General features: G+C 55.7%; 50 protein-coding genes and 1 pseudogene (2 of these 51 only partly in view). 17 read left to right on the top strand and 34 right to left on the bottom strand.

Annotation, left to right across the window (positions count from 1 at the left end; all coding sequences use genetic code 11):
- The 5 genes in view from secF to queA are tightly spaced (at most 53 nt apart) and all read right to left on the bottom strand, a layout consistent with a single transcriptional unit that may run on beyond the window.
- A protein-coding gene (secF, locus tag KTH07_RS02440; RefSeq protein ID WP_003859105.1) for a protein translocase subunit SecF crosses the window boundary here: on the bottom strand, window positions 1-185 show its start. It extends 787 nt beyond the left edge of the window; 185 of the gene's 972 nt are visible here — the first part of the coding sequence; it begins with the start codon at window positions 183-185; its stop codon lies beyond the left edge, outside the window.
- Between the two features lie 10 nt (window positions 186-195).
- Complete coding sequence (gene secD, locus KTH07_RS02435; RefSeq protein ID WP_017383164.1) at window positions 196-2,043, bottom strand: protein translocase subunit SecD; 1,848 nt, start codon at window positions 2,041-2,043, stop codon at window positions 196-198.
- A 27-nt stretch (window positions 2,044-2,070) separates the two neighbouring features.
- Complete coding sequence (gene yajC / locus KTH07_RS02430) at window positions 2,071-2,403, bottom strand: preprotein translocase subunit YajC (RefSeq protein ID WP_003859109.1); 333 nt, start codon at window positions 2,401-2,403, stop codon at window positions 2,071-2,073.
- A 22-nt stretch (window positions 2,404-2,425) separates the two neighbouring features.
- Window positions 2,426-3,553, bottom strand: coding sequence for a tRNA guanosine(34) transglycosylase Tgt (gene tgt, locus KTH07_RS02425; RefSeq protein ID WP_015571303.1), 1,128 nt, complete (start codon window positions 3,551-3,553; stop codon window positions 2,426-2,428).
- Between the two features lie 53 nt (window positions 3,554-3,606).
- The gene (queA, locus tag KTH07_RS02420) at window positions 3,607-4,677 is read right to left on the bottom strand and encodes a tRNA preQ1(34) S-adenosylmethionine ribosyltransferase-isomerase QueA (protein WP_015571304.1); all 1,071 of its coding nucleotides are present in this window, start codon (window positions 4,675-4,677) and stop codon (window positions 3,607-3,609) included.
- Window positions 4,678-4,769: 92 nt separating this feature from the next.
- Here queA and acpH point away from each other — a divergent pair, with 92 nt between their 5' ends.
- Window positions 4,770-5,351, top strand: coding sequence for an ACP phosphodiesterase (gene acpH / locus KTH07_RS02415; RefSeq protein WP_015571305.1), 582 nt, complete (start codon window positions 4,770-4,772; stop codon window positions 5,349-5,351).
- A 127-nt stretch (window positions 5,352-5,478) separates the two neighbouring features.
- Window positions 5,479-6,081 (top strand): peroxiredoxin C, encoded by a 603-nt coding sequence (locus tag KTH07_RS02410; protein WP_003859113.1) that lies wholly within the window; start codon window positions 5,479-5,481, stop codon window positions 6,079-6,081.
- 49 nt (window positions 6,082-6,130) lie between these two features.
- On the opposite strand, the gene KTH07_RS02405 is transcribed toward KTH07_RS02410, so the two are convergent.
- The 7 genes from KTH07_RS02405 to phoB form a co-directional block, all read right to left on the bottom strand.
- Complete coding sequence (locus KTH07_RS02405) at window positions 6,131-7,510, bottom strand: DUF3999 domain-containing protein (RefSeq protein WP_032620156.1); 1,380 nt, start codon at window positions 7,508-7,510, stop codon at window positions 6,131-6,133.
- The gene (locus KTH07_RS02400) at window positions 7,507-10,116 is read right to left on the bottom strand and encodes a DUF2339 domain-containing protein (RefSeq protein WP_045331381.1); all 2,610 of its coding nucleotides are present in this window, start codon (window positions 10,114-10,116) and stop codon (window positions 7,507-7,509) included. Before KTH07_RS02400 ends, KTH07_RS02405 begins: the two co-directional genes overlap by 4 nt.
- A 91-nt stretch (window positions 10,117-10,207) precedes the next feature.
- On the bottom strand, window positions 10,208-12,025 hold the full coding sequence (malZ, locus tag KTH07_RS02395; RefSeq protein ID WP_032620161.1) for a maltodextrin glucosidase: 1,818 nt from the start codon (window positions 12,023-12,025) through the stop codon (window positions 10,208-10,210).
- A gap of 163 nt (window positions 12,026-12,188) precedes the next feature.
- On the bottom strand, window positions 12,189-13,562 hold the full coding sequence (gene proY, locus KTH07_RS02390) for a proline-specific permease ProY (RefSeq protein ID WP_017383160.1): 1,374 nt from the start codon (window positions 13,560-13,562) through the stop codon (window positions 12,189-12,191).
- 81 nt (window positions 13,563-13,643) lie between these two features.
- Entirely contained in the window at window positions 13,644-14,963 is a 1,320-nt protein-coding gene (gene brnQ / locus KTH07_RS02385; protein WP_003859118.1) for a branched-chain amino acid transporter carrier protein BrnQ, read from the bottom strand.
- A gap of 409 nt (window positions 14,964-15,372) precedes the next feature.
- Entirely contained in the window at window positions 15,373-16,668 is a 1,296-nt protein-coding gene (phoR, locus tag KTH07_RS02380) for a phosphate regulon sensor histidine kinase PhoR (protein WP_023303180.1), read from the bottom strand.
- Between the two features lie 21 nt (window positions 16,669-16,689).
- The gene (gene phoB / locus KTH07_RS02375) at window positions 16,690-17,379 is read right to left on the bottom strand and encodes a phosphate response regulator transcription factor PhoB (protein WP_023303179.1); all 690 of its coding nucleotides are present in this window, start codon (window positions 17,377-17,379) and stop codon (window positions 16,690-16,692) included.
- Between the two features lie 187 nt (window positions 17,380-17,566).
- Between phoB and sbcD the strand changes: the two genes are divergently transcribed.
- Window positions 17,567-18,772: an exonuclease subunit SbcD gene (sbcD, locus tag KTH07_RS02370; RefSeq protein ID WP_017694432.1), complete on the top strand. Its 1,206-nt coding sequence runs from the start codon at window positions 17,567-17,569 to the stop codon at window positions 18,770-18,772.
- On the top strand, window positions 18,769-21,900 hold the full coding sequence (sbcC, locus tag KTH07_RS02365; RefSeq protein WP_045331384.1) for an exonuclease subunit SbcC: 3,132 nt from the start codon (window positions 18,769-18,771) through the stop codon (window positions 21,898-21,900). Before sbcD ends, sbcC begins: the two co-directional genes overlap by 4 nt.
- Before the next feature lie 83 nt (window positions 21,901-21,983).
- Here the strand turns inward: sbcC and mak are convergent, their stop codons facing one another.
- Window positions 21,984-22,889, bottom strand: a complete 906-nt coding sequence (gene mak / locus KTH07_RS02360) for a fructokinase (RefSeq protein WP_023303177.1) — start codon at window positions 22,887-22,889, stop codon at window positions 21,984-21,986.
- A gap of 123 nt (window positions 22,890-23,012) precedes the next feature.
- Between mak and rdgC the strand changes: the two genes are divergently transcribed.
- Window positions 23,013-23,927, top strand: a complete 915-nt coding sequence (gene rdgC, locus KTH07_RS02355; RefSeq protein ID WP_063162196.1) for a recombination-associated protein RdgC — start codon at window positions 23,013-23,015, stop codon at window positions 23,925-23,927.
- A 47-nt stretch (window positions 23,928-23,974) separates the two neighbouring features.
- On the opposite strand, the gene ppnP is transcribed toward rdgC, so the two are convergent.
- The 5 genes from ppnP to KTH07_RS02330 all read right to left on the bottom strand — a co-directional run bounded on the left by ppnP (window position 23,975) and on the right by KTH07_RS02330 (window position 26,611).
- Window positions 23,975-24,262, bottom strand: a complete 288-nt coding sequence (gene ppnP / locus KTH07_RS02350) for a pyrimidine/purine nucleoside phosphorylase (RefSeq protein ID WP_003859131.1) — start codon at window positions 24,260-24,262, stop codon at window positions 23,975-23,977.
- 71 nt (window positions 24,263-24,333) lie between these two features.
- On the bottom strand, window positions 24,334-25,011 hold the full coding sequence (locus KTH07_RS02345) for an AroM family protein (protein ID WP_032620165.1): 678 nt from the start codon (window positions 25,009-25,011) through the stop codon (window positions 24,334-24,336).
- Between the two features lie 236 nt (window positions 25,012-25,247).
- Complete coding sequence (yaiA, locus tag KTH07_RS02340) at window positions 25,248-25,439, bottom strand: protein YaiA (protein ID WP_003859135.1); 192 nt, start codon at window positions 25,437-25,439, stop codon at window positions 25,248-25,250.
- 44 nt (window positions 25,440-25,483) lie between these two features.
- On the bottom strand, window positions 25,484-26,008 hold the full coding sequence (gene aroL / locus KTH07_RS02335) for a shikimate kinase AroL (RefSeq protein WP_017383154.1): 525 nt from the start codon (window positions 26,006-26,008) through the stop codon (window positions 25,484-25,486).
- A gap of 144 nt (window positions 26,009-26,152) precedes the next feature.
- Window positions 26,153-26,611: a YaiI/YqxD family protein gene (locus tag KTH07_RS02330; protein ID WP_003859141.1), complete on the bottom strand. Its 459-nt coding sequence runs from the start codon at window positions 26,609-26,611 to the stop codon at window positions 26,153-26,155.
- A 97-nt stretch (window positions 26,612-26,708) separates the two neighbouring features.
- Between KTH07_RS02330 and proC the strand changes: the two genes are divergently transcribed.
- The gene (proC, locus tag KTH07_RS02325; RefSeq protein WP_015571314.1) at window positions 26,709-27,518 is read left to right on the top strand and encodes a pyrroline-5-carboxylate reductase; all 810 of its coding nucleotides are present in this window, start codon (window positions 26,709-26,711) and stop codon (window positions 27,516-27,518) included.
- A gap of 16 nt (window positions 27,519-27,534) precedes the next feature.
- On the opposite strand, the pseudogene adrA reads toward proC, so the two are convergent.
- The 5 genes and pseudogenes from adrA to KTH07_RS02300 form a co-directional block, all read right to left on the bottom strand.
- Window positions 27,535-28,638 (bottom strand): annotated as a pseudogene (gene adrA / locus KTH07_RS02320) (diguanylate cyclase AdrA).
- Window positions 28,639-28,740: 102 nt separating this feature from the next.
- The gene (psiF, locus tag KTH07_RS02315; protein ID WP_032102863.1) at window positions 28,741-29,061 is read right to left on the bottom strand and encodes a phosphate starvation-inducible protein PsiF; all 321 of its coding nucleotides are present in this window, start codon (window positions 29,059-29,061) and stop codon (window positions 28,741-28,743) included.
- A gap of 294 nt (window positions 29,062-29,355) precedes the next feature.
- Window positions 29,356-29,616 carry an anti-adapter protein IraP gene (iraP, locus tag KTH07_RS02310; RefSeq protein WP_003859148.1) on the bottom strand — a complete coding sequence of 87 codons (261 nt, stop codon included), beginning with the start codon at window positions 29,614-29,616 and terminating at the stop codon, window positions 29,356-29,358.
- Window positions 29,617-29,824: 208 nt separating this feature from the next.
- Window positions 29,825-31,039: a multidrug efflux MFS transporter gene (locus tag KTH07_RS02305; RefSeq protein ID WP_063162197.1), complete on the bottom strand. Its 1,215-nt coding sequence runs from the start codon at window positions 31,037-31,039 to the stop codon at window positions 29,825-29,827.
- 169 nt (window positions 31,040-31,208) lie between these two features.
- Entirely contained in the window at window positions 31,209-31,892 is a 684-nt protein-coding gene (locus KTH07_RS02300; protein WP_032620168.1) for an extensin family protein, read from the bottom strand.
- Between the two features lie 103 nt (window positions 31,893-31,995).
- On the opposite strand from KTH07_RS02300, the gene ddlA reads away from it, so the two are divergent.
- A complete protein-coding gene (gene ddlA, locus KTH07_RS02295) occupies window positions 31,996-33,093 on the top strand; it encodes a D-alanine--D-alanine ligase (RefSeq protein WP_023296002.1) in 1,098 nt (365 codons plus the stop codon).
- A 3-nt stretch (window positions 33,094-33,096) separates the two neighbouring features.
- Here ddlA and KTH07_RS02290 read toward each other — a convergent pair whose 3' ends face one another.
- On the bottom strand, window positions 33,097-33,318 hold the full coding sequence (locus tag KTH07_RS02290) for a DUF2754 domain-containing protein (protein ID WP_015571318.1): 222 nt from the start codon (window positions 33,316-33,318) through the stop codon (window positions 33,097-33,099).
- A gap of 248 nt (window positions 33,319-33,566) precedes the next feature.
- Here KTH07_RS02290 and KTH07_RS02285 point away from each other — a divergent pair, with 248 nt between their 5' ends.
- Window positions 33,567-33,869 (top strand): DUF2755 family protein, encoded by a 303-nt coding sequence (locus tag KTH07_RS02285; RefSeq protein WP_003859159.1) that lies wholly within the window; start codon window positions 33,567-33,569, stop codon window positions 33,867-33,869.
- Here the strand turns inward: KTH07_RS02285 and KTH07_RS02280 are convergent, their stop codons facing one another.
- Together KTH07_RS02280 and sbmA are read right to left on the bottom strand one after the other, a co-directional pair.
- The gene (locus KTH07_RS02280) at window positions 33,870-34,967 is read right to left on the bottom strand and encodes a DUF1615 domain-containing protein (RefSeq protein WP_017383149.1); all 1,098 of its coding nucleotides are present in this window, start codon (window positions 34,965-34,967) and stop codon (window positions 33,870-33,872) included.
- Between the two features lie 12 nt (window positions 34,968-34,979).
- Window positions 34,980-36,200: a peptide antibiotic transporter SbmA gene (gene sbmA, locus KTH07_RS02275; RefSeq protein WP_003859162.1), complete on the bottom strand. Its 1,221-nt coding sequence runs from the start codon at window positions 36,198-36,200 to the stop codon at window positions 34,980-34,982.
- Window positions 36,201-36,551: 351 nt separating this feature from the next.
- Between sbmA and ampH the strand changes: the two genes are divergently transcribed.
- The gene (ampH, locus tag KTH07_RS02270; protein WP_003859164.1) at window positions 36,552-37,712 is read left to right on the top strand and encodes a D-alanyl-D-alanine-carboxypeptidase/endopeptidase AmpH; all 1,161 of its coding nucleotides are present in this window, start codon (window positions 36,552-36,554) and stop codon (window positions 37,710-37,712) included.
- 2 nt (window positions 37,713-37,714) lie between these two features.
- On the opposite strand, the gene KTH07_RS02265 is transcribed toward ampH, so the two are convergent.
- Both KTH07_RS02265 and KTH07_RS02260 read right to left on the bottom strand, forming a co-directional pair.
- Window positions 37,715-38,341 carry a helix-turn-helix domain-containing protein gene (locus KTH07_RS02265; protein ID WP_032620170.1) on the bottom strand — a complete coding sequence of 209 codons (627 nt, stop codon included), beginning with the start codon at window positions 38,339-38,341 and terminating at the stop codon, window positions 37,715-37,717.
- Between the two features lie 89 nt (window positions 38,342-38,430).
- Window positions 38,431-41,205: an autotransporter outer membrane beta-barrel domain-containing protein gene (locus KTH07_RS02260; protein ID WP_063162198.1), complete on the bottom strand. Its 2,775-nt coding sequence runs from the start codon at window positions 41,203-41,205 to the stop codon at window positions 38,431-38,433.
- A gap of 440 nt (window positions 41,206-41,645) precedes the next feature.
- Here KTH07_RS02260 and hemB point away from each other — a divergent pair, with 440 nt between their 5' ends.
- Together hemB and KTH07_RS02250 are read left to right on the top strand one after the other, a co-directional pair.
- The gene (gene hemB / locus KTH07_RS02255) at window positions 41,646-42,620 is read left to right on the top strand and encodes a porphobilinogen synthase (protein WP_032620173.1); all 975 of its coding nucleotides are present in this window, start codon (window positions 41,646-41,648) and stop codon (window positions 42,618-42,620) included.
- A gap of 128 nt (window positions 42,621-42,748) precedes the next feature.
- Window positions 42,749-44,449, top strand: a complete 1,701-nt coding sequence (locus KTH07_RS02250; protein ID WP_017383146.1) for a lysophospholipid acyltransferase family protein — start codon at window positions 42,749-42,751, stop codon at window positions 44,447-44,449.
- A gap of 79 nt (window positions 44,450-44,528) precedes the next feature.
- Here KTH07_RS02250 and tauD read toward each other — a convergent pair whose 3' ends face one another.
- The 6 genes from tauD to mmuP form a co-directional block, all read right to left on the bottom strand.
- Entirely contained in the window at window positions 44,529-45,380 is an 852-nt protein-coding gene (gene tauD, locus KTH07_RS02245) for a taurine dioxygenase (protein WP_017694443.1), read from the bottom strand.
- The gene (gene tauC, locus KTH07_RS02240; RefSeq protein WP_017383144.1) at window positions 45,377-46,204 is read right to left on the bottom strand and encodes a taurine ABC transporter permease TauC; all 828 of its coding nucleotides are present in this window, start codon (window positions 46,202-46,204) and stop codon (window positions 45,377-45,379) included. Before tauC ends, tauD begins: the two co-directional genes overlap by 4 nt.
- A complete protein-coding gene (gene tauB, locus KTH07_RS02235) occupies window positions 46,201-46,968 on the bottom strand; it encodes a taurine ABC transporter ATP-binding subunit (protein WP_023303174.1) in 768 nt (255 codons plus the stop codon). Before tauB ends, tauC begins: the two co-directional genes overlap by 4 nt.
- A gap of 9 nt (window positions 46,969-46,977) precedes the next feature.
- On the bottom strand, window positions 46,978-47,940 hold the full coding sequence (gene tauA / locus KTH07_RS02230) for a taurine ABC transporter substrate-binding protein (protein WP_023303173.1): 963 nt from the start codon (window positions 47,938-47,940) through the stop codon (window positions 46,978-46,980).
- A gap of 226 nt (window positions 47,941-48,166) precedes the next feature.
- Window positions 48,167-49,099, bottom strand: coding sequence for a homocysteine S-methyltransferase (gene mmuM, locus KTH07_RS02225; RefSeq protein WP_023303172.1), 933 nt, complete (start codon window positions 49,097-49,099; stop codon window positions 48,167-48,169).
- On the bottom strand, window positions 49,086-50,486 hold the full coding sequence (gene mmuP, locus KTH07_RS02220) for an S-methylmethionine permease (protein ID WP_023303171.1): 1,401 nt from the start codon (window positions 50,484-50,486) through the stop codon (window positions 49,086-49,088). The genes mmuM and mmuP overlap by 14 nt, the downstream gene beginning before the upstream one ends.
- A 157-nt stretch (window positions 50,487-50,643) precedes the next feature.
- Between mmuP and KTH07_RS02215 the strand changes: the two genes are divergently transcribed.
- The 6 genes from KTH07_RS02215 to KTH07_RS02190 all read left to right on the top strand — a co-directional run.
- The gene (locus KTH07_RS02215; protein ID WP_017383139.1) at window positions 50,644-51,753 is read left to right on the top strand and encodes an AI-2E family transporter; all 1,110 of its coding nucleotides are present in this window, start codon (window positions 50,644-50,646) and stop codon (window positions 51,751-51,753) included.
- A 114-nt stretch (window positions 51,754-51,867) separates the two neighbouring features.
- Complete coding sequence (locus KTH07_RS02210) at window positions 51,868-53,652, top strand: diguanylate cyclase (RefSeq protein WP_017383138.1); 1,785 nt, start codon at window positions 51,868-51,870, stop codon at window positions 53,650-53,652.
- Between the two features lie 383 nt (window positions 53,653-54,035).
- Window positions 54,036-54,530: a molybdopterin-dependent oxidoreductase gene (locus KTH07_RS02205; protein ID WP_023303170.1), complete on the top strand. Its 495-nt coding sequence runs from the start codon at window positions 54,036-54,038 to the stop codon at window positions 54,528-54,530.
- Between the two features lie 17 nt (window positions 54,531-54,547).
- Window positions 54,548-56,485, top strand: a complete 1,938-nt coding sequence (locus KTH07_RS02200) for a bifunctional diguanylate cyclase/phosphodiesterase (protein WP_017383137.1) — start codon at window positions 54,548-54,550, stop codon at window positions 56,483-56,485.
- A 259-nt stretch (window positions 56,486-56,744) separates the two neighbouring features.
- The gene (locus tag KTH07_RS02195; protein WP_017694448.1) at window positions 56,745-57,002 is read left to right on the top strand and encodes a YjhX family toxin; all 258 of its coding nucleotides are present in this window, start codon (window positions 56,745-56,747) and stop codon (window positions 57,000-57,002) included.
- A gap of 10 nt (window positions 57,003-57,012) precedes the next feature.
- A protein-coding gene (locus tag KTH07_RS02190) for a cyclopropane-fatty-acyl-phospholipid synthase family protein (protein ID WP_023303167.1) crosses the window boundary here: on the top strand, window positions 57,013-57,671 show its 5' portion. Its footprint extends 88 nt past the window's final position; the window shows 659 of its 747 coding nt (coding positions 1-659); it begins with the start codon at window positions 57,013-57,015; its stop codon lies off the right edge, out of view.

Raw genomic sequence — 57,671 nt, 5'->3', positions numbered from 1 at the left:
AGGGTAATTTCGATCACCGTACCACCGGTGAAATCCAGACCCCAGTTAAAGCCTTTCACGCCCATAATGACGATGGACAAGATCAGCAGAAAACCTGAAATGCCGAAGGCCCAGTAGTCCCAGCGCATAAAGTCCCAGACTTTACGGCCGTGGTTCAATTGTTCAACAGTATATTCCTGTGCCACAACGCACTCCTCAGATAGACAGCTTTTTGACGCGCTTGCCGCCGTACAGCAGGTTCACGATGGCACGGGTGCCGACAATAGCGGTAAACATCGACGTTGCGACACCGATACCGGTAGTAATCGCAAAGCCTTTGATCGCGCCAGTACCCACTGCATACAGGATAAGAACCTTAATCAGTGTTGTTACGTTCGCATCGAAGATGGAGCTGAACGCCCCTTTGTAGCCTTCTTCAATCGCCTGCTGTACAGAACGACCGTTGCTCAGCTCTTCTTTGATACGTTCGTTTATCAGTACGTTGGCGTCGACCGCCACCGCAAGGGTTAGAACGATACCCGCAATCCCCGGCATGGTCAGCGTCGCCCCCGGCAGCAGGGACATGATACCTATGATCAGCACCAGGTTGGCAATCAGCGCGGAGGTCGCAATCAGGCCGAACTTCTTATAGAAGAAGATCATGAAGATGATGGACACCGCCAGACCGGCCAGACACGCTTCCAGACCCTGTTTGATGTTCTGCATACCCAGGGTTGGACCGATGGTACGTTCTTCAACAATCTGAATTGGCGCAATCAGCGCACCGGCACGCAGCAGCAGAGAGAGCTGACGCGCTTCGTTCGGGTTGCTGATACCGGTAATACGGAAGCTGTTACCCAGACGAGACTGGATGTTGGCGATGTTAATCACCTCTTCCTCTTTCACCAGCACGGCACGGCCATTGGCGTCTTTCTTACCGCTGTCTTTGTACTCCACGAACAGGGTCGCCATCGGCTTGCCGATGTTGTCCTTGGTGAAGTTAGACATGATGTTGCCACCTGCGCTATCCAGCGAGATGTTAACCTGCGGCTGGTTGTACTCATCCTGGCTTGAAGTGGAGTCGGTAATATGGTCACCGGTCAGGATCACGCGTTTGTACAGCACAACCGGCTGGCCTTCGCGGGTCTGTTTCACTTCAGAATCGCCCGGCACACGGCCTGAAGCCGCAGCAGCCTGGTCGACATTGGAGTTAACCAGACGGAACTCCAGGGTCGCAGTCGCGCCCAGAATCTCTTTCGCACGGGCGGTATCCTGGATACCCGGCAGTTCGACCACGATACGGTCAGCACCCTGACGCTGTACCAGTGGCTCAGCCACGCCCAGCTGGTTTACACGGTTACGCAGAATGTTAATGTTCTGCTGAACGGCGTATTCACGTGCTTCACTCAGACGCGCGTCGGTCATTACCGCACGCAGCTGGTTGCTGCCCTGAGAGGTGATCACCAGATCGCGGTGACGCTGAGACAGATACGTCACAGCCTGATCGCGTGCCGCGCTGTCGCGGAACGTGATGCTCAGGCCGTAGTTATCTTCTTTACGTACGGTGGTGTACGGAATGCCCTTATCGCGCAGATCGCTGCGCAGGCTGTCGATATTCTGTTCCTGTAGCTTGCCGAGCGCGGTATCCATATCCACTTCCATCAGGAAGTGAACGCCGCCACGCAGGTCAAGACCCAGTTTCATTGGCTCTGCGTTCAGCGCAGCCAGCCAGCGTGGGGTTGCAGGAGCAAGGTTAAGCGCCACGACATACTTATCACCCAGCACGCCCATCAGCGCTTCACGTGCGCGGAGCTGCGTGTCGGTGGTGTCGAAGCGAGCAAGAATTGCGCCCTCTTCCAGTGCCACAGACTTAGCGGTAATTTTTTCTTCTTGTAACGTTTTCTGGACCTGGATCAGCGTTTGCTCACTGGCGGCGACACCGCGCGCGCCAGTGATTTGAACGGCCGGATCCTCACCATACAGGTTGGGAAGCGCGTACAGCAGGCCGACGATAATCACGACGACCAGCATGATGTACTTCCACAAAGGATAACGGTTTAACACGGCAGTTCCCTTTGGGAAAAGTTGGGATTACAGCGCCTTCATGGTGCCTTTCGGCAGAACGGCAGCTACGAAGTCACGTTTGATAACCACTTCAGTGGTGTCGTTGAGGGCGATAGCAATGTAGCCGTTTTCCGCTACTTTGGTTACGCGACCCACCAGGCCACCATTGGTCAGGACTTCATCGCCCTTCGCGATGGAGTTCATCAGGTTTTTGTGCTCTTTAGTACGCTTCTGCTGTGGACGCAGGATCATGAAGTAGAAGATCAGACCGAACACAACCAGCATCAGAATCAGAGACATCGGGCTGCCCTGCGCTGGTGCACCCGTTGCTGCTACCGCATCAGAAATAAAAAAGCTCATTCAAATTCCCTCATTATTAAAATTAATCAACGTTCAACGGTGGAACATCCCGCCCCTGACGTTGGTAGAAATCGGTCACGAAGCTCTCTAATTTACCCTCTTCGATAGCCTTACGTAAACCAGCCATTAAGCGCTGATAATAACGAAGATTATGAATGGTATTGAGACGCGCCCCCAAAATCTCGTTGCAACGATCGAGATGATGCAGATACGCGCGAGAATAATTGCGACAGGTATAGCAATCGCACTCGGAATCGAGCGGGCTGGTGTCACTCTTATGCTTCGCGTTACGGATTTTCACCACGCCATCGGTAACGAACAAATGACCGTTACGCGCGTTTCGGGTTGGCATAACGCAGTCGAACATATCAATGCCGCGACGTACGCCTTCCACCAGATCTTCTGGTTTACCCACACCCATCAGGTATCGTGGTTTATCCGCCGGGATTTGCGGGCAGACATGCTCCAGAATGCGGTGCATGTCTTCCTTCGGCTCACCCACAGCCAAACCGCCGACAGCGTAGCCATCAAAGCCTATCTCTACCAGACCTTTAACCGAGATATCGCGTAAATCTTCGTAAACGCTGCCCTGAATAATGCCGAACAGCGCATTTTTGTTTTGCAGGGCGTCAAAACGGTCGCGGCTACGCTTCGCCCAACGCAGGGACATCTCCATGGAACGCTTGGCGTAGTCCCAGTCCGCCGGGTATGGCGTACATTCGTCGAAGATCATTACGATATCGGAGCCGAGATCGTACTGAATCTCCATGGATTTTTCCGGATCGAGGAAGATTGGATCGCCGTTGATCGGGTTACGGAAGTGTACGCCCTGCTCAGTGATCTTACGGATATCGCCCAGGCTGAAGACCTGGAAACCGCCGGAGTCGGTGAGGATCGGGCCTTTCCACTGCATGAAATCGTGCAGGTCGCCGTGGAGCTTCATGATCTCCTGACCCGGACGCAGCCACAGGTGGAAGGTGTTGCCGAGGATAATCTGTGCGCCAGTGGCTTCAACTTCTTCCGGCGTCATTCCTTTTACGGTGCCGTACGTGCCCACAGGCATAAACGCGGGGGTTTCTACCACGCCGCGATCAAACACCAGACGACCGCGACGCGCGCGGCCATCGGTGGTATCGAGTTCAAATTTCATTTTTTCTCCGACGTCAGAAAAACAGTCCAACGTTGTAATACGGTGCCGCGGACTTATTCCCCGACACGCTCATTCAAAGCCTGCGGATTGTACGTGATAAACATCGCGTCACCGTAGCTAAAAAAGCGATATTTTTGTTCTACCGCAGACTTGTAGGCGTTCATCGTATGCTGATACCCCGCAAACGCGGAAACCAGCATAATCAGCGTCGATTCAGGCAGATGGAAGTTGGTCACCAGCGCATCAATGACTTTGTACTGATAGCCCGGGTAGATAAAGATCTGCGTATCGCCAAAGAACGGCTCAATCAGCTCGCTTTTCGCGGCCTGCGCAGCGCTCTCAAGGGAACGTACCGACGTTGTACCGACGGCCACGACGCGATTACCGCGCGCTTTCGCCGCCAGCACCGCATCCACAACCTCCTGTGGCACTTCGGCATACTCAGAGTGCATGATGTGGTCTTCGATGCTGTCCACGCGCACCGGCTGGAAGGTCCCCGCGCCGACGTGCAGCGTCACGAACGCCATCTCAATGCCTTTCGCGCGCAGCTTTTCCAGCAGCGGTTCATCAAAGTGCAGGCCCGCCGTTGGCGCCGCCACCGCGCCAGGCTTCTGGCTGTAGACGGTCTGATACAGCTCGCGGTCGGCCTCTTCGTCCGGGCGCTCAATATACGGCGGCAGCGGCATGTGGCCGATGGCGTTGAGGATATCGAGCACCGTGCGCTCGTCGTTGAATTCCACTTCAAATAGCGCATCGTGACGCGCGGTCATGGTCGCTTTGATGCTCTCGTCATCCCCCAGCAGCAGTTCAGCGCCCGGCTTCGGCGCTTTAGAGGCGCGAATATGTGCCAGAATACGTTTATCATCGAGCATACGTTCGACCAGCACCTCAATCTTACCGCCGCTGGCTTTACGGCCAAACAGACGCGCCGGGATCACGCGGGTATTGTTAAAGACCAGCAGATCGCCAGGGTTGAGCTTGTCGAGCAGATCGGTGAAAGTACCGTGCGTCAGCGCGCCCGTTGGCCCGTCCAGTGACAGCAAGCGACAGCTGCTACGCTCAGGCATGGGGTAGTGAGCAATCAGGGATTCAGGTAGTTCAAAGGAGAAATCGGCGACGCGCATGACGTATACTCGTGACTTAAAAACAGGCGGCATAGTCTAGTGCTCACACCCTTTTGCTGCAACAACTAGCCGCCACCGGACAACGAAAACGCATGAATTTTCTCGCTCATCTGCATCTCGCTCATCTCGCGGACAGCTCCCTCTCCGGCAATTTGCTGGCCGATTTTGTACGCGGCAACCCCGCGGAAGCGTACTCCCCTGAGGTTGTCGACGGGATTTTTATGCACCGCCGCATCGACGTGCTGACCGATAACCTGCCGGAAGTGACGGAAGCCAAAGCCTGGTTCCGCCCCGAAACCCGACGCGTGGCGCCGATCACGCTCGACGTCATGTGGGATCATTTCCTGTCGCGCCACTGGTCCCGGCTGTCGCCTGATATGTCGCTGCCTGAGTTTGTGCGCTACGCCCACGCGCAGGTGTCGATCATTTTGCCGGACTCCCCGCCGCGCTTTGTGAATCTGAATAACTATCTCTGGTCTGAACGCTGGCTGGAGCGATACCGCGAGATGGATTTCATTCAGAACGTCCTGAACGGCATGGCGAGCCGTCGACCGCGTCTGGACGCGCTGCGCGACTCATGGCATGACCTGGATGAACATTATGATGCGCTGGAAACCCGCTTCTGGCAGTTCTACCCGCGTATGATGACGCAGGCGAAAAATAAAGAACTGTGAAGTCGGTTCGATTGATAGGTAAAAGCTGGTGGAACGATTGTTACCACCTCTTTGTCTTATTCCCGTACTGCCTCTATACTGGCCCGCGTTGCGTTCCAAATAACCTTAGTATCTACAGGAGAATCATATGGTTCTGGTAACTCGTCCGGCTCCGGATTTTACAGCTGCCGCCGTTCTGGGCAATGGTGAAATCGTTGAAAACTTCAACTTCAAACAGCACACCAACGGTAAAGCGACCGTTCTGTTCTTCTGGCCAATGGACTTCACTTTCGTTTGCCCGTCTGAGCTGATCGCGTTCGACAAACGTTACGAAGAATTCCAGAAGCGTGGCGTGGAAGTGGTTGGCGTCTCCTTCGACTCTGAATTTGTACACAACGCATGGCGTAACACCCCTGTCGAAAACGGCGGCATCGGTGCAGTGAAATACGCGATGGTTGCGGACATCAAACGCGAAATCCAGCAGGCTTACGGTATCGAACATCCGGACGCTGGCGTTGCACTGCGTGGTTCTTTCCTGATCGACGCGAACGGCATCGTTCGTCACCAGGTTGTGAACGATCTGCCGCTGGGTCGTAACATCGACGAAATGCTGCGCATGGTTGACGCGCTCCAGTTCCACGAAGAGCACGGTGAAGTGTGCCCGGCTCAGTGGGAAAAAGGTAAAGAAGGTATGGCGGCTTCCCCAGACGGCGTAGCTAAATACCTGTCTGAGAACGTATCCAGCCTGTAATCGGCACGGTTTACCAAAAAACCCGCGAATACGCGGGTTTTTTTATGGCTTATGCTGCGCCTTCTTTTTTTACCTCGCGCCAGATGCGCCATGCCATACCCGCAAGCACCATCACCCCCGCAATCAGTACGCCCCAGACCATCAGCGTTTTCATTCTGCTTTCCTGCTCAGCCGCAGACGTCGCGGTTAAACGCGCCTCGCCACCCAGCGGGACAGGTTCCAGCGTATCCGCCATCGGCAGGGCTGCCAGATCGTAGGTTTTACGCAGTTCGGTCGGGATCAGCATATCCGTCTCCACGCTCGCCGGTTTCGCAGCCCCGTTCCCCCACGCGAGCAGGTACGGCCCCTTCCCCTGCGCGTTAAACACCAGATCGTAGCGCACGCGTTGCCCGGTCACGCCAGGCAGGTTCTCAGGCAAACGCGCATTGAGGGTCTTGATTTTTACCGCCTCGACCAGTCCGCCAGGGAGCGGAACAGGTTCAGACGTTTTGCCGCCGAGCTGGTAGATCACCTCTTTTTTCAGCGTATGCCACCGATCCTTATCCGCCTCCCGCCAGGCTATTTCTGCCGGGAGAACACCGTCGCCATTCAGCATGAAGCCGATCGCACTCAGAGGCTGCGGATGTTTCCAGCGCCACACGGCTTCGCTTTCGGATAACCGCTCCCCCTCTCCCGCCAGGCTAATGTGCTCAGATTCCGGCTGTTCAGTCGCGTTAATCGCGTTGACGCCGGTTAACGTCAGGGCAGAACGCCCCGTGTTCAGCACCAGCAGCAGATAACGATTCGCCTCAGGCGATAACACCAGATCGGTATCGATGCGGTCGAGCTTCAGGCGATCCTGTCCACTCATCACGTCCAGCAGGGGCATCTCTTCGCGCAGGGTATACCAGTTTTTCAGATCCTCGCTGTAATAGACCGATGCCGTCCCCTGCCACGAGCCCTGCGGCGTGTCCCAGAAAAGCTGGAGCTGAGAGAGCGGAACCTCCGTCGCGTTTTCCGGCAGGGTCAGCAGATAGTGCTGTCCGGCAGCCGCTGCATGTTGCTCTTCCAGCACAATTTCCACGCCGTTTCTGGCCCGTAGCATAATTTTATCGCCGCTGTCCTCTTCTCCGCCCGGCGAGGCGTTAAGCGCAAAGAGGCGCAGCGCCGTGGTGGTCGGTGCCGGCTGCGGACGCGTCGTGGTAACCAGGCTGAACGGTACCGGCTCGCCCGACTGATTAAACACGCGCACGTCGCGCAGATCGGGCGATGTGCTCTGCTGATAAACCGCCAGCGGCAGCATGACCCGATACCACGGCGAAGAGGCAGAAGTATCAAGGGACAGGCCATAGGCATAATCCCGCGGGGATTCCGCTGGCGCGCCCTCGCAGAATGCCGGACCGGCCACGGCCAGCAGTGCCGCACAAACAACCGCGTTCATCCATTTCATTTTTCTTCTCCTGCCTTAGGCGGTAGCGGCGAGAAATAGCCCACAATCAGGACCAGGATCGCCACGCCAATAAACGCGACGGCGCGCGCCAGGCCGCCACCGCCCGCGCTGTCCACCAGCATCAGTTTGAGCATGACCACCCCCAGTAGCGCCGCACCGCCAAGCCACTGCTGCCGGGAGGCGTGACGGGTGGCGCGGATCATGACCACCAGCGCGCACAACATCCAGAACAGGGCAAAGGTGGTCTGGATAAGCCGCGAATGCCACAACGACTCCCAATTCCAGGCCACCTCGCCGTACCACGCCAGCGCGCGCAGCAATGCGCCGTTAAGCCACCAGAAACCCAGGGCCATCAGCACAACGGCGGGCCACGGACGGGACTGCGCAAACGATGCCGGATAGTAGCGATCCACTTCCCGATAAAACACCACCAGCCCCAGCAGCGAGAACGCCGCCCCTTCCTCAAGCGGGTTCACCAGCGGCAGCCATGTCTGTTGATAGACCACACCGTCCTGCAAATTGGTCACGACCAGCAATACCACCAGCGCCACAACCACAGGGATCGCGGCAAGGCAGGCGTAGAGCGCAGGCCATACCCGGAACGGCCACCCGCGACGCCGTACGGCCGCGGAGAGCGCCATAATCACCCCACCGCCAACAGCCATCGCAATGCCGCTTCCCCAGGCCGCCATGCCCCACGGCAGGGAGCGGGCAAACCAGTAAAGCTCGGCGGCTATGGCGAGTAAAATCATCCACACCAGCGACAGATGCAGTCCCATTGAGATGCGCGGCAGAAGTTTATCTTCGTCGCGCCGCAGCAGCATCAGGGCGGCAGGCAGCGCAATAGCCCAGGCCAGATTTGCCCAGCCGGCCGCCAGGATTTGCTGTTGCCAGATCTGATACAGCACCATCAGCAGCATCACCGGCCACAGCAGCCATTTGCTGGCATCCAGCTCCCGCCACGCCAGACGAGCGGCAGCCTGCCGCCATCCCCAGGCCGACGCCGCCGTCAGCGCCATTACGCCTTCCAGAACCGATAACTCCTGCTTCAGGAACAGCTGCGACGCGCCCAGCTGCGCCACTAACCAGAACAGCAGCCCACCGGCCAGCAATGCCCAACTGCCCGGCTGTGCGATTTTCTGCCACAGCCAGGCCGCAGCCAGCCAGCAAAGACTGAGCACTGCGAAAATAAGCAGCAGGCTCAACGAGGTGACGCCGTCCATTTGCGCCCATATCGCGCTGCCGAGCGCCAGCACCAGCAGCGCCGTCCCGCTATAGCTCATGCGCCGCTGCTGCTGTTGCACGCCCAGCCAGAGAATACCCAACCCTTCCAGCGCCCAGGCCATCGCCGTCCAGCGCGCTGAAAGCGCCAGCGGTATGGCAAGCGTGGCAAACCCGCCGCCGATCGCCAGCGCCGCCATAACCAGTGGCCGCCCGACAGACGGATAGCGTCGCAGTGCGAGAAACGCCAGTGAGAGATAAAACGCACCATAGCCCAGCGCGCTGAGCGCCGGGCCGTACGTCCAGTGAGACGTCATGCCATACTGCATCCCAAAACCAATCAGCGGCGGAGCAAACAGCAGTGCGCCGTCAATAATCTGTTTGCCTTTTTCCTGCGCCCGCAGCGACAGCGCCACGCTAAACACGCCAAAAATAAGCGTATTGGCAATCAGGAACAGCTGACAGATAGCATAGTCTTCAGGCTGGTAGTCGCTCAGCCCCCATACCCCGCCAACGCCAAACGTGAAGAGCAGCCCGAGCAGGTTGAGCTCGCGCCAGTGCTGCCAGATGCTGATGGCGAGAATGCCGATGGAAAGCATGAGATAGAAGGAGAACAGCGCCACAACGCTGCCGCCTCCGGTAGACAACAGCAGCGGCGCAAGGTATCCGCCGAGGCTCGCCAGCATGGCAAGGCTCAGCGCCTTTTGCAGCACGGCCAGCCCGACGCTCGCCGCGCAAATCACCACCAGCAGCGCAAACGCCAGCGTCATCGGCAGCATTTGCCACAGCCGGAATGCGCCAAAGACGGTCAGATAAAGCACGCCGGTCGCCCCGCCCTGGAGGATCAGCGCGTAGATCCGCTGCCTGTGCCGCAGCCGCCATCCAACGGCCAGCAGAACCATGGCAAACAGCGCCGTGGCGGCAAGACGCAGCTCAATCGGAAACAGTGAATGTTCAACGGTATAGCGCAGCAGGAAAGAGAGGCCGAGGAAGAGCAGTACAATCCCCAGTTTTGCCAGCGGATTGCCCTGCATAAACCAGCGCGTCAGCGAGGACAGGATGCCGCCAAAGGCGGAAGGCCGTTTTGCCGCCGGTACAAGCGCTGGTTCTGCTTCAGTGACGGGCGGTTCGGGACGCCAGGGATCGACAGGTGGGGTAACGGCTTCTGCCACCGACGCTGGCGTCTCCACCGGCGCGGCGGTCTGCACCGGCTCCGGCGCTTTCTCAGTGACACCGCGCTGCTCAAGCGCCTCAATGCGCTGGCGAAGCCGGGCGATCTCCTGCCGCGCCGCCGTGCTTCGGTTAAAACCTATCACCGCGAGCACGGGTGCCACGACCAGCGCAAAAACCAGGAACAAACAGCCAAGGATGTAAAGCTCGTCCATGTTTCCACCTTCACCGTAAACGATCCGCTAAGATTGACACAAATCGTTGCATTTGCGCCATCTTAAAAGGTGAAAACCATTCTGCCTGCGCTTAGCTGCCGAACCAGACCGCAGCGGAAATCGCGGGCAGCGTGAGCACGCTCTCCTGGAACGTCGCTTTACCCTCTTTGATCTTCCACGTTTTACCGGCCAGCAGCGGTGAATCTTCCAGCACCACTTCACACGCCTCGCCCCGGTTGATCGCCACCAGCACACGCTGCTGGTTATAGACGCGGACAAACACCACCACGTTATCGTGGGCGTACATCACCTGACAGCCCCCGTAGCGCAGGGCCTGACTCTGCCTGCGCAGCGTCGCCATACGCTGGTACAGGCTGAGCAGATCCTGATCCTGTTTTTCACTCTCCCACGGGAAGGTTTTACGGCAGAACGGATCGTTATTCCCCTCCAGCCCCACTTCATCGCCATAGTAGATGCAGGGTACGCCCGGCCAGGTAAAGAGCCAGGTCACCGCCAGCGGCAGACGCGCCACATCTTTACCCAGCAATGATTTAAAGCGCGCGGTATCATGGCTGTCGAGCTGGTTAAACATCCGCAGCTGCTGCTGATGCGACAGGCCAGCGCGATAGTTTTCCATCCACGCCATGCAGGTTTCGGCGTCGATATGCTGCGGATCGTAAGAGATATCGGTGTTAGCGAGGAAACCCCACAGCGGGAAGGTGAAGCCGCGATAGTTCATCGCCGCGTCTTCTGCATCAGCCTGCAACCACTGACGCGCGTCGCCAAAGTGCTCCCCGAAGACGAACGCTTCCGACCGGGCCGCTTTTGCCGACCGGGTAATGGCGGCGACATGTTGAAGGTTATTCCGCGCCCCGCCTGATTCACCCAGCATATGCACCACGTCCAGCCGCCAGCCGTCCATGTTCCACGGCGCTTTCAGCCAGTGGCGCACGATGCTGTCGTCGTCGCCGTAGATCTCATTCACCAGCGATGGCGACTGGAAATCGAGCTTCGGCAGGCTCGGGTAGCCCAGCCAGTCCAGGGCGCGGCCATTCTCATCAAAACTGTACCAGTCACGCTGCGGTGAGTCCGGATTATGGCATGCGCCGCTCATCGACTGATTATGACGGTCAAACCACGCGTGCGAATCACCGCTGTGATTGAACACGCCATCAAGGATCAGGCGCATACCCTCTTTTTGCGTGTTGTGCCGCAGCCGCAGCAGCGCCTCGTCACCGCCAAACTGCTCGTCAACGTGGCGATAATCCTGCGTATCGTATTTGTGCACGCTTGGCGCTTTAAACACCGGGTTCAGGTACAGCGCCGTGACGCCGAGCGTTTTCAGGTACGGCAGTTTTTCGCTGATACCGTCGAGATCGCCGCCGTAAAAGGTCGATCCCCCCGCCTGGGCGGTCAGCGGCTCGTCCCATTTTTTCAGAATAATGTCGTGACCGACCGCATGATGGTAATAAACCTTGTCCTGATCGGCGTTGCGCTTTTCGCTGCGCGCAAAGCGGTCCGGGAAAATCTGGTAAAAGACCTGATCGTTAACCCACTGCGGGCCGTTATCCGGGTGATCCACGGTAAACTGCTCCAGCCGGGCCGGAGGAAAACGGCTGAAGCCCTGCGGGGTAAACCACAGCTGCCGGTTGTTCCACAGCAGCTTGAAGCCGTAGCGGCGACGCGGCTGCCCGCTGCGCAAATCGATATTTGCCCGCCACGCCGTGACGCCCGGCTGCGGCTGGCTGCGCACTTTGTGCATTTTCAGCGACGTTTCTTCGTTATCCACTTCGGCGCGCAGGGTCACACGTTCAGGCTGATTGTCCCCTGCCAGCCAGAGCGTAATCACAAGGTTGTCTTTGTTTTGCTTAACAAATGGGGCAACCGGAAGGTGCCAGGCGTTTAACATCACGAATCCCCTTTGATGAAATTGACGTCACCTTGCCACAGGGTGATTAAAGATAGCTCATCGTGTTCGGGATTATTGGGGGAGGAGAACGGAGGAGGAGATTTTTTCCAGGGCAAAAGGGAGTGTAGGCCGGGTAAGCGCAGCGCCACCCGGCATTTTTACCTTACTGTGCTTCCGCCAGCTGACGATCGCGGCGACATTTAAACATCCAGCCCACCAGCAGCAGGACGATCCACGCGAAGCCCACGTACAGGGAAATACGGGTATCCGGGTGATAACCAATCAGGCCAATGATGAAGACCAGGAAGATGAGACCGACAATGGTCGTTGGCACGCCGCCCGGCACTTTAAACTTCAGCGCTTTGGCCTCTTCTGGCGACAGGCGGCGACGGAACGCAATCTGCGACAGCAGGATCATGATCCACACCCACACCGTCGCAAAGGTCGCCAGTGACGCAATCACCAGGAAGACGTTCTCCGGCATGATGTAATTCAGGTAAACCGAGAACAGCAGCGCCACGGTCATGACCAGCACCGTTACCCACGGGGTGCCGCGACGCGACGTTTTGGCAAACACCTTCGGCGCACTGCCCTGCTCCGCCATGCCGTGCAGCATACGACCCACGCCGAACACGTCACTGTTGATGGCCGACAGCGAGGCGGTCAGTACCACAAAGTTGAGAATACTGGCGGCAAACGCAATGCCCATATGCTGGAAAGTCAGGACAAACGGGCTGCCGTTGGTGCCCACCTGGTTCCACGGGTAGATGGACATAATCACAAACAACGTGCCCACGTAGAACACCAGGATACGCATCGGCACCGAGTTGATGGCGCGCGGAATGGACTTCTCCGGATCTTTCGCTTCCCCGGCGGTGATGCCGATAATCTCAATACCGCCATAGGCGAACATGACCATCTGGAGCGACATGACCATCCCGAGCCAGCCGTTGCTGAAGAAGCCGCCGTTGCTCCACAGGTTATGGATGCCGGTTGGCTGCCCACCGTTGCCGATACCCCAGATGATGATGCCGAAACCGGCGAGGATCATGATAATAATGGTCGCGACCTTGAAGAAGGAGAACCAGAACTCCAGCTCGCCAAACACCTTCACGCTCATCAGGTTGACGGCGCAGATGATCAGCACCACGCTCAGTACCCAGATCCAGTGCGGCACGGCGGGGAACCAGACCCCCATATAGATGCCAAACGCCGTCACATCGGCAATGGCGACAATCAGAATTTCGAAGCAGTAAGTCCAGCCGGTGATAAACCCGGCCAGCGGGCCTAAGTTTTCTTGTGCATAGCGTGAAAACGAGCTGGCAGACGGGTTGTGAACCGACATCTCCCCCAGCGCACGCATGATGATATAGGCCGCCACGCCGCCGATGATGTAGGCCAGCAGAACGCTTGGACCGGCCATTTTGATGGCATCTGCCGAGCCATAAAAAAGACCGGTGCCGATAGCCGAGCCCAGCGCCATAAAGCGGATGTGGCGGGTGCTCAATCCACGTTTAAGTTTGTTAGTGCTTTCCATTAAAATCTTGCCATTCAACACGAAAAAAACAAAAAACCACGGGGCCTTAAGCCCCGTGGTTAAACAATTTGTTGCCGTTGATTAATGGGCGTTGGATGTCACCTGACGCCCTGCCGCACGGTCCCAGATAATCGCCAGAACCAGCGCTACAACGGAAGGCATCAGCCAGGCCAGGCCCTGCTCGGACAGCGGCAGACGCTGTGTCCAGGCTGGCAGGATTTCTGCAAATGCTGATGCTTTGATCCCGTCAAGGATACCAAAAATCAGGCTGATAAACATGGCCGGCGCAATAATTCGCGTCGAGTTATGCCACCACGGGCGGGTGAAGCTCAGCACCACCAGCACGATACATGGCGGATAGATCGCCGTCAGCACCGGAATTGACACCTGAATCAGGTGGCTCAGACCGAGGTTTGACACCGCCATGGAGAAGATGCCGAGGATAAACACCAGCGTGCGGTAAGAGAGCGGCAGATACTGGGCGAAGAACTCCGCGCAGGCGCAGGTCAGACCCACCGCCGTCACCAGACAGGCCAGGAAAATCAGCGCCGCCAGCAGCATGCTGCCTGCACCACCAAAGGTGTGCTGCACGTAAGCATGCAGGATCGCCGCGCCGTTTGCGCTCTGATCGACCAGCGTTGCGCTATCTGAACCCAGACGGAACAGCGCCAGATACAGCAGCGTCAGGCCGACACCGGCCATCAGGCCAGCCCAGATGGTGTAGCGAGTCAGCAGACGCGCTTCGGTCACCCCGCGGGAACGCGCGGCGTTAACGATAACGATACCAAACACCATCGCACCCAGCGTATCCATTGTCAGATAGCCGTTCACAAAACCGTTTGAGAACGCCGCGTTCTGATAAGCGTCCATCGCGGAGCTGATGGGCCCCGCAGGCCAGACGATGGCCGCAACCGCCAGCACGATCAGCGCCACAATTTTCAGCGGTGCCAGGAAGTTACCCACGGTATCCAGCAGTTTGCCGGGATAGAGAGAAACCAGTATCACGATGGCGAAGTAAATGAGGCTGTAAATAAACAGCGGCATCGCGCCGTCACCGGTCAGCGGGGCGATACCCACTTCAAAGGAGACGGTCGCCGTACGCGGGGTCGCGAACAGCGGGCCAACGGCCAGATAGCAGACGGTTGCCAGCAGAACGCCAGCCACTTTGCCAATCGGGGTGCTGAGGCTGTCCACACCGCCACCGACTTTCGCCAGCGCGATAACGGTCAGTACCGGCAGGCCCACGGCAGTAAGCAGGAAGCCAAACGCAGCCGTCCAGACGTGTTCACCCGCCTGTAAGCCAACCATTGGAGGAAAAATGATGTTACCTGCGCCAACGAACAGCGCAAATGTCATAAAGCCCAGCGCGATAATGTCACGCGATTTCAAGTGATGGGTCATAAAACCTTACTGCCTGTGGATGTGGTGTTGAATACGTTGAGATTTTCGCCATCCCTCACGGGACGATACAGCGGAAAATTTGCTCAATTTCAGCGGGATATGCTCCCGTCCTGGCGTGGCGAAGAATAGTTTTTCGATTTACCACGCAAATACAGTCGGTCTGACAGTATATGGGGGGCAATTTAAACGCTTATAACGTTTAAAGGCAAGAAGGGATCGTAAAACCAGAACAATATGCCAGCATGAAAATGCAGACCAACATAATATGCCATGTATAAGAAAAACTCATGGCTAATCATGCGAACAAAAAAGCACCAACCGTATAATATTCATCCGCGTTTCGCTTGACTGCAAAGCAAATGGGCCAGCATTCGCTGGCCCGTGGAAAGGTAGCCTGACACATCTGCCGTCAGGCGCTCTTTTTGGCAATTAATCGTTCCGGAATCACGAAGCTAAAGCGCGTGCCCTTCCCGAGGGTGCTTTCGATATTGAGCCGGCTTTCGTGGTGGCTGACGGCATGCTTCACAATTGCCAGCCCCAGTCCGCTCCCGCCGGTCTGCCGCGAGCGCGCCTTATCCACCCGGTAGAACCGTTCGGTGAGACGCGGGAGGTGTTCAGGCCCAATCCCCGGTCCGTTATCCTCGACGCTAAACTCAGCGCCCGCCGGGGTATGCTGCCAGCGCACCGCGATATGCGTTCCTTTCGGAGTATGATTCACGGCGTTATAGACCAGGTTTGAGATAGCGCTTCGCAGCTCATCTTCACTGCCGAGCACTTTCAGCGTGTTATCAACGTCAAAACTCAGGGTGTGCTGATTATGACTCAGCGTTTGGGCTTCGCGCTCCACCACCCGCAACATCATCGGCACATCAATGATGTCGTTTAGCGCCAGCGACGGGGCAGCCTCAATTTTTGAAAGCGTCAGCAGCTGTTTGACCAGCCCTTCCATGCGGAACGTCTGCTCCCGCATGGTATGCAGCGCTTTCTCACGCGGCGGCCCCTCAAGCGTTTGCTCCTGCATCATCTCCAGGTAGCCCTGAAGCACCGTCAACGGCGTACGCAGCTCGTGGCTGACGTTGGCAAAGAAGTTACGTCTCGCGCCCTCAAGCTGGTGCATCTGGGTAACGTCCCGCGCCACCATCAGCCACTGCCGATCGCTGTAGGGCATCACGCGGATTTCCAGATGGCGACCGTTATTGAGCTTCAGATTGTGCGGGCGCGAAAAATCCCGCTTTTTCAGATACAGCGTGAACTCGGGATAACGCAGAAGGTTCAGGATGTTCTGACCATTATCATCCGGCCAGCGCAGGCCCAGTAGCTGTTGCGCGAGGCCATTACACCAGAAGATTGTCCCTTCTTCTGTCGTCAGGATCACCGCGTCCGGCAGCGACTCCGCACCGCTGCGAAAGCGTTTGATCAGGCTTCCCAGCTCACGACGGCGCTTTTTGTTACGCATCTGCATCTGGTGCAGGCCGTAGAGTAGCGGTTCCCAGCTCCCGCTTCCCGGCGGGGGTGTCATACTTCTGTCGACCCACAGCCACCAGGAGAGACGCAGTAAATTCCAGAAATGCCAGACGAGCAATCCCGTCACGGCCACCAGTAAAAACCACGGCAGATAGCCAAAGATAGCCCCCAGAATGAGGGCCGGAATGCAGCATAAGATCAGTTCAAAGACGAGCCTTTTCCATGACAGACGTTCCAGCACGCGTCACACTCCTGTCATTGTTCAGAAACGGGTCGAGAAGCGATAACCCGTGCCGCGGACCGTCTGTACCATGCGATCGTGGCCGCTCAGTTCCAGTGCTTTACGCAGGCGGCGAATATGGACGTCAACCGTTCGGTCTTCGACATAGACGTTAGTTCCCCAGACGTTATTCAGCAACTGTTCGCGGCTGTAAACGCGCTCCGGGTGGGTCATAAAGAAGTGCAGGAGTTTAAATTCGGTCGGTCCCATATCGAGGGGATTTTCACCGGTCATGACCCGGTGTGAGGTAGGATCCAGGCTCAGCCCCTGCATCACAATCACCTCTTCCACCGCCATCGGTGAAATACGGCGCATCACGGCTTTGATACGCGCCACCAGCTCTTTCGGGGAGAACGGTTTAGTGATGTAATCGTCCGCGCCGGTTTCCAGACCGCGCACGCGATCCTCTTCCTCGCCGCGCGCCGTCAGCATTACCACCGGGATATCGCGGGTCATCGCCTCGCGTTTGATATGCTTGATAAACTGCAATCCGGAACCGCCAGGCAGCATCCAGTCCAGCAGGATCAGATCGGGCCAGGGTTCATTCAGCTGGTTCACCGCGCTGTCATAATCTTCCGCTTCAACCGGCTGGAAGCCATTTTGTTCAAGCACGAAGCACACCATTTCACGGATCGGAGCTTCATCTTCTACGACCAGAATACGTCTCGCCATACTTTGCCCTGTCTTATCGTATTTAAGTTACAAGTCTGTAATGCGGCGTCATTATGCGTCAGATTTATGACAGATTTATGAAAAACATTACCACTATAAATAGCAAACTGTTGTTTTATTACAGCGGTTATTTTCCGTTCCCCGAACGTTTATAATCCTGCTTTCTTATTATTGCCACGGATCTTTTATGCGCATACTTCACACCTCAGACTGGCACCTGGGTCAAAATTTTTACAGCAAAAGCCGCGCCGCGGAACATGAAGCGTTCCTGAACTGGCTGCTGGAGACGGCTCAGGCTCACGAGGTGGACGCGATTATTGTGGCGGGCGACATTTTTGATACCGGATCGCCGCCGAGCTATGCGCGTGAGCTGTACAACCGTTTTGTGGTCAACCTCCAGCAAACCGGTTGTCACCTGGTGATTGTCGCCGGAAACCATGACTCGGTGGCGACGCTGAATGAATCCCGCGATATTCTGGCGTTCCTCAATACCACCGTGGTGGCCAGCGCCGGACACGCGCCGCAGATCCTGAAAAAACGCGACGGCACGCCGGGCGCAGTGCTGTGCCCAATTCCGTTTTTACGCCCGCGCGATATCGTGCAAAGCCAGGCAGGTCTGTCCGGCAGCGAAAAACAGCAGCATCTGTTGCAGGCCATCACCCGCTATTATCACCAGCAACATACGGAAGCCTGCGCCCTGCGCGGCGATCAGGCCATTCCGATCATTGCCACCGGGCACCTCACCACCGTCGGAGCCAGTAAGAGTGATGCGGTGCGCGAGATCTATATCGGTACGCTGGACGCGTTTCCGGCGCAAAACTTCCCCCCCGCCGACTACATTGCCCTCGGGCATATTCACCGGGCGCAGATCATCGGCGGCTGCGAGCATATCCGCTACTGCGGCTCGCCCATTTCGCTCAGTTTTGACGAAACGGGCAAGGCCAAATCCGTGCATCTGGTGAGCTTCACCGGAGGCAAACTCAGCGCCGTTGAGACGCTTGAGGTGCCGGTCACCCAGCCGCTGGCGGTGCTGAAAGGCGATCTGGCCGCCATTACCGCTCAGCTTGAGCAGTGGCGCGGCGCAGCGCTTAATCCCCCCGTCTGGCTCGATATCGAAATCACCACCGACGACTACCTGTACGATATGCAGCGTAAAATACAGACGCTGACGGAAGACCTTCCCGTGGAGGTGCTGCTGGTACGCCGCAGCCGCGAGCAGCGCGAGAAAATACTGCTCAACGCCCAGCGTGAAACGCTTAGCGAACTTCGGGTTGAAGAGGTGTTCGCGCGGCGGCTTGCGCATGAAGAGGTGGACGAGGCCAGACGCACCAGGCTTAACGAGCTGTTTGCCCAGACCCTGCATTCCCTCCATGACGAGGACGAAAACGCATGAAAATTCTGAGCCTGCGTCTGAAAAATCTGAATTCGCTAAAGGGTGAGTGGAAAATTGATTTCACCGCGGAGCCGTTCGCCAGCAACGGGCTGTTTGCCATCACCGGCGCAACCGGCGCGGGTAAAACCACGCTGCTGGATGCCATCTGCCTGGCGCTTTACCACGAAACGCCGCGTCTTAATAAGGTCTCTCAGGCGCAAAACGACCTGATGACGCGCGATACCGCCGAATGCCTGGCGGAAGTAGAATTTGAGGTCAAAGGCGTTGCTTATCGCGCTTTCTGGAGCCAGAACCGCGCCCGCAACCAGCCGGACGGGAACTTACAGGCACCGCGCGTTGAGCTGGCCCGCTGCGAAGACGGCAAAATTCTGGCCGACAAAGTCACGGATAAGCTGGAACAAACCGCCGCGCTTACCGGGCTGGACTATGGTCGCTTTACCCGCTCGATGTTGCTCTCTCAGGGGCAGTTTGCCGCCTTCCTGAATGCTAAACCGAGCGATCGCGCAGAGCTGTTGGAAGAACTGACCGGCACGGAAATTTACGGCCAGATTTCCGCCATGGTTTTTGAAAAACACAAAGCGGCACGTAACGCGCTGGAGATGTGCGAAGCGCAGGCCGCAGGGGTTGTGCTGCTGAGCGAGGAACAGCAGCAGCACTTGCAGCAAAGTTTGCAGGCACTTACTGACGAAGAAAAAGTCCTGCTGGCACAGCAGCAAAGCCAACAGAAAGATTTTCAGTGGCTTACGCGTAACGACGAACTGATACGTGAGCAGCAGCGTGCAGCCGCTTCGCAGCAGCAGGCGCAACAGGCTCTGACGGACGCCGCGCCCCAACTGGCGAAGCTCAAGCTGGCGCAGCCCGCCGCCCAGCTACGTCCGCTATGGGAGTATCAGCAGGAGCAGACCACCCGCCTGGCGCAGACAACAGAGCGAATTGTTGAAGTAAATACTCGCTTACTCGACAGAGCGGTGCAGCGCTCGCGTATTCGCAACGGTGCGCTGCGCAACCGTGAACAGTTGCAGACAGAGCACAAGGTACTGACGCAGTGGCTGACCGAACACGATCGTTTCCGTCAGTGGGGGCAGGAAATTGCCGGCTGGCGGGCGCATTTTACGCAACTGGGTCGCGATAAAAATCAGCTTGTTGCCCAGTCAGCGCGCATGGCTGAGCTTCGTCAGAAGCTGGCTGAGATGCCTGAAAGTAGGTTGACGCTGACGGCTGAGGATCTCGCGACGGCAATGGAGCAACAGGCACAGTCGCGGGCGCTCCGCCAGCGTCTGACAGCGCTTCACGCTCGCTATCAGCCGCTGCAAAAACGACTGCGCCAGAATGCGGAAAGCGTGCAGAAAGCGCAGGCTGAGCAGGCTAAGTTCAATGAAACGCTGATCCTGCGGCGTCAGCAGTTCAAAGAGAAAAATCAGCACTATGCCGACCTGAAAGCGCTCTGTGAGCGTGAGGCGACAATCAAGGATCTTGAGAACTATCGTGCACAGCTCGAAGCGGGTAAGCCTTGCCCGCTCTGCGGTTCACGCGAACACCCGGCAGTTGTGCAGTATCAGGCGCTTGAACTGACTGACAATCAGCGCCGCCGCGACGCGCTGGAGAAAGAGGTTGCCGCGCTAAAAGAGGAAGGATTGCTGGTGCTCGGGCAGGTGAATGCGCTGACCCAACAGATCCAGCGCGAGACAGAGGAAGCACAGGCTCTCTCTGAGGAAGAGCAAGCACTTACTAAGGAGTGGCTGGAGGTCTGCGCCTCCCTGAACATAGCGCTGAATATTCAGGATGATATAGCCCCCTGGATGAGCGAACAGGAACAGTATGAACGCCAGCTGTATCAGCTCAGCCAGCGTCTGACGCTGCAAAACCAGCTCAATGAACAGGAAGGTCAGGCGCGCCAGTACCAGCAGCAGCTGACGGCGACGCGTCAGGCGCTGGCGGCCTCGTTACAATCGCTGTCGCTTAGCGTGCCCGATGAAGGGGCTGAAAGCGCCTGGCTGAGCGCGCGCGAAAGCGAATATACCCTGTGGCAGGAAAAACAGGCCCAGCACGGTACGATTCAGGAAGGTATTAACGCCCTGATGCCCATTCTGGAAACGCTGCCGGTTACCAATGATGCAGAAGCCGACGCGGTTATCCCTGAGAACTGGCGCGGCATCCACGACGAATGCGTGTCGCTGCAAAGTCAGCTCACCACCCTACAGCAACAGGAGACGCTTGAGCGTGAACGGCTCCAGCAATCACAGGCTCAGTTCAACGCCGCGCTGACCGCGAGCTGCTTTGCCGATCGGGACGCATTTCTCTCCGCCCTGCTGGATGAAACGTCGATCCACCAGCTTGAACAACAAAAGCAGACGCTGGAAAACCAGCTCCAGCAGGCCACGGCGCTTTCGATGCAGGCAAGCCAGCAGCTTCAGGCGCATCAGGCACAGCGCCCCGAGGGGCTGGAAACCGATGCCGCAACGCTTCAGGCGCAGTTACACCAGCTGGCGCAACAGCTTCGGGACAACACCACGCATCAGGGGGAGATCCGCCAGCAGCTCAAACAGGACGCCGATAACCGTCTGCACCAGCAGGCGCTTATGCAGCAGATTGAGGAGGCGGCGCGTCAGGCCGACGACTGGGGCTATCTCAACGCGCTGATAGGCTCCAGCACCGGCGATAAATTCCGTAAATTCGCCCAGGGGCTGACGCTGGATAATCTGGTGTGGCTTGCCAACCAGCAGCTCAACCGTCTGCATGGCCGCTATCTGCTTCAGCGTAAAGCCAGCGACGCGCTGGAGCTGGAAGTGGTCGATACCTGGCAGGCCGATGCGGTACGCGATACCCGTACCCTTTCCGGCGGGGAGAGTTTCCTGGTCAGTCTGGCGCTGGCTTTAGCGCTTTCCGATCTGGTCAGTCACAAAACGCGCATTGACTCGCTGTTCCTGGATGAAGGATTCGGCACGCTCGACAGCGAAACGCTGGACACCGCGCTGGACGCGCTCGACGCGCTGAACGCCACCGGGAAAACCATTGGCGTGATCAGCCACGTAGAGGCAATGAAAGAGCGCATTCCGGTGCAGATCAAAGTGAAGAAGATCAACGGGCTGGGATATAGCAGGCTGGACAGGGAGTTTGCGGTGCAGTAAATGGGGGGATGATGCGCTCTGGTGCCCTCACCCTGGCCCTCTCCCACGGGGAGAGGGCACAAACATCAAAAACGGTTTTGCGTTTATTCCGGCCAGAGCCACGCCGCGCCGCGCACTCCGCTGGAATCTCCGTGGACGGCTTTGCGGATCGGCGTTTCGCACTCGCCGCCAAATACCCACTGTTTCACCAGCGTTGGCACCGTGGCGTACAGCCGGTCGACGTTGCTCATGCCGCCGCCCAGTACAATCACGTCGGGATCAAGAATATTGATCACATGCGCCAGTGACTTAGCCAGCCGCATTTCGTAGCGGCTGAGCGCCAGTTCAGCCACCGGATCCTGCTCCTCAACCAGACGCATAATCTCGTTACCTTTCAGCGGCTGACCGCTCAGACGATGATAATCGGTGGCAAACCCCGTGCCGGAAATAAAGGTCTCAATACAGCCCTGCTTGCCACAGTAGCACGGTACTTCGGCGCGGTATTTGAGTTCATCTTCGTCCATCCACGGCAACGGATTGTGTCCCCACTCGCCCGCGGTGCCGTTGCTGCCAATATGCGAGCGCCCACCGAAGGCCACGCCCGCCCCGCAGCCGGTGCCGATAATGACCGCAAATACGGTCTGCGCGCCAGCCGCTGCGCCATCCACGGCCTCAGAGACCGCAAGGCAGTTAGCGTCATTCGCCAGACGCACCTCCCGGTTCAGGCGTTGGCTTAAGTCTTTATCAAACGGCTGACCGTTGAGCCAGGTGGAGTTGGCGTTTTTCACCACGCCGGTATACGGCGAAATGGAGCCAGGGATCCCCATCCCGACCGTGCCCGTCTCGCCCGTTGCCTGCTCTGCCATATCGACCAGGCGGGCAATCGTCTCTATGGTCTGGTGATAATCATCGCGCGGCGTAGGCAGACGGTGGCGAAACAGTTGCTCCCCCTGCTCGCTCAGCGCAATAACTTCTGTTTTGGTGCCGCCCAAATCAATCCCAATACGCACAAGACACTCCTCATTATTTTGATTATCAACAGAGTAGAAGCCCGCTTCCCGATTAGCAATGCAAGCGATGCGACAATTCGTTATCATGCCCGCTGATTTAACGACAAGGCCGTGGAAATTATCATGCTGTGGTTCAAAAATTTGATGGTTTACCGTCTCAGCCGCGACGTTTCGCTGCGTGCAGAAGAGATGGAAAAACAGTTAGCCGCTTACTCCTTTACCCCTTGCGGTAGCCAGGATATGGCAAAAACCGGCTGGGTTCCGCCAATGGGTTCTCAAAGCGATGCGCTGACCCACGCCAGCAGCACGGGGCAAATCATCGTTTGCGCCCGTAAAGAAGAGAAGATCCTGCCGACGCCCGTGGTTAAGCAGGCGCTCGAAGCGAAAATCTTCAAGCTGGAAGCTGAACAGGGCCGTAAGCTTAAAAAAACCGAAAAAGATTCGCTGAAGGATGAAGTGCTGCACTCGCTGCTGCCGCGCGCTTTTAGCCGCTTTAGCCAGACCATGATGTGGATCGACACTGTTAACGGGCTGATCATGGTGGACTGCGCCAGCGCCAAAAAAGCGGAAGATACGCTGGCGCTGCTGCGTAAGAGCCTTGGCTCATTACCGGTGGTACCGCTGGCGCTGGAAACGCCGATTGAGCTGACCCTGACCGAGTGGGTGCGCAGCGGGACTGCCGCGCAGGGCTTCCAGATCCTTGATGAAGCAGAGCTGAAAGCGCTGCTGGAAGATGGCGGCGTGATCCGCGCGAAGAAACAGGATCTGGTGAGCGACGAAATCGCCGTGCACATTGAAGCGGGCAAAGTGGTGACCAAACTGGCACTCGACTGGCAGCAGCGCATTCAGTTTGTGATGTGTGATGACGGCTCCGTGAAGCGCCTTAAGTTCTGCGATGAACTGCGCGATCAGAACGAAGATATCTACCGCGAAGATTATGCTCAGCGCTTTGACGCAGACTTTATCCTGATGACCGGCGAGCTGGCGGCGCTGATTCAGAACCTGGTGGAAGGTCTCGGCGGCGAAGCGCAGCGCTGACAGGCAAAACGCAGGCCGGGTAAGCGAATGCGCCACCCGGCATGCTTTTATTTCAGATAGCGGCACAGATAAGAGGTTGGCTCTGCAACCTGTAAATGGAACTCGCTGTGGCCCGGCACGTTGAAGACCTGCCCGGCACTATAGACTTTCCACTCCGTTTCACCCGGCAGCAGGACGTTCAGCGCGCCGCTGACCACCGTCATCTCTTCCGCTTCTGCGGTGCCAAAGGTGTATTCCCCTTCCGCCATTACGCCGACACTGGCGCGGCCAGTGCTGCTGCTGGTAAAACCAATGGATTTCACTTTACCGGAAAAGTATTCGTTACTTTGAAGCATGAACTGGCCCTTATATTTATTGAGAAAAATCCACTATAGGGGCCATGCTCATGACCTGTCACGCAAAATCATTACACCAGTAATTCTGACGCCAGGCGCGCCATCAGGACGTTAGAGAGCAGCACCGGAACATCCAGCGCCTTTTGCAGTAAATCACGATGCCGCTGATGGAAGCCCAGGCAGTCGAGCATCAGGACATCCGCCCCTCTGTCGATCAACTCCTGCCCGGCCGCAATCAGCTTCGCTTCGCTGTCCCAGAACGGGTTTGCCAGCGCGTAAAGCGGGGTGTGCTCCAGCGCGGCCCACTTCACCGTCTGGTTATCCAGCAGTTCCTCAACGGGAACGATGACCCCAACCTGATGACCATCAACAATTGAGGCCACCAGCGGGGGGATAATCCGCATCGGTTCGAGCAGAATGGCATTACGCGCGCTGAATCCTTTAACGGGTGCCGTGCTCATCAGCAAAATAACGTCATAGTCCTGATTGTCGAGCACTTCGATCACGCCCTGTAGCGCGCGCTCGATTTTCTGGCGTGACACATGCGCCAGTTTACCGTCACTGAGTAACGTTGCCAGGGGATCTTCCCCCTCTCCGACCGCGTAGTCTTCCATGACCTCTTCCCGACTGAGCTTCCCTAACAGACTGAGATGCGTAATTTGTTGTTCAGAGACATGCTCGGTTAAGAGCGGTAATACTTCGCTTACAGGCACCACACCAATCGTGAGGATCGCCAACGTCGCCTTCATTTTGATCGCCTTCCGTTACTACCACAACTGCCACACAGGTACAGGCTCACTACGCTGCACTGTTCATTTTTTCAACAAAACAGCACCAAGGGTAGCAGGGGATCTCTACACCGTAATGTAAAGATCGACTGGCCTTTCCGAATCCACCTGTAATAACTAAATATTAACTGCTGCTTAACATCAGCGATATGTTAAAAGTGTGATTCAGGCACGGTTGTAACGAATTCGGATTCCTGTCAGGACTTCTCAGGATCCTCATAGCGCCGTTTCGCATCCAGCGCTTCCTGTTCGGTTTCATGTTCGCTGATCAGCGAATCAGGTTTAGGGTGATCGGCACGCAGCTGGTACCAGGTTACGGTCTGATCGCCATTACCTTTTTCAACGGTAACGATGCGGGCTTCACGTGGATAGGGAGGTCTGGTTGGCATAGCTCATCCTTTTTTTATGTCTGAGCTATGAGTATAGACGGCTGTTAGCTGGCGCAAGCCAAACGCAGGGCGGTAATAATCTGAATCGCAACTTTCTCGGGTGACGCTGACGCATCCACAACGTGGTGTGCCGCCTCGCGGTACAGTGCATCGCGTTCGGCGAGGACGTCGCTGACCTCTTCACTCAGCGGTTTCGCGGTCAGCGCCGGGCGCTGTCCCTCTTCCGGAAACGCCTCCAGCCGCCCCACCAGCGTAGAGACCGGGGCACAGAGGTAGATCACGACACCCTTTTCGCGCATAAACTGGCGGTTATACGGCGCCAGAATAATGCCCCCACCGGTCGCGATCACGGTTGACGGCGCGGTCACCGCTTCCAGCGTGGCTGTTTCACGCGCACGAAAGCTCTCCCAACCCTCATCCTCAACGATATCGGCAATGGTCTTACCGGCATTCTCCTGGAGCCAATGGTCAGTATCGACAAACTGACTCTGGCACAGACGCGCCAGCTCCAGACCAACGGTGGTTTTCCCACAGCCGCGAGGGCCAACTAAAAAGATGGGTGGGTTCATAACCAGGTGTTCCCCTTGCTGCCGGATAACTGAAGGCTGTAAAGAAATGATTGCAGTAGATGTTGCGCTAACTTTACTGCAAAGCGGTACGGAATGACAAGCCTGTGGAAGCCACACTGTACCACAAAACCGCCCGGAGGTGGGCTACGCCGGGCGGCGCTTCACTTCCAGCAGCCATTTATCCAGCTCGGCGGCAAACTGCTGGCGATCGCGCTGCGACAGGCTGTCCGGCCCACCGGTTTGCACGCCGCTGGAACGAAGCGTATCCATAAAATCACGCATGGTGAGCTTCTCCCGGATCGTTGCCGGCGAATAGCGTTCTCCGCGCGGGTTCAGCGCCGCCGCCCCTTTCGCCAGTACATCGGCAGCCAGCGGGATATCCGCGGTGATCACCAGATCTCCTGCGTCACACAGGCGTACTATCTCGTTATCCGCCACGTCAAACCCGGCCGGAACGCGCAGAGAACGGATGTATCTGGAGGGCGGCACGCGGATATTCTGGTTCGCCACCAGCGTCAGCGGCATCTGCACGCGCTCGGCAGCACGAAATAAAATCTCTTTGATGACATTCGGACACGCGTCCGCATCAACCCAAATCGCCATAGTCTCTCCCCATTATGATTCTGGTGACTATTGTCGCCTGCATTTCGTTGTTAAGCTATCAATGAGAGATAACAACGCATAATAACGGAGAGACGTGATGGATAAGAAAATCGGGTTTATCGGCTGCGGAAATATGGGCAAAGCTATCCTCGGCGGACTGATTGCCAGCGGGCAGGTGTTGCCGGGGCAGATTTGGGTCTATACCCCATCCCCGGATAAAGTCGCGGCGCTGCGTGATGAGTATGGTGTCAACGCTGCCGAAAGCGCACAGGACGTGGCTCAGGTGGCGGATATTGTCTTTGGCGCCGTTAAGCCGAATATCATGATTAAAGTCCTGAGCGAGATCACCTCCAGCCTTAACAAAGAGACCCTGGTGGTATCGATTGCCGCAGGCGTGACCCTCGATCAGCTCGCCCGCGCGCTGGGCCACGACCGTAAGATTGTTCGCGCCATGCCAAACACCCCGTCGCTGGTGAATGCCGGTATGACATCCGTTACCCCGAACGCGCTGGTCACATCTGAAGACGTGGCGGATGTACTGAATATTTTCCGCTGCTTCGGCGAAGCGGAAGTGATTGCCGAACCGATGATCCACCCGGTAGTCGGCGTGAGCGGCTCTGCCCCGGCGTATGTCTTTATGTTTATCGAAGCCATGGCCGATGCCGCCGTACTGGGTGGAATGCCGCGCGCGCAGGCCTACAAATTTGCAGCGCAGGCGGTGATGGGTTCGGCCAAAATGGTGCTGGAAACAGGTAAACATCCGGGCGAACTGAAAGATATGGTGTGCTCACCGGGGGGCACAACCATTGAAGCCGTGCGCGTGCTGGAAGATCGCGGGTTCCGCTCCGCCGTGATCGAGGCGATGGAAAAATGCATGGAAAAATCAGAGAAGCTCAGTAAGTCCTGATGCGCTACGCCGGGCGTCAGGCGGCCACTTCGGTGCGGCCCCGTCCGGCATTTTTGGCTTTATAGAGGGCCACGTCCGCCGCCTTTAGCCATTCACGATAGTGGGTGAACTGCGCCCCACAGGGGGCAACCCCAACGCTGATACACAACCTCGCCATAGGTGCTCCGTGCAGCGGCATGTTGACCAGCCGTTCGTGGACGCGCGACATCGCAGCAATCGCGCTGTCGGCAGGCGTGCCGGACATGATCACCGCGAACTCATCCCCGCCAAAACGGCCAATATAATCGCCTGAGCGTAGGGTCAGCTGAAGCTGGCGCGTGATGGCGACAATCGCTTCATCTCCCACGTCATGCCCCCAGGTGTCGTTGATCGTCTTGAAGTGATCGATATCGATGAGCAGTATCGTCGCCTGTCGATGGCTTCAACGGCAGGCCTCAAATTCGTTACGTAGCAGCGTTTCCCAGTGACGGCGATTGAATACGCCGGTCATTCCGTCGCGGGTACTCATCAGCTCAAGCCGACGCTTATGCTCTGCCAGACGGATCGCCGTGCGGTGGCTGAGCCAGGCAAACAGTATGGGGTAGACCACCAGCACGGGGAGCGTCAGCCACAACGCCAGCGGTTCAGAGGTCAATACCACAGGACTACCCGTGGATTGCACGGTGAGCAGAGCAGACAGAGCAAGCAGCGCCAGTCCTGTCAGAAATAACCGACATCCCCCCGATCCCATCATATTCATGCCGATCATCACGATCAGCGCCGCCGTTGGTAGCGCACTGAACCCTGTTAGCCCCATCCAGACACCGGCAATAATGGCATCGATTTTCAGATTAACAATTTCACTGCTGTGGGGTTCAGCCGAACGAAAAGCCAGCTGCCAGGCCAGATGGGGCCAGACAAAGACCCAGCCCACCAGCAATAACCACCAGACGCCGGAAAGAAACTGGCTCACCAGAACGCTGGCAAGCGGAACAAATAGCGCCGCCAGACCAACGATGCGTGCCAGCCGTATTCGCCGGGCAAATCGCAGACCGGAACGGTATGAATCATCCTGAGAAAGCTGCTGGTGCCACGCTTCCCGAATGTTCTCGTGATTGTCATAAAACTCATCATTCATCATTTTTGGGAATATTCTGAAACATTTTCCCAAATTATAGAGAGGGGGATAGCGGGGAAAGTATGAAATTTTGGGTGAGCCACAGCCGTGACTCACCCGTTAGCACTACGCCTGTTTTTTCAGGCACGCGCTCATAAACTTGCTGCGATCGTCGCCTTTCAGCATCTGCTGTGTCGCCTGGGCGTTGCACTCACGCATTTTTTGCTGCTGTGGGGTCAGGCTTTTTACACCGGGTTTAGCCGCACCATTTTTAAGGCAGTCGCTCATGTACGTTTTACGGGCATCCCCTTTCAGGCTTTGCGATGTCGCCTGTTGGTTACAGGTCGTCATGCGCTGCTGCTGGGGCGTTAACGTTTTCTCTTCCGCGTGTGCTGAGGCGATCAGACACAGGCCAGAGAGCAGGGTAACCAGTATTGTTGTTTTCATTGCACCATCCTTTATGTGAAGTTCCACGTTAAGTCTGGCTCGTTACGGGAAAAAAACCACCCTGCGACTCTGATTTTCGCCGGGCTCTGCGGTTATTTCAGCCCTGTATCGGAACAATATTCATTAACCGATTTCGCCGGGTGGGAGGCGGTAATTAATAACAGAAATTATGCGGTGAAAGGTGTGCTCTGTCTCAATTAAATTTTCCCTGCATAAATGTGTAAAAATAAAAACAGAGCGACGCCAGGCATCCTGCATGACAATTCTGTGACACGTCATTTCACCTCAGGCAGGTTAGCTGCGAGGATGCCTTAAAAGCTTCTTTACGTATTGCTGAAGCAGCTCCGCATCTTCCGCAGGCACCTGGGAATCAGGACGCGCTTTTTCCAGCGCGCCTTCAACGTTGTCGATCAACGCCTCCTGCTCCGGTTTTGCCATCTGTCGCAGCAGCGCCGTCACAACGATTTCCAGCGCCTCGACCTGGGCAACCAGCTCTTTCGACTCTTCTTCCTTTTGGGCAAGCTTAACCAACAACTCAGCAATGAGATTTTTCATGGTGCTATTTCCTTATGTGATTTCCCCTGAAATTAACACCCTCTCTGAATAATGAAAAGCATGGATTAGCTTTATCTTATGCAAAAGTGACATCGCTGCCAAAAAAGATATTTCAGCGCGAAAGCGAAACGTTTTCCTGAAAGAAAGGCGCCGCATTTCGTTATATAAAAATGCGGCGTTCATAAGAATAAATAATATATTATCGTGTTTACCGGGCCGACTTTGCCTCAGCGATTCGCCTGCGGCGTCGCAAGGCAAAGGCCAGTTGAATAATATTCAGCAGGACCACCACCGCCGTCGCGGCAAATACCCAGCGGAAACCCGCCATCGCCGAGACCGAGGCGCCGATAAGCGGGCCCGCTACGTTGCCTAAATACATGAACGACTGGTTGTAGCCAAAAATGCGGCCGGTTACCTGGTCACTGGAATATTTCACCAGCAGCGTCTGAACAGCGGGCAGCATGGCGCCATCTACGAAGCCAAGCAGGAAGCGCAGGATGCCGAGCTGAAGAGGTGTGGTGACGAATGACATGGCAAAGAAAAGGATCACCGCAATGATGAGCGTTGCCATCAGAATACGTGCCGTACCGATCCTGTCGCCCAGTTTCCCCAGACGCGGAGCAGACATCAGCGCCGACACGCCCGGCACCGCGGCAATCATCCCGCTCAGAAAAGCAATGTTGCTGCTGTCCGGCGCCATCGACTTGATAAACAGCGCCAGAATCGGCCCTACCGAACCGTTACAGAGCTGGATCACCATCGTCGTCACAAAGAGGCTAATCATCAGGCCAGGATAAGGCAGCGAGGCGAAAACCGCTTTTCCGCTCAGGCGTTCGGATTTACTGACAACAGGCCGCCCGCCCTCTTTAATCAGAAAAAGGGTGACCAGAAAGCTGATCGTTAGCAGGATCGCGGTAATGATAAAGACCGCACGCAGCCCGACATGGTCCGCCAGGAAGCCGCCGAGCAGCGGGCCGCCAATGACCCCGCTGATCTGGGCCGTGGAAAGCGTGCTGAGCGCCCAGCCGCTTCGCTCACGCGGTACCTGTGAGGCCACCAGCGCCATGGCATTCGGAATGTAACCGGAGGTCAGCCCCATTATCGCCCGCAGAATAAACAGCTGCCAGACGTTGGTGGCGAAGGCCTGGAGCAAAATGGCTATCGCCATCCCCAGCGAGGCGCGGAGCAGCATCAACTTGCGCCCCTTGCGATCCGCCAGGCTGCCCCACATCGGCGACACAATGGCGGAGACCAGAAACGTCACGCTGAACGTCAGGCCGGACCACATCGAGAGCGCTTCATGGGAAGTCACTCCCAGCTGCGACACATACAGCGGCAGGAAGGGCAATATCTGGCTGATAGCCAGTCCGGTGAAGAAGCAGCCGAACCAGACTGAAATGAGATTAACTTTCCAGGATTCCATAACAGAAATAGTCTTCATTTTTAGGCGAATTCGCCGACAGATTAGCAAGTTACGCGCAATGACATAGCGCCAGAGATGCGGCCTTGCAGACTTTGGTGTTTTATCTTCCCAGTCATCATATTTGTGAAATAAGTCACAATTTATCCAATTTTTGGCGGAAGATTATGCTTCATCGACATAATCCATAGCCGCGCATCCCCAGATGGAAATGGTTGGCATGGGCGGCATTATAGTCCGGCCCCAGACCGTTACCGTAATAGCCACAGCTTGCCGAGAGCAGGGCCTGTAGCCAGGGCTGCGTCTTTTCCGCTTTCCAGCCGTTCAGGACGGTAACGCGCTGTCCATTTGCCAGCCTGAAAGCGCTGATATCCAGCGCATCCGCCGTGGCATGTTCGCTGCGCCGCGCATCCGGGCGGCTGTAGATATTGCGGCAGGCGAAGCTGCCCAGATGTTCAATACGCGTAAGCTCGCTTCCGGTCCAGGTTTTGGTGAGTGGTCGGGCCTGCTGGCTGACAAACAGCGCCGAACTTAACGCCAGCGGACAACTGGCCAGAAAGCTGCTGTTCAGGCTCACCGGGCCAAAATCGCGCACGCGCACCACGTTACTCAGCGGACACTCACCGGCGCTGTCAGCGACAGCCTGGGTACGGATAAGCTGGCGTTGATTCGCCTGCGCTAACAGGCTTTCGCATGCCTGCGGTGTTAAACGTCGAAGTTTAAACTGGGTTATTTTTCCGGGCGGATCGTCAAGCGTAAGCGGCACGAAAGGCTTGTAATACGGCGGCAACCAGCGGTAGCCCACCGTGGCGATCCCGGCAATAACAATAAGAATAAGCAGACCTTTTCCTTTCACGCGCCCCCCTTCAGCATCCCCAAAACATTATGGCAGAAGGCCGCGAAACCCGCCGGGCATCGTGGTATGTTATGGGCTTTTCGTCAGACTGGAAGAGAGTGAGATGGCAAAGCAGCGCGTAGGTATTGTCTTTGGGGGAAAATCGGCAGAGCACGAGGTGTCATTGCAATCGGCTAAAAATATCGTTGATGCGATTGATAAAAGCCGTTTTGACGTGGTGCTGCTGGGCATTGATAAACAGGGCCAGTGGCATGTTAACGATGCCAGCCAGTATCTGTTACACGCTGACGATCCGGCGCACATTGCCCTTAATCCTTCTGATATCAGCGTCGCAACGGTTCCGGGCGTGGAACAGGGACAGCTTATCGATGCCGGGAACGCGCAGGCGCTGGCACAGATTGACGTGGTATTCCCTATCGTTCACGGCACGCTGGGCGAAGACGGCTCCCTGCAAGGCATGTTGCGGATGGCGAACCTGCCGTTTGTCGGTTCCGATGTGCTGGGCTCTGCCGCCTGCATGGATAAAGACGTCACAAAACGTCTCCTGCGCGACGCTGGTCTGAATATTGCGCCGTTCGTGACGCTCACTCGCGCCAACCGCGATAAACACAGCTTCGCGCAGATCCAGGCGCAACTCGGCCTGCCGCTGTTTGTGAAACCGGCGAATCAGGGCTCGTCCGTCGGCGTCAGCAAAGTCACCAGCGAAGCGCAGTTTAACGATGCCGTTCGTCTGGCCTTTGAGTTTGACCATAAGGTGGTGGTTGAGCAGGGAATTAACGGACGCGAAATTGAGTGCGCCGTTCTGGGCAACGACTTCCCGCAGGCGAGTACCTGCGGTGAAGTCGTGTTGAACAGCGACTTCTATTCCTACGACACCAAATATATTGACGACAAAGGTGCCCAGGTTGTGGTTCCCGCCGCGCTCGATCCTGACGTTAACGACAAGATCCGGGCGATCGCCGTTGAAGCCTATCAGGCGCTGGGATGCTGTGGGATGGCGCGCGTCGACGTGTTTCTGACGCCGGATAACGAGGTGGTGATTAACGAAATCAACACTCTGCCGGGCTTTACCAATATCAGCATGTACCCGAAGCTGTGGCAGGCCAGCGGGATAAGCTATCCGGAACTGATCACCCGCCTGATTGAACTGGCGCTGGAACGTCACGCCGCTGACAGCGCCCTGAAAAGTTCCGTTAACTAACGGTTAGTCAGCTTTCTCTGCCGTCGTCGTCTCATCGGGACGACGGCGGATAATAAATCCCGCCAGCCAGAAACTGATTACCCAGGTTACCAGCCCAACCGCATAGGTTTGCCAGCCTTTCGCTTCAAATCCCAGCAGCCCGACAACACCGTTGAGAATAAAGATCAGCCCGATCGCAAAGGCGTAGTAATGCCAGTCACGGCGTAATTTGGAAGTGAGCTTCATGACAACTCCGGCAGAAAAAAAACTATCCTCTCACAGTTTGATAAAGGCGTCTGTGGCGGATACGTAAATTCTGAAATGCAGCGCAGTTTCACTTATGTTATCAATTTGTGACGTGATGCAGAAATCGACAATCCAGGAGAAATCCTGAGCCGAATTTCCCACGATTCTGATATTGACAAATGCTATGACCTGTCACACTCACCCTGTACGACGCGTATTAAAACAGAGTGATATTATCGGGAGGTCTTATGGCAGACTTTACATTGTCGAAACCGATTTTTGGCGGAAAACAACCAAAAACCTCCACGGCGGGGAATATTGCCTATGCCCTGTTTGTTCTGTTTTGTTTCTGGGCAGGAACCCAACTGCTGAATATGCTGGTGCATGCCCCTGGCGTGTATGAGCATCTGATGCAGGTGCAGGATACAGGCCGCCCGCGCGTTGAAATCGGTTTAGGCGTGAGCACCGTATTTGGACTCATTCCCTTCCTTGCGGGCAGCATGGTTCTGGGCGTGATTGCCCTTGTCCTGCGCTGGCGCAACCGCCACTGATTACAGTCCCATACAGCGTGCCCGACGATCGTCAACGCGTTTCGCGAACCAGGCGGTCGTCAGGTTACGCGTGATCTTCGGGCTTTCCAGCTGAATGCCTGGCAGAATGGCTCTGGGTAAAGCCTTTCCACTTTTCTTCTCGGCCAGCGCAAAGACCTGCTTATACAGATCCGTTTTCTCAAACGCCAGGCTGTCGCCCTTCTCCAGCTGTCGGCGAATGTCGCTGTTGCTCATCTCCAGCTTCGTCGAGAGTTTTCGCACCGCACGTTCGGTGGTCCCGGCCTCACTGCTGCCGTAAGCAATGAGATCGCCGTCCAAAGCGAGCTTCACACCGCTGGCGCGGCTTACCGCATTCTGGAAGGCTGCATTTCGGCTGGCATACCAGCCCGCGTTAAAGTCGGCAAAGCGATACAGCGGTTTATCGTAGTTGGCCGGATAATTCAGCAGGTGATACGTCCCAAACCACAGCCCACCGCGCAGGGAGAAGACCTCCTGACGTACCGTACCGTCGATATCCCACGGATAGCCGTCGGTATGCTTTTCCGCAAATGCGATACTGACCTGCATCGGACCGCCGGTATGCACCGGATTTAGCGAGCCAAACAGCTTCTGCCCCATCGGCACCATATTGATGAAATCATCGAAAATGGCGCTAAGCTGTTTCTCGGTTTTCACCGTATCCAGCCGTTCACTGTAGCTTTTACCGTTTGGCGAGGTGATTTTAAGGGCGGTATGCACCAGGAAAACCGGGATATGCATCGATTCGGCCCGGCGGTCGATCTCCTTCCAGGCGATTTTGTTCAGGCCAGGCACTACAGGATCTGACTGATACATCGATTCCTGCTGCGCCACCGCGAGCACCGAGCAGATATTCTCCTCGGTAGGCGCGATCTTCTGGCTTTTGAAGGTCGCTGCCAGCGCATCAGCCCACTCACTGCGATCCTTCACGCTGGCGGGCATCTTTTGCCGCACCACGCTCGCCACATCAACGGGCTTCTCCCCTTCTTTGAGCGGGGCAGCCCCTTTTTCGGCACAGCCCGCCAGCACAAAAGCGGCGAGTAACGTCAGCGGTAATGCACGTGGTACGGCAAATGGCATAGCAATTCCTTTTTAACCTAATGTATGGGTGACTTCCTGCACGTCCTTATCGTCCAGCTCACGCTCGAAACTGCGTAAACGTTTGTAGATGGACATCAGCTCCACCAGCGTAGTCCAGGAGCTGATCAGATACTGGAACGAACCGCGAACCTGACCAAAGACGTTGGTGATTTGGGTCATCAGACCGAGCGTAATCGTACCCGCAACGATGGACGGGAACAGCAGGAACAACCCGAAAACGTTATCAACCTGAAGATAAAGAATGCGCGCGATATTGAAATACATGTAATGGAAATAGAGGCGGAAATAGTTACGACGTACGGCGCCAAACAGCTCACGCACGGTAGGCGGTGACGCACGGTTGGCATCGTCTTCGCCATACACCAGTTCTTTACGGTAGGCCGCTTCCACGCGCTGGTTTTTAAACTCCAGCCCCGGCAGCTTGATCCCCACCACCGCCAGCAGCCCCGTTCCCATCAGCGACCAGACAATCGCAGCAATCACCAGGCCGTATGGCAGATGGCCGACAATCGGCAGCTCCGGAACGTGCGACGAGAGCGTCACCAGCACCGGCAGGAAGGCGATCAGCGTCATGATGGCGTTGATAAAGCTCACGCCCATATCTTCCAGAGTAGAGGCAAAACGCATGGTGTCTTCCTGCACACGCTGTGCGGCACCTTCGATATGCCGCAGGTGCTGCCAGTGTGCCATATAGTGTTCGTTCATCGCGGTACGCCAGCGGAACACATAGTGGCTGACGAAAAAGTTATTCATCACGCCAATCACCACGGCGATAAGGGCGATGCCGAGGAAGATCCCCACCTCATGGTAGAACTGGTTAATGGTCACTTTATGCGGCGAACTCAGCGCCGTCTGGATCAGATCGTAAAATGGCGCATACCAGGCGTTGACCGCTACGCCCACTTCCACCAGGAACCAGGTGACAAAGATGATTAACGACGTGCCGAGAATCGACCAGTATTGCCAGCGGTGAGGAGAATAGACAAACCAGAACATGGCAAAAAGCCCTACGCAGAGCACGTAATAAGCGTAGAAAAGCAGATAGCTCATGGACCAGAAGCGCGCTGCGCTAATGGGAATATCGCCCGTTGCCCCCGTAAGACGGGTCAGCCACGCGCCGCCACCGGCCTGCCAGAAAATGACAGCCAGCAGTGCCCAAATAAATGCCGACAGGAAAAAGGGCCCCGGCTTTGGGAAAAAAGACTTAAACATTGTGCTTCCTTCTTGTTGTTATGGCTGTTGCTGTGTTCAACATATCGCCACACGAAACCTTGCCTGTGCCAGCCTCCCGGCTCAGGCAAAAAAGTGAGACCTGCGGGTGAATTATTAGTTCGCTTCACAGTTTTCAGGAATTGTTTCGGTGCGTTTCATTCGCAACAGCGATCGTAGCGTCTATCATACGGTCGATGTCACAAAATGGGAGCCACGCCGCAAGTAAATTGTTCAAATTTACCCACGGTTACGTTTTTCTCGCTATCGTTATGCAAATCGGGCCATTGCCCGACGCCGATTAGTAGTATAACTACCCGTAACTTTCCTTATTCACTTGATGGATGCTTTTCGTTGAAACGTTGTCTGCTCTCTATCGCCGCGCTGTGTGCGGTGAGCCTGTCCACCGCCCAGGCAGCACAGCCTCTGACGGCCCCGGTTCTGGCCTCTGACATTGCCGATCGCTACGCGAACCTTATTTATTACGGCAGCGGTGCGACGGGAATGGCGCTGGTCGTGATCGACGGTAACCAGCGGGTGTTTCGCAGCTTCGGTGAAACACGACCGGGAAATAACGTTCGTCCGCAGCTGGATTCCGTTATCCGTGTCGCATCGATAACCAAGCTGATGACCAGCGAAATGCTGGTGAAACTGCTCGATCAGGGCGTGGTGAAACTCGACGATCCACTCAGCAAATATGCACCGCCCGGCGCTCGCGTTCCGACATATCAGGGAACGCCGATCAGACTGGTGAATCTTGCGACCCATACCAGCGCCCTGCCGCGAGAACAGCCCGGTGGCGCTGCGCATCGCCCTGTCTTTGTCTGGCCAACCCGCGAGCAACGCTGGAACTACCTGAGCACAGCAACCCTGAAATCGGCCCCGGGCTCGCAGGCCGGCTATTCTAACCTGGCGTTTGATCTGCTGGCCGACGCTTTAGCGACGGCGTCGGGTAAACCTTACCCTCAACTGTTTGAAGAGCAGATCACGCGTCCGCTCGGGATGAAAGATACCACGTACACCCCTTCCCCGGACCAGTGCAAGCGTCTGATGGTGGCGGAAAAAGGGGCCAGCCCGTGCAATAACACGCTGGCCGCCATTGGCAGCGGTGGCGTTTACTCTACGCCTGGCGACATGATGCGCTGGATGCAACAGTTCCTCTCATCGGATTTTTACGCGCGTAGCAATCAGGCCGACCGAATGCAGACGCTCATCTACCAGCGTGCTCAGCTACGACGCGTCATTGGCATGGATGTTCCAGGTAAAGCCGATGCCCTCGGCATGGGCTGGGTGTATATGGCGCCAAAAGATGGCCGACCGGGGATTATTCAAAAAACCGGTGGAGGTGGCGGGTTCATCACCTACATGGCGATGATTCCGCAATCAAACGTAGGCGCTTTTGTGGTGGTCACCCGGTCGCCAAATACACGCTTCGTGAATATGAGTGATGGCGTAAATAATCTGGTGGCCGAGCTGAGTGCCAATAAAGCGCAGGTGCTTACGGCCTCTAACTGATCTCAATAGTCCGTGGGCAAACGGTTGATACTGATCAGTTTGCCCCGGCTCATATTGATGTAGTTCCCCTGTCGCAGCGCCGCCAGAACCTCAGCAACGACCGAACGAGAAATACGAGTGCTACGCTGAATATGATTCATAACACCAATTTTTGAACGTAGCGTGTCATCCCACTCGGCCATATTGATCAGCATCGCCAGGATTTGGCTATAGGAATTATTTCCGACCAATTGCATGTCACGTTTTCCCAATAAATGGTTAAGCCATGACAGCCAGCAGAAAGCCTCTTGCCAAAGTTGCGCGTCCTGAATAAGCTGGTACGCGTCAGATGCCGGTAAATAAAATCCGGTACAAGGCGTCTGTGCCATCAAAGAATATTCAAGATAGTTTTCATTTATCCATGCGCTTAAACCGTGGATATACGGTGCCCGCGCAATACCCATAAGTAATTCGTCTGATTTACGGTGGACGGCCGTCAGGCCGGATTGTATGACAACGGTCAATGGTTCATCATCATTATTGCCGGTAGTTATTAATTGTTGTGGTTCGATCTTAAATGGGGTACCGGCGACTTCCAGACACTTTATGAGCCGGCTTAATTCAGAAAGTGGCTTCGCATTAACGTTCATGCATACCTCAAGTCATCTGTATCTGTCGGTTCTTTATAATTTTTAAAACACATAAAAAAGCGGGGGAAAAATCCCCCGCGCTTTCTATATTACCAGGTGTATTTCACACCCAGGTTTGCTCCCCAGTTCTGGTCAACGTCGCCGCCGCCCAGATAAGTCGCATCAGTGTAAGCACTGAAGTTTTTCGTGAAGCTGAACTGAGTGCCCAGTCCCACGCGAACCGCAGAGCCTTCCACGCCGTTATCAATGCTGTCATTGTTGATATCAGCATTGTTGTCGGCATCGTCATACACGTAAGCCAGTTTGAAGTAAGGCGTTAATGCCTGCTCGCCGCCGTAGTTGAAGGTATAACCTGCATCCACGCCGAGTTCATAACGCATACTGTCGTAAGACTGACCATCGATACGCATGTCGTTGCTTAGCTGGTAGTCATCACCGGACTGGAACAGGCCAGAGATCGCCGCGTAAGGCGTGACGTAGCCAGACAGGTTTGGTTTCCAGTCATAGCCCAGTTTCATCCCGAAACCAACGGCGTCAGTCGTGGTATTACCGTCAACATACTGACCGTTGCTCATGGTAGCAGAGAGGTCGTTGTTGAAGCGGGTGTAGCTCAGGGAGCTGTCGAGGAAGATGTCGTTCATGAACTTCGCCGACGCGTAGATCATCGCAGTCTGGCTGTCCTGATCGACCTGACCAGTACGATCGCTGATATCACCCTTCGCGAAACCAGCCGCACCACCGACAATCCACTTCACGTTATTACCGTCGATCTGAGTATCCAGACCTACCATAATGCCGCTTACGTCCTGATCGTAGCTAACGGTGCCATTATCCGCGTCAAAGTTGCCGCCGAAATAGCTCACCCATGCGCCGCCGTTATCTGCCAGGCCATGACGGCTGTTGGTCAGACGGGTACCCACGGTATCCTGTTGCAGATTCCAGATGTTGGTATTAGCAGAAGGAATGCTCAGCGCCATGTTGGCGTAGTCAGTCAGCTCTTCCTGCTGGAGAACAACGGTGTCGCCCTTCTGCTGCGCCTGATAGGTGTATGCACCTAAATCAGCTTTGTTTGCCGCAGTAAAGCTGGCAGCGGTATCCGCGTTATTGTCATAGACGCGAACGATCTCTTTGTTTTCGTAGTCAGCTACGGAGCCTGCGCCGGTCGCATCGTCGATGCGCACTTTATAGTTACCGGCAACGTCACCGTTCACCGCCAGATGGCCGTCAGAGTTCAGCGCGACAACACCATAGTCGTAATCCGCTTTAGAGCGATCGTTGGTGATATAGCGTGCGTTGTTCAGGTCGCTGTTCAGCACATAATCACGGCTGGCAACGTTAAGCACACCGCCATCGGTCAGCACCATATTGTGCGTATCAACCTGACCCAGACCCAGCGCCAGCTCTGCACCGTTGTCCACGGTAATGGTGTTGGCATACAGCTCAGCTGTCTCTTCAGTGAGTGCAGCACGGCTGTAGCTATCCAGATACAGGCTGTCGGTAGCCACACCACCGCTGTCGCCAATATTCAGGCTAGACGCATTGGTCAGGGTGATGGAATCTGCCAGCAGGCCGGAGTTTTCAACATTGACCTGAGACTGGTTGTTCACCGTCAGCGCGTCGATGTTGGAGATCTTACGGGTATCCCACTCGGAACCGTTATCCAGCGCCACGTTGAACAGGCCGCTCTGATAAACTTCTTCACCTGCAACATGACCGTTGCTGTCAAAGGTAGAATCAGGCCAGATGCTGTTTGGAGAAAGCGTGTGCCAGTCTACATCGCTGTAGCCTTCACCATACATCTGCGCCGTGCCGATGGCTTCAACGCTGGACTGCGCGGCACCCACCCATTTACTGCCGTTGGTCAGCGTGACATCCAGCTTGTCGGTATCATCCCAGCCGTTGGTGGTTGGGTTATAGACGCCGTCATCGGTGGTATCCGTTGCCGGATCGCCATTCTCGTAGAAGTTGTTATCAAAGGTGCTGGCGAAAAGGATGTCGCCGGTAATGGTAGAGTGATCGAAGGTAGCGGTGGTCTGCATAGCGTTATCAGACGCGCCAGCAACAACGATCAGCGCCGCATCATCCGCAGCCGTGGCGTTGGTTTCACCGTAGTCGCTCGGCTTCGCCGTTTGACCGTAGAAGCCACTGGTACCCAGATCGCTGTACGCACCAGAGGTCAGCACAGAATCTTTCACCACCAGCGTATCGGTAAAGATATTGCTGCTGTTAGCAACGCCTTCAACACCGTCGTATGGCGTGTTATCCAGCTCCTGATAACCCTGCGTCAGCGTGATGCCCGCGATATGGGAGTTGTTCTGAATAACGATGTCAGATTCAACGTCCAGCGTGATCGCGTTACCCAGACCATAGGTGTCCAGATAATGCGTTTCAGTGGTTTCACCATTGACGACATCGTAGGCGTAATGCTCGTAGGTATCGTTGATGGTGGAGTTATCAACAGTCAGGCTAAAACGATCATACTGGGTATGAGTGGTACCGTCAGTATCCACGCCATCTGCACACGTCGTGGTCATACACTCTGACGTGATCATGCCGTTAATGGTGCTGTTAGAAATACTTAACGCGTTCGCACGGCCATTGACACCATCATCCAGATAGTATGTCGAAATAACTCCGTTTACGGTTGATTTATTGATGACTGGATAAATGTCACCATCATGTGTGGCATCTGAATAATCCCAGTCAGCATAACCATAATACCAGGGCGTGGACGCGGTATTGTCATAGCCAAAAGTATTATATGTTGTGCCGGATATATCTTTCGCATTGGCCTGAGAAGCGATAGCCAGTGTGCAGGCTAATGCAAGTTGTGATACAACCAGTTTCTTTTTCCATGTTTGCATTGGGTCATCCCTCCTCAGGGACGTAAGCAAGTTTGTCCATCAAATCATTTAGCAACATAAAATTGCGGAAGGAATTATGCAGTTTCAGTTCGAAAAGGTTCAATGAATGATTCCATTAAGTCCGTATTCAGACAAATAAGCTTGTAAACCCAGGACAATATCAATCATTATGAATAAATATTATAAATTCAACTGATTGCAAACTACTTTAGTTGCTTCGGCACATATAATAAAAAGCAATAAATCATTTATATTTATAATCCCGAACCAATATAGAAACCTCACCAATATTAAACACCAGAATAAGTTTTATAATATAGACAAAATACATACAGCGAATATTAGTCGATTTCGAAAATCTAAAAGACAACTTTAGTAAAACACCGCTCCCTGCTTTCAGGTACACTATACCTCTTTGTTCCACAAACATCAGGCATACCATGACCGATTTAATTGCACGTCCCCGTCGCCTGCGCAAGTCTCCCGCACTGCGCGCCATGTTTGAAGAGACAACACTGACCTTAAACGATCTGGTGTTGCCGATTTTTGTTGAAGAAGAGATCGATGACTACAAAGCCATCGACGCGATGCCGGGCGTGATGCGCATTCCTGAAAAGCATCTGGCCCGCGAGATCGAACGCATTGCGAATGCGGGCATCCGCTCGGTAATGACGTTCGGTATCTCCCACCACACTGACGCGACCGGCAGCGATGCCTGGAAAGAAGACGGCCTCGTCGCCCGCATGTCGCGCATCTGCAAAGAGAGTGTGCCGGAGATGATCGTCATGTCCGATACCTGCTTCTGCGAATACACCTCTCATGGCCACTGTGGTGTGCTGTGCGATCACGGCGTGGACAACGATGCGACCCTGCTGAATCTGGGCAGGCAGGCGGTAGTTGCCGCCGCTGCGGGTGCGGATTTCATTGCGCCTTCTGCGGCAATGGATGGGCAGGTACAGGCGATCCGTCAGGCGCTGGACGCTGCGGGCTTCACCGACACCGCCATCATGTCCTATTCCACCAAATTCGCCTCCTCTTTCTACGGTCCGTTCCGTGAAGCAGCCGGCACGGCGCTGAAAGGCGATCGTAAAACCTATCAGATGAACCCGCTGAACCGCCGCGAAGCGATTCGTGAGTCTCTGCTGGATGAAGCCCAGGGCGCTGACTGCCTGATGGTGAAACCAGCTGGCGCATACCTGGATATCCTGCGCGACATTCGCGAACGCACCGAACTGCCGCTGGGCGCCTACCAGGTGAGCGGCGAGTACGCGATGATCAAATTCGCCGCGCAGGCGGGTGCCATCGACGAAGAGAAAGTGATCCTCGAAAGCCTGGGGGCGATCAAACGCGCGGGCGCGGATCTGATCTTCAGCTATTTCGCGCTGGATCTGGCTGAGAAGAAAATTCTGCGTTAATCCGCTTTAGCGCCGGGTAACGACTTCGCCTTACCCGGCCTGCTCTCTGCGCTAATCTTCACCAAACTGCAATACAAACGACATCTCCTCCTTCTACTGTCTGGGCAAGACGGCAGGAGGAGTGATCAATGTTTAGTCTCGACAGCGTTCTTGATGACCTTTGGCCTCAGGCGAGGCCCGCACCCTGGCAAAAAAGTCTGTTAAAAAGACTGCTTCACGAAGACGAATTTCAGCAGTTTGCCGCCAGCCACCGTCACCTGAAAGGGCTGGATATGGTGGAGCAGGTTCTGGAACACCTTGATATTCACTGCTCCGTTTCCGCCCGCGACCTCGAACAAATCCCCGAACACGGCCCACTCATTGTGATAGCGAACCACCCGACCGGCACCCTGGATGGGCTGGCGCTGCTGTATGCCGTTTCCCGCGTGCGCCGCGACGTCAGGGTTGTTACCAACAGGATGCTGTCCCACCTTGAGCCCCTCAGTTCATTATTTATTCCCGTAGATAATATGGGCGGCAGAACCGCAAAATCCTCGCTGATACAGATGGAGCAGCACCTGCAAAACGCCGGCGTGCTGATCTTCTTTCCGGCGGGCGAAGTTTCCCGCCCAACGCGCAAAGGCATCCGCGATAAAAAATGGCATCCGGGCTTTATCAAGCTGGCCGGCAAACTACGGGTGCCGCTACTCCCGGTACATATCCAGGCGCACAACAGCCTGCTGTTTTATGCCAGTACCCTGGTCTCGCCAACGGTATCCATGCTGCTGCTGATGCAACAGATGTTTCGCCGCCGTCACAGTCAGTTGCCGATCAAAATCGGCCAGCAGATTGCCTGGAATGACCGGTTTAGTTCTACCCTTTCATCGCGTGAGATGGCCGAGCAGTGTCGTCAGCACGTGATACGTCTTGGCAAGGGATTGCCTGGCGTCTTTAAAACCCAGTGCGCCATTGCCCGCCCGGAAGACAGGGCGACGCTCAAGCGCGAACTGGCGCAGGCCGAGTGTCTGGGCAAAACGAGCGATGGTAAGGCCATCTATCTTTGGCAGCGCAACGGGCAGGAAGAGGCGCCTCTGCTGCGCGAGCTGGGGCGGCTGCGCGAGATTGCCTTTCGTGCCGTGGAGGAAGGCAGCGGGAAGCGCCGGGATACCGACAGCTACGATGATGACTATCTGCACCTTATTCTGTGGGATGACGATGACCTGGAGATTGTCGGCGCGTACCGCTTTATGCCAACGGCCATGCAGGTGGAAAAGCGCGGCGTCGAGGGGTTGTACAGCTACAGCCTGTTCCACTACGACGAAAAAATGCAGGACATACTGGAGCACGGTATTGAGCTGGGGCGCAGCTTTATACAGCCGCGCTACTGGGGGCGTCGCGGTCTGGACTATCTGTGGTCAGGCATTGGCGCCTATCTGGCACGCTATCCCCATTACCGTTACCTGTTTGGTCCGGTGTCCATCTCCGGCGGCTTACCGCCAGCCGCACGGGATCTGCTGGTGGCGTTTTATCGTCTCTGGTTTCCGGCCAGCCATCCCCTAGCCGCCTCGCGTCAACCCTACCCGGCCTCACTTCCGGACGTGCTGGCACAGTTTGGCGGAGTGGATTACGTGGATGACCTGACAAAGCTGAAATCCCTGCTCGGCAACCTGGGTTGCGGCATCCCGCCGCTCTACAAACAGTATTCCGAGCTATGCGAACCCGGCGGCGTGCAGTTTATCGATTTCGGCAGCGATCCGGCGTTCAATAACTGTATCGACGGGCTGGTGCTGGTGGATCTGTGTTATCTGAAGGCAAACCGCTATCAGCGGTATATAGAAGCACACCTTTAGCTCCGTTGCCCGGTGGCGCTGCGCTTACCGGGCCTACAATTAAACGTAGGCCGGGTAAGGCAACGCCGCCACCCGGCAATCAAGGCGCACGGTAAAACGGCTTATCCCCCAGGATAGTCGCCCGCTGCATAATCCTTCGCTGCGGCAGGTAATCCGCATTGGCGTAATGCTGCGTGACGCGGTTATCCCAGATCGCCAGATCGTTCTCCTGCCAGCGCCAGCGCACCTGGAACTCCGGTTTGGTGATGTGCGCGAACAGGAAGCCGAGCAGCGCCTCACTCTCTTTTTCCGCTACGTCCACGATACGCGTGGTAAACCCTTCATTCACAAACAGCGCCTGTTTGCCCGTCACCGGATGGGTACGCACCACCGGGTGCAGCAGCGGGGGATGTTTTGCGACCGCATCCAGCCAGCGCTGGTGCTCCTCTTCGCTTTTGCGGTACTTGTACTCCGGGAACGATTTTTTGAAGTCATGCTCCGCCCGCAGGCCGCTCAGCAGAGTCTGGAGCGGCGCGGAGAGCGCCTCAAACGCGGCAATCCCGCTGGCCCACAGCGTATCCCCACCCGTTTCCGGCAGCTGTTTTGCTGCCAGAATCGCCCCGGCTGGCGGTGTGTCGATAAAGGTAACGTCCGTGTGCCAGTTGTCATTATCGGGCGGGTTATCGTTATGGGTGTCCAGCACGATAATTTCCTCCACCCCTTCCGCATGCGGGTAGACCGGGTGGATATGCAGGTCGCCAAAACGCAGGGCCAGCGCGCGCTGCTGCTGCGGGGTAATGGCCTGTTCACGCAGGAATACCACCTGATGACGCAGCACCGCGTGGTACAGCTGCTCAAACTGGTTATCGCTCAGCGGACGGGTTACGTCCAGGCCCGACACCTGCGCGCCAATATATGGCCCCAGCGGGGTAATGGTCAGTCGTTCACTCATTGTATTTCTCCATGCCAGGGCGTCAGGCGACGCTGTAGCGCGCGCAGTCCCAGTTCTAATCCAAAGGCAATCGCGGCGATCACCGCGATCCCTGCCAGTACCACGTCAGTCGCCAGGAACTCTCCCGCCGACTGCACCATAAACCCAAGGCCGCGCGTGGCGGCTATCAGCTCTGCCGCCACCAGCGTAGACCAGCCCACCCCAAGGCCGATGCGCAGCCCGGTCAGTATCTCCGGCAGCGCGCCTGGTAAAATGACGAACAGCAGTATCTGCGCGCGGCTGGCGCCGAGCGACTGCGCCGCACGTATGCGTACCTGCTGCGCACTTTTTACGCCAGCCAGGGCCGACATGGCTACCGGCGCAAATATCGCCAGGTATATCAGTAAGATCTTTGACGTCTCGCCGATGCCAAACCAGATCACCATCAGGGGCAGGTAAGCCAGCGGCGGGACGGGACGGTAAAGCTCTATCAGCGGGTCGAGAATGCCGCGTACCGTCGGGCTCAGTCCCATCGCGATCCCCACCGGAACGCCAATAATGACCGCCGCCAGCAGCGCCACCAGAATACGCATCAGACTGGCGCCTAAATGCTGCCAGAGCGTGGCATCCATAAAGCCCTGCGGCCCGGCGATAGTAATCAGTTTTTCCAGAACCTGGCCTGGCGGGGGCAGAAACAGCGGGCTGACCCACTGCTGCGCGGCAACCGCCCACCATACCGCCAGCAGCACCACCAGCGTGCTGAGGCTTAAGGTGAGCTGGCGAGAGAACGGCCAGCGTAAGGCAAGGCGCGTCCGCCGCGTTTTTTCACTGAAAACAATGCTCATGAGAACGCCTCCCGTTGCTCAAACACGCGGCTTAAGACGTATTCACGCTGTTCAATAAACAGCGGATCGGATTTGATGCTGCGTACCGGCTCTCCCGCCACATAGCGGCGGGCAAACTCAAGCGGCAGGCGCTCCAGCACGCGTCCCGGCCCCGGTGAGAGCAGCACCAGCTCCGTCGCCATAAACACGGCCTCTTCGATATCGTGGGTGATTAACAGCACCTGCTTGCCGGTTTCGTGCCACAGGCGCAGCAGCAGGGTTTGCATCTGCTCGCGGGTGAAGGCATCCAGCGCCCCGAAAGGTTCGTCCAGCAACAGCAGCTGTGGGTTAGCCGCCAGCGCACGGGCGATCCCGACGCGCTGACGCTGCCCGCCTGAAAGCTGCCAGATAAAGCGTTTTTCAGCCCCCTCCAGCCCGACCTTTTTCAGCATATCGCGCGCCGTACTCAGGCGCTGTTCACGCGCTACACCGGCCAGTTGCAGACCAAACGCAACGTTTTCCTGAACGTTTCGCCACGGGAGTAATCCTTCATTCTGGAAGACCACGCCGCGCTCTGCGCCTGGCCCCGTAACCCGTTTCCCTTCCAGCTGGATCGTGCCGTGCTGATACGGTACAAACCCGGCGATCAGGTTCAGCAGCGTCGTTTTCCCGCAGCCGGACGGCCCCAGCACCACCAGCAGTTCACCTCTGTCCAGCGTCAGGTTGATCTCTTCCAGGGCGGGTTTGCCGCCGTAATCGGCAGACAGGTTTGTAATGTTCAGCATTGCAGCCCCTTATTTCACAAAGCGATCGGTCACGAACTGGCTGTAATCCGCCGCCACCGCAGGCACTTTGCCCTGCTCTTTCAGGAACGTGGCAGTGTCGACAATCGCTTTGCTCACCGGCCCGTTCAACTGCTGGATCTGCTGCGCAGGCGTCAGATAGGTGTTGCCTTTTACCAGCCCCGGCACGTCAGCTTCCGGCACGCCGCTCAGACGTGAGAGCTTCTCCAGGTTGGCGGGATGTTTCAGCCATTCATCCGGGTTGCTGATGTATGGCTGCTGTGCGTCGATGGCGCTTTTGGCGAAGGCTTTCACCACTTCAGGGTGTTTCTCGGCAAAGTCCTTCCGTACGACCCAGACGTCAAGGGTTGGCGCGCCCCACTGCCCCACTTTTTCGGAGTCGGTCAGCACGGTGCCCTCTTTTTCCAGCTCGTTGACGGCGGGCGCCCAGACGTATGCTCCGTCGATGTCGCCACGCTGCCAGGCGGCAATAATCGCCGGAGGTTGCAGGTTGATGATCTGCACCTGGCCCGGCTTAATGCCCCAGTGTTTCAGCGCTGCCAGCAGGCTGTAATGCGTGGTGGAGATAAACGGCACCGCGATGCGTTTGCCGATCAAATCTTCGGGTTTCGTGATGCTTTTCTTCACCACCAGCGCTTCGGAATTTCCGAGCTGCGACGCCAGCAGGAAGACTTCAATCGGCACCTGCTGGCTGGCGGCCACCGCCAGCGGGCTGGAGCCCAGGTTGCCAATCTGCACGTCGCCCGAGGCTAACGCCCGCACAATCGCCGCGCCGCTGTCGAACTTGCGCCAGTCGACGTTCGCCCCGCTCGCTTTGGCGAAGGTGTTGTCCGCCTGCGCGACTTTCGCCGGCTCAGCGGAAGTCTGATACGCGACGGTGACGTCCACCGCCTGCGCCTGAAATGCCCACAGCGCCAGTGCGCCGAGAAGTGTGATCCGCGATGAAATTGCCATAATGTCTGCTCCCCCTTGTTGTTATGGGGGCAGTATTTCCGGCGCGAGAATTTTGATAAAGGAATAAAAAAGAATCGCTAATGACGATTCGTTTTTAGAAAAAAAGCGGGAAAGGATAGTGAATTTTGTGCGGTTGTTTCGCCGGGTGGCGGCTGCGCCTTACCCGGCCTACGGTTCGTGCAAATTTGTAGGCCGGGTAAGGCGCAGCCGCCACCCGGCAAAGACCTCAGCGCTGAACCGTCAGCGCAGCAATATCCTGCGGCGTGGTACGACAGCAGCCGCCAATCAGCTTCGCACCGGCATCCAGCCACTGCGGTAAATACCCCGCCAGCGTCTCGCAGGCTTCACCGTGGTGATGCCAGGTTTTGCTCACCGCATCATAATGCTCGCCAGAGTTCGGATAGACCACCAGCGGCAGCGACGTCAGGCTGTGCAGATGCGTCAGCGCCGCGGTGGTGTTTTCCAGCGCGATACAGTTGATCCCCAGCGCGACAACCTGTGGGTAGCTTTCGAGCGCAGAAACGACATCCCGCAGCGGCGTCCCGTCACTCAGATGCTCGCTGTCACGCAGGGTAAATGAGAACCATGCCCGGGCGCGAGGATACGCCGTCAGCAACGCCGCCAGCGCCTTAATCTCCGGGAACGAAGGCAGCGTTTCACAGGCCAGCAGATCCGCGCCCGCATCCAGCAGCGCCTCCACGCGGGGACGGTGGAACGCGGTGAACTCTTCAGCGCGACGCACATAATCGCCGCGATATTCAGATCCATCGGCAAGGTACGCGCCGTACGGCCCTACCGACCCCGCCACCAGCAGCGTGCCCGCCTGCGCATTCTCTGCCAGGTACGCTTCCCGCGCTTTGCGTGCCAGCTCTACGCTTTTGCCAATCAACGCCCGGGATTGCGCCTCGTCGAGCCCGCGTGCGGCAAAGCCCGCAGGCGTGGCCTGATAGCTGGCGGTGATCGCCACCTGTGCCCCCGCGCGGTAATAGTCGAGGTGCACGTCCCGGATCAGCTCCGGGTTTTCCATCAGCACTTTGGCCGACCAGAGGCTGTCGGCAAGGTTACAACCGCGCGCTTCCAGCTCCGTTGCCATCGCCCCATCCAGCACGACAAACGGCTGGTTTTCAAGGAGGGCGGTAAGCGGATTATTCTGCGACATGTTCAGGCTCCTGCGTGGTCAGGTTTCGGGTCAGGTAGTACGCACCATAACACAGGGCGACAAACGGAAGCCCGCAATAAAGGGCAATACGCTGGCTGGGGTCAAACCACAGGCCGACGCAGGCCACCAGACAGAGGATAAAGCCAAGCACGGGCACCAGCGGATACCATGGCGCGCGATACTGCAACGCCGAAAGTGGCTGCCCGGACTGCACGTGACGGCGACGAAACACGAAGTGTGACGCGCAGATGCTGATCCACACCGCCACCACCGCAAAACCGGAAATGGCTGACAGGGCCACAAACACCGTATCCGGCGCGACCACGCTGGAGAACAGCGCCAGCACGCCACCCAGCATGGAAACGGAGAGCGCCGTCAGCGGCACGCCGTTTTTGTTGACGCGGGCAAAGCAGCGTGGCAGCGTTTTCTCGTTAGACAGAGACCACAGCATACGGCCAGAGGCATACAGGCCCGAGTTCGCCGCCGAGAGGATCGCCGTCAGGATCACGAAGTTAAAGATATCCGCCGCATACGGAATGCCGACCTTTTCAAACACCACCACGAACGGGCTTTTCTCCACGCCAGCCTGCTGCATCGGGATCAGCGCCGCCAGCACAAACACGGTGCCAATAAAGAAGATGATGAGCCGGGCGATGGTGGTGCGAATAGCAACCGGAATAACCTTGTGTGGGTTTTCCGTTTCTCCTGCCGCGATGCCGATAAGCTCCGTTCCGGAGAAGGCAAAGTTGACCGCCACCATGGTCATCAGGATCGGCAGACCGCCGTGCGGGAACCAGCCTTCGGCAGTAATGTTGCTTAAGCCCGGCGCCGGTGAACCGTCCTGCATCGGGATAAAACCGAAGATCGCCGCCCCGCCGAGAATAATGAAGGCGATGATGGTGATGACTTTCACCAGCGAGAACCAGAATTCCCCTTCGGCGAAGAAGCGCGTGGAAATGACGTTAAGAGCAAAAATCACCACGCAAAAGACGACGCACCACGTCCAGACGGGAACCTGCGGGAACCAGTACTGCATACAGAACCCGGCTGCGGTAAAGCTCGATCCCAGCGCCACTGTCCACGTAAGCCAGTAGAGCCAAGCCACGGTATACCCTGTCGCCGGGCCGAGATAACGAGCGGCGTAGACGTGGAACGCGCCGGTTTCCGGCATCGCCACGGAAAGTTCCCCCAGGCATTGCATAACCAGCCAGACCACCAGCGCACCAATAAGATACGCCAGCAGCGTGCCCGCCGCGCCGGTTGTCGAAATGATGTATCCGGTATTGAAGAATAACCCTGTGCCGATAACGCCCCCCAGCGAGAGCATAATCAGGTGACGGGTTTTCATGGTGCGCTTAAGCTGCCCGTTTTGTTGTTCTGTTTGCATATTACCTTCTAAACGTATGGACATCTAAACATCCAAAGAAGGGTGTTATACCGCGATTGTTAACAAAAGGCCACCCGGCACGACTTCGGCGCAATTATTGGTAAATCTTTAAATCAGTTCTATAGTCGACACAGTTTCTTCTTCACCAGGACTCACTATGCGATTTAACGGACTGACCAAAGGTTTCTTTATTCTCATCCTGGCCCTTGTTACCTGGGCTTTCTTTGACGTGCTGTCACCCTATTTCTCGGCGATTCTGTGGGCCGCGATCCTGACCATCATTTTCAACCCGGTGAAAAACAAATTGCGTACCGCGCTGGGCGATCGCAACGGGCTGGCTTCCCTCCTTACACTCGGCATTATCTGCCTGATCGTGTTTATTCCGTTGATGGTGATCCTTTCCTCGCTCGCGGTGGAACTGAACATGGTTTACACCAAGCTGCAACAGAACAACACGCAGTTCCCGGAAGTCATCGCCGGTATTTTCAACCGACTGCCGGACTGGGCCAGCGGCTTCCTGGCGGATCACAACCTGACCAACGCCGCGCAGATTCAGAAAAAGCTTTCCGATGTCGCGTTACAGGGTGGACAGTATCTGGCGGGAAGCGCGTTCCTGATTGGTAAAGGGACGTTCGGCTTTGCTATTAGCTTCGGCATTATGCTGTACCTGCTGTTTTTCCTGCTCAAAGACGGGCCCTATCTGGTGCGCCAGATCCTCGACTCGCTGCCGCTGTCTGACTTTGCCAAACAGCACCTGTTCGCTAAGTTTGTCGGCGTCTCGCGAGCCACGGTAAAAGGTACGGCGGTCGTGGCAGTGGTTCAGGGTACGCTTGGCGGTATCGCCTTTGCCATCGTCGGTATTGACGGTAGCGTACTGTGGGGAGCGCTGATGGCGTTCCTCTCCCTGGTGCCCGCCGTCGGCTCGGCTATCGTCTGGGTTCCCGCCGCGATCTTCCTGTTTGCCACTCACCAGCTGTGGCAGGGTCTGTTCATTGTGGGCTTTTTTGTCATTATCGTCGGGCTGGTGGACAACCTTTTACGTCCGCTGCTGGTGGGCAAAGACACCAAAATGCCGGACTACCTGATACTGATCACCACGCTCGGCGGTATGGAGCTGTACGGCATTAATGGTTTTGTGATTGGGCCGCTGATTGCCGCCCTGTTTATCGCCTGCTGGAACCTCTTCTCCGGCCGCGACCACGCAGGCAACGCCGAGGAGCTGGACGCAGACTTTATCGAAGAGGGAAAAAACCCTCCGGATCTCTAACGAAACGCGTTTTGTCAGGCGGCCCTGTGCCGCCTTTTTTTTCGCGATAAATCAGGGGTTTTCTATAATCTGAAATGAACGCTCTTCCACATTTGTCGTAGAAGGATCCAACAGGTGCGAATCGCCACGATCACAAACTGGGCCTATGGTGTCACGGTGTGCCTGACCATTGCCTCCGGTATCGTCATGCTGATGGCTTCCCATGCCGACAACGTAGAGCGTCAGGCTGTTAAGCAACGACAAATTTTTGACCAGCTTACGGAAGAGATTGAAGCAGAAACCTGGATGCTCTCCGATTTAGCGCGCCTTTACGCCATCAAAAAAGAGCCCGATGTGCTGAAAGCGTACCAGGCGAAAGAAGGTGAACTGAAGAATATTGAACACAAAGTGGGACAGTTAAAAGATACGGGCGCAACGGGCGAAGAGCTGGCGCTGCTGTATGAAGGGCTGAAGATTGTTGATGGCCTACAGGATGAACAGCAGGCAGCAATTGCCAGCGTCGCCCGGGGTGAGGAACAACAGGCCATTGCGTTACTCTTCGGCAAAATCTACGAACTTGAAACGGAACGCGCCCAGAGCAAGATTGACCATTTTCGTATGCTGCTGGATAAGCGCATTATTGCCGATGTCCAGGCGGCGACCAACACGTCGAAAACGCTGCGTACCGCCTCAGAGGTGATGGTCGGCCTGACCGCCCTGCTCTTCTTATTCGTGATGGGCTTTATTCTCAAGCACCGCGTGCTGCGCCCGGTGGTGCGCCTCAGCGATGTGGTTCACCGCCTGGCCTCACAGGATTACGCCGTCGAAACGCCCAATTTCAACCAGGTCGATGAGATAGGCGATATGGCGCAGGCCATTCGCATTTTCCGCGAGAACGGGCTGGCAAGGCAGCGGCTTGAAAAAGAACGCGACGCAGACTGGGCCATCCGCGAGCTGCTCGCACGAATGACCCAGCGCTTGCAGGGGTGCGAGAACGTCAGCGACGTGATTGAGGTGGCAGAGCTGTTTGCTCCCAACATTGCGCCGGGTATCGCCGGACGTCTGTATATCATGGATCGAAACCCGTGGGAGATGCGCTGTGCGGCGGAATGGTTATCTCCACAGGGAGAAAAAAATGCTTTCCACCCCGATCAATGCTGGGCCATACGCCGTGGTCAGAGCCACCCACCGGTCAACGGCGAGCCGGATATCGGTTGCCAGCATCTGCCTGAATCACAAAAAGACAGCTCACTGTGCGTGCCGCTCATTGCGCAGGGGGAAGCCATTGGTTTGCTGTCGTTTCAGAACATCACGCCTGAAACAGCGCCGTCCCGCGCATATCTCGAATTAATGGCGGAAGCCCTGGGTCTGGCGCTGGCCAACCAGCGTCTGCGCGATGCCCTGCTGGAAAAAGCGCTATTCGACCCGCTCACCGGCTTGCGTAACCGCCACCACCTGGAAGATACCCTGCGCACTCAGATAGCTCAGGCAATGCGCAATGATGAGCCGGTGAGCTGCATGATGATCGACATCGATCACTTTAAAAGCATTAACGATCGCTTCGGCCATGAGGCTGGCGATCATGTGATAAAGAGCGTGGCGACAATTGTTCAGCGTGCCGTGCACGATGCCGGCCTGGCCTTCCGCTTTGGTGGCGAAGAGTTTCTGGTGCTGCTAACGGGTGCGGATGAGGAAGCGGCTCACGCCTGCGCAACTGAGATTTATAACGGCGTCCATACGCTGTCGCTGCGCTATGGGCTTGCTGAGATTGGCCCAGTGGATGTGTCGATCGGGATCGCCAGTTACCCGCAGCACGCCCAAAGCGACGACCTGCTGCGCGCGGCAGACGTGGCGCTTTACCGGGCGAAAGAGCTGGGGCGCTCGCGGATCGTCAGTTTCAGTATGCTGGAGACGGGTTAACCGAAACTCAGTGCAAATGACGTCAGAGGTACGCGCACTCTCTTATTCCCTCACATTGAGGGTGCGTTATCATTCTTTGTACAAATAAATTCATCTTAACGATGCCACCATTGATAAAAAATGGGGGTGCGTAAATATATCAATAAATCAAAGCGATCATTTTTTAAACCCGGGTGGCTAATTACACTGAGTTTTAATGTTTTAAAAAACGTAAGCTCCAGCCAGAGGTCTGCAATCACGGGGCAAACAACGATTATCCATTTGATTTTAATACATTTAATGAAGTATCGTTTGCAAAAAGCCGTGGCGTTCAACAAAATAGACAAACTTATAGGATAATTAACTTATAATTCTTATACTTCTGTTAAAAAGAGGAGGCCAATATGCGAATAATCCTAATGCTGTGCTGCTTTTTGGTACAAAGTTTAAGCTGGGCTGGCGAACTGCCAAAGCCTGTGGGCAAACCCATCTTAACAATTACCGGTAATATAGAAAATACGAACGAAAATGGAAAAGCCGTTTTTGATATTGCCAGCCTGGAAAAACTGGGGATGGTGAGTTTCCAGACGACCTCTCCCTGGTATAATGGCCGCACGAAGTTTGAGGGTATCCCGATGCGCAAACTCATGGAGTATGTGGGTGCTAAGGGTTCTGTTCTGAATGTGGTTGCACTCAATGATTATACTACCGTCATCCCTCTCAGCGACTTCCAGAAATACAACGCCATCCTGGCTTTAAAGGTCAATGGCGAATATATGCGCATCCGCGATAAAGGTCCGTCATTCATCGTCTACCCTTATGACAGTCTTCCTGAACTCAATAATCAGATTTATTACTCGCGATCGGCCTGGCAGGTCAGCAAAATGAAGATTGAATAGTAGTTCAGGAGAACATAATGAACAGGATACTGGTTGGAATCATTTTTTCTCTTTTTATCACTACGGGATATATAGCCTTTCTTGTCTACGACCGTCAGCAGGAGTTGCAAAAATTGACTCACTACACTGAGTCCTGGTCTGTAGCCCAACTGGTATCTGAATATTACCGATTTGAATCATGGATTGGACTGTACGCAACCGAGACTGATGACGTTACGGTAGACCAGGTTCGCATGCGCCTGGAAATCATGCTGAGCCAGAATGATTTATTGAAAGAGGGCGGCCTGGGTCGTTATATAAACAGCGCGAAAGCGCATCAGGTGCTCGCCTTACGCCTGGAAAATATACTGAACTATCTGGATGGTCATCTTGAGAAAATGAGCCGTTCAGAGTTAAAGCTCTATCTGAAAAATATGCATTCACTGGATGCACCGCTAAGCCAGCTTTCATCAACGGCTTTAACAAAAGATGTTAATACAATCAATGAAACTAACCTAAAAATACAGGTTCTGTATTATATTTATTCAGCACTTTCGCTGTTACTGGTTATTTTAAGCTTCATACTGGGCTTTTTGATTATCTATCAAAATAAAAACATCCTCAAAGCACATACACAGGTTAAAACGTTGGCTGAAGAACTTCAGCTGTCCAAAGAAACCCTGCAAATCCAGAATACAAAACTGGAATACGATGTTTATCATGACTCCCTTACCGGCATGAAAAACCGTCTTTTCTTCTGGGATGATCTCAATAAACTTAATCTACAGGCTGAGGAAAAACATATTTCGGTCACGGTGATGTTATTCGATTTAGACCGGTTCAAAGAGGTGAATGATACCTACGGTCATGATGCTGGCGATTTACTGTTACGTGAGGTATCCACGCGCCTTAACGCTTTGAGCCGCTTTTCAGAGACATTTTATCGTTTGGGCGGCGACGAATTTGCGTTTCTCTCCAGTGGCTTAACCGAAGCCGCAGCTGTTTCACGCGCGCGAGAAATCAGTGATAGCATCAGCAAGCCCTATACAATTAATAATCAACTCATCAAAATAGCCACCTGTGTGGGTATTGTTTTATCGGATAACGAACGACGTTCAGATTACCTTTATAAATTTGCCGATCTGGCGCTCTATGAAGCCAAGAAAGAAGGTTCTCAGCAAATCAAAGTCTTCCGCCAGCGAATGCTACAGAAGTTGCAGGAAAGCAGAACCCTTGAAAATGATATGGCAAGAGCAATAGAGAATGATGAGTTTATTGTTTATTACCAGCCTATTGTGAATTCCGTCAGCAAGGAAATTTACGGCTATGAAGCGCTTATTCGCTGGATGCACCCCGTCAAGGGGATGCTCTCCCCGGATAGCTTTATTTTCGCCGCTGAAAAAACAGGCATGATCAACGAGATAGGTAAAACTGTACTTAAACTGGCGTGTAGGGAGGCGGTCTCCTGGGCTGTTCCGGCCAGGATCTCCGTCAACGTCTCACCTGTTCAATTGGGCAGCAAATCATTTATTAATACGGTGCAGTCCGTTCTGGCTGAGACCGGGCTCCCGGCTAACCGTCTTGAGTTAGAGGTCACAGAGTCTTCCCTCTTCAGTGACAGAAATAACCCCATTGCGATCCTCAAAAAACTACGCTCACTGGGCGTAAGAATTTCTATTGATGATTTTGGCACGGGTTATTCGTCGCTCTCCAGACTCAGCGAACTGAATTTTGATAAAATCAAGATCGATAAATCTTTTGTCAATCCGATATCTACGCAGGAAGATGCGCTTAATATTGTGAAGCTGATTACCGGTATGGCTAAAAGCCTTAATATGGGCGTCATTGCCGAGGGCGTTGAGACCGAAGAGCAGCTTGAGCGGCTTCAGGCTCTGGGTTGCGAGCTTGTGCAGGGATATCTTTTCAGCAAACCACAGCCTCAGGTCGACAGCAAAATTAAGAGCGGCCAGGAATGATCCCCTCTCCTCAGCCCGATACCAACCGGGATCACATTTTTCACCCCTGGGTATTCACTGACAATAACCAAGTGTTATCATTCACCCCGTAAATACCTATCAACTCAAACCGAGGCTTTGATGCTGGAGAATGTAATCATCCGATAATCAGCTTCCCGACCTTTCCAGGCCGGACTGATTATCAATGCGCCGAAATCGTATGCGGACACCGCTGTGTGTTTGCACGTTTTGCACATGATGATTAAACAGGTTTTCCAGTATGAATTTATCCCGTCAGGAACAACGTACCTTACACGTTCTCGCCAAAGGTGGCCGTATTGTGCACGTCCGCGATAACTCTGGCCGCGTCACCGCCGTTGAATGCTATAGCCGCGAAGGGCTACTGCTGGCTGACTGCACGCTCGCCGTTTTCAAAAAGCTCAAAACCAAAAAGCTGATCAAATCCGTTAACGGTCAGCCCTACCGCATTAACACTACGGGGCTGAACAATGTTCGCGCTCAGCCTGATAATCGTTGAGGAGAGGATGATGGATATCCCACGTATTTTTACTGTTAGCGAAAGCGAACACCGCATTCATAACCCCTTTACACCAGAGAAGTACGCGACGCTGGGCCGCGTGTTACGCATGAAGCCAGGCACACGCATTCTCGATCTCGGCAGCGGCTCGGGAGAGATGCTTTGTACTTGGGCTAGGGATCACACCATTACCGGTGTCGGTATTGATATGAGCCAGCTCTTCACCGCGCAGGCCACGCGGCGCGCAGAGGAACTCGGCGTCAGCGAACGCGTCCATTTCATTCATAACGACGCGGCCGGCTACGTCGCGAATGAAAAATGTGACGTGGCGGCCTGCGTTGGCGCAACCTGGATTGCGGGTGGCGTAGCCGGGACGATGGATCTGCTGGCAAAAAGCCTCAAGCCCGGGGGGATAATGCTCATCGGCGAACCGTACTGGCGTCAGGTACCCGCGACGGCAGAGATAGCCCAGGCCTGCGGCGTCTCGTCGATTGCAGACTTTCTCACTCTGCCCGGTCTGGTTGCGTCTTTCGATCAACAGGGCTATGACCTGGTTGAAATGGTGCTGGCTGACCAGGAAGGCTGGGACAGGTACGAAGCCGCGAAATGGATGACCATGCGGCGCTGGCTGGAGGAAAACCCAGACGATGACTTCGCGCAGGAAGTTCG

The sequence above is a fragment of the Enterobacter cloacae complex sp. ECL72 genome, assembly GCF_019056635.1.
Lineage (GTDB): Bacteria > Pseudomonadota > Gammaproteobacteria > Enterobacterales > Enterobacteriaceae > Enterobacter > Enterobacter hormaechei_C.
This window is presented reverse-complemented; position numbering and strand designations above follow the sequence as displayed.

What these genes read in the sequence shown, in the direction of transcription:
- yajC (WP_003859109.1), bottom strand. Translation starts at nt 2,403, where the DNA reads ATGAGCTTTTTTATTTCTGATGCGGTAGCAGCAACGGGTGCACCAGCG.
- tgt (WP_015571303.1), bottom strand. Translation starts at nt 3,553, where the DNA reads ATGAAATTTGAACTCGATACCACCGATGGCCGCGCGCGTCGCGGTCGT.
- queA (WP_015571304.1), bottom strand. Translation starts at nt 4,677, where the DNA reads ATGCGCGTCGCCGATTTCTCCTTTGAACTACCTGAATCCCTGATTGCT.
- acpH (WP_015571305.1), top strand. Translation starts at nt 4,770, where the DNA reads ATGAATTTTCTCGCTCATCTGCATCTCGCTCATCTCGCGGACAGCTCC.
- KTH07_RS02410 (WP_003859113.1), top strand. Translation starts at nt 5,479, where the DNA reads ATGGTTCTGGTAACTCGTCCGGCTCCGGATTTTACAGCTGCCGCCGTT.
- KTH07_RS02405 (WP_032620156.1), bottom strand. Translation starts at nt 7,510, where the DNA reads ATGAAATGGATGAACGCGGTTGTTTGTGCGGCACTGCTGGCCGTGGCC.
- KTH07_RS02400 (WP_045331381.1), bottom strand. Translation starts at nt 10,116, where the DNA reads ATGGACGAGCTTTACATCCTTGGCTGTTTGTTCCTGGTTTTTGCGCTG.
- malZ (WP_032620161.1), bottom strand. Translation starts at nt 12,025, where the DNA reads ATGTTAAACGCCTGGCACCTTCCGGTTGCCCCATTTGTTAAGCAAAAC.
- proY (WP_017383160.1), bottom strand. Translation starts at nt 13,562, where the DNA reads ATGGAAAGCACTAACAAACTTAAACGTGGATTGAGCACCCGCCACATC.
- brnQ (WP_003859118.1), bottom strand. Translation starts at nt 14,963, where the DNA reads ATGACCCATCACTTGAAATCGCGTGACATTATCGCGCTGGGCTTTATG.
- phoB (WP_023303179.1), bottom strand. Translation starts at nt 17,379, where the DNA reads ATGGCGAGACGTATTCTGGTCGTAGAAGATGAAGCTCCGATCCGTGAA.
- sbcD (WP_017694432.1), top strand. Translation starts at nt 17,567, where the DNA reads ATGCGCATACTTCACACCTCAGACTGGCACCTGGGTCAAAATTTTTAC.
- sbcC (WP_045331384.1), top strand. Translation starts at nt 18,769, where the DNA reads ATGAAAATTCTGAGCCTGCGTCTGAAAAATCTGAATTCGCTAAAGGGT.
- rdgC (WP_063162196.1), top strand. Translation starts at nt 23,013, where the DNA reads ATGCTGTGGTTCAAAAATTTGATGGTTTACCGTCTCAGCCGCGACGTT.
- ppnP (WP_003859131.1), bottom strand. Translation starts at nt 24,262, where the DNA reads ATGCTTCAAAGTAACGAATACTTTTCCGGTAAAGTGAAATCCATTGGT.
- KTH07_RS02345 (WP_032620165.1), bottom strand. Translation starts at nt 25,011, where the DNA reads ATGAAGGCGACGTTGGCGATCCTCACGATTGGTGTGGTGCCTGTAAGC.
- yaiA (WP_003859135.1), bottom strand. Translation starts at nt 25,439, where the DNA reads ATGCCAACCAGACCTCCCTATCCACGTGAAGCCCGCATCGTTACCGTT.
- aroL (WP_017383154.1), bottom strand. Translation starts at nt 26,008, where the DNA reads ATGAACCCACCCATCTTTTTAGTTGGCCCTCGCGGCTGTGGGAAAACC.
- KTH07_RS02330 (WP_003859141.1), bottom strand. Translation starts at nt 26,611, where the DNA reads ATGGCGATTTGGGTTGATGCGGACGCGTGTCCGAATGTCATCAAAGAG.
- proC (WP_015571314.1), top strand. Translation starts at nt 26,709, where the DNA reads ATGGATAAGAAAATCGGGTTTATCGGCTGCGGAAATATGGGCAAAGCT.
- psiF (WP_032102863.1), bottom strand. Translation starts at nt 29,061, where the DNA reads ATGAAAACAACAATACTGGTTACCCTGCTCTCTGGCCTGTGTCTGATC.
- iraP (WP_003859148.1), bottom strand. Translation starts at nt 29,616, where the DNA reads ATGAAAAATCTCATTGCTGAGTTGTTGGTTAAGCTTGCCCAAAAGGAA.
- KTH07_RS02305 (WP_063162197.1), bottom strand. Translation starts at nt 31,039, where the DNA reads ATGGAATCCTGGAAAGTTAATCTCATTTCAGTCTGGTTCGGCTGCTTC.
- ddlA (WP_023296002.1), top strand. Translation starts at nt 31,996, where the DNA reads ATGGCAAAGCAGCGCGTAGGTATTGTCTTTGGGGGAAAATCGGCAGAG.
- KTH07_RS02290 (WP_015571318.1), bottom strand. Translation starts at nt 33,318, where the DNA reads ATGAAGCTCACTTCCAAATTACGCCGTGACTGGCATTACTACGCCTTT.
- KTH07_RS02285 (WP_003859159.1), top strand. Translation starts at nt 33,567, where the DNA reads ATGGCAGACTTTACATTGTCGAAACCGATTTTTGGCGGAAAACAACCA.
- KTH07_RS02280 (WP_017383149.1), bottom strand. Translation starts at nt 34,967, where the DNA reads ATGCCATTTGCCGTACCACGTGCATTACCGCTGACGTTACTCGCCGCT.
- sbmA (WP_003859162.1), bottom strand. Translation starts at nt 36,200, where the DNA reads ATGTTTAAGTCTTTTTTCCCAAAGCCGGGGCCCTTTTTCCTGTCGGCA.
- KTH07_RS02265 (WP_032620170.1), bottom strand. Translation starts at nt 38,341, where the DNA reads ATGAACGTTAATGCGAAGCCACTTTCTGAATTAAGCCGGCTCATAAAG.
- KTH07_RS02260 (WP_063162198.1), bottom strand. Translation starts at nt 41,205, where the DNA reads ATGCAAACATGGAAAAAGAAACTGGTTGTATCACAACTTGCATTAGCC.
- hemB (WP_032620173.1), top strand. Translation starts at nt 41,646, where the DNA reads ATGACCGATTTAATTGCACGTCCCCGTCGCCTGCGCAAGTCTCCCGCA.
- KTH07_RS02250 (WP_017383146.1), top strand. Translation starts at nt 42,749, where the DNA reads ATGTTTAGTCTCGACAGCGTTCTTGATGACCTTTGGCCTCAGGCGAGG.
- tauD (WP_017694443.1), bottom strand. Translation starts at nt 45,380, where the DNA reads ATGAGTGAACGACTGACCATTACCCCGCTGGGGCCATATATTGGCGCG.
- tauC (WP_017383144.1), bottom strand. Translation starts at nt 46,204, where the DNA reads ATGAGCATTGTTTTCAGTGAAAAAACGCGGCGGACGCGCCTTGCCTTA.
- tauB (WP_023303174.1), bottom strand. Translation starts at nt 46,968, where the DNA reads ATGCTGAACATTACAAACCTGTCTGCCGATTACGGCGGCAAACCCGCC.
- tauA (WP_023303173.1), bottom strand. Translation starts at nt 47,940, where the DNA reads ATGGCAATTTCATCGCGGATCACACTTCTCGGCGCACTGGCGCTGTGG.
- mmuM (WP_023303172.1), bottom strand. Translation starts at nt 49,099, where the DNA reads ATGTCGCAGAATAATCCGCTTACCGCCCTCCTTGAAAACCAGCCGTTT.
- mmuP (WP_023303171.1), bottom strand. Translation starts at nt 50,486, where the DNA reads ATGCAAACAGAACAACAAAACGGGCAGCTTAAGCGCACCATGAAAACC.
- KTH07_RS02215 (WP_017383139.1), top strand. Translation starts at nt 50,644, where the DNA reads ATGCGATTTAACGGACTGACCAAAGGTTTCTTTATTCTCATCCTGGCC.
- KTH07_RS02205 (WP_023303170.1), top strand. Translation starts at nt 54,036, where the DNA reads ATGCGAATAATCCTAATGCTGTGCTGCTTTTTGGTACAAAGTTTAAGC.
- KTH07_RS02200 (WP_017383137.1), top strand. Translation starts at nt 54,548, where the DNA reads ATGAACAGGATACTGGTTGGAATCATTTTTTCTCTTTTTATCACTACG.
- KTH07_RS02195 (WP_017694448.1), top strand. Translation starts at nt 56,745, where the DNA reads ATGAATTTATCCCGTCAGGAACAACGTACCTTACACGTTCTCGCCAAA.